Source organism: Ruegeria sp. BHSC043 (assembly GCF_059612985.1).
Genome location: NZ_JBXWRS010000015.1, coordinates 1 through 52,109 on the forward strand (window position 1 = coordinate 1; position 52,109 = coordinate 52,109).

At 61.7% G+C, this 52,109-nt stretch carries 50 protein-coding genes, 1 tRNA gene, 1 other RNA gene and 1 riboswitch; of the genes, 20 read left to right on the top strand and 32 right to left on the bottom strand.

Going from position 1 to position 52,109, the window contains the following annotated elements:
- The 7 genes from AC2FMM_RS15995 to ccoN form a co-directional block, all read right to left on the bottom strand.
- Positions 1 to 507 (bottom strand): cation transporter (locus tag AC2FMM_RS15995; RefSeq protein ID WP_496797085.1); only part of this gene is annotated, 507 nt, incomplete at its 3' end.
- A 4-nt stretch (positions 508 to 511) separates the two neighbouring features.
- The gene (locus AC2FMM_RS16000; RefSeq protein WP_496742615.1) at positions 512 to 970 is read right to left on the bottom strand and encodes a FixH family protein; all 459 of its coding nucleotides are present in this window, start codon (positions 968 to 970) and stop codon (positions 512 to 514) included.
- Between the two features lie 3 nt (positions 971 to 973).
- Entirely contained in the window at positions 974 to 2,395 is a 1,422-nt protein-coding gene (gene ccoG / locus AC2FMM_RS16005; RefSeq protein WP_496797086.1) for a cytochrome c oxidase accessory protein CcoG, read from the bottom strand.
- Positions 2,396 to 2,803: 408 nt separating this feature from the next.
- Entirely contained in the window at positions 2,804 to 3,667 is an 864-nt protein-coding gene (gene ccoP / locus AC2FMM_RS16010) for a cytochrome-c oxidase, cbb3-type subunit III (protein ID WP_496797087.1), read from the bottom strand.
- Complete coding sequence (locus AC2FMM_RS16015; RefSeq protein WP_496797088.1) at positions 3,664 to 3,849, bottom strand: cbb3-type cytochrome c oxidase subunit 3; 186 nt, start codon at positions 3,847 to 3,849, stop codon at positions 3,664 to 3,666. The genes ccoP and AC2FMM_RS16015 overlap by 4 nt, the downstream gene beginning before the upstream one ends.
- A gap of 11 nt (positions 3,850 to 3,860) precedes the next feature.
- Positions 3,861 to 4,589 (bottom strand): cytochrome-c oxidase, cbb3-type subunit II, encoded by a 729-nt coding sequence (ccoO, locus tag AC2FMM_RS16020; protein ID WP_496797089.1) that lies wholly within the window; start codon positions 4,587 to 4,589, stop codon positions 3,861 to 3,863.
- Between the two features lie 14 nt (positions 4,590 to 4,603).
- Positions 4,604 to 6,211, bottom strand: a complete 1,608-nt coding sequence (gene ccoN / locus AC2FMM_RS16025) for a cytochrome-c oxidase, cbb3-type subunit I (protein ID WP_496682869.1) — start codon at positions 6,209 to 6,211, stop codon at positions 4,604 to 4,606.
- A 195-nt stretch (positions 6,212 to 6,406) separates the two neighbouring features.
- Here ccoN and AC2FMM_RS16030 point away from each other — a divergent pair, with 195 nt between their 5' ends.
- Positions 6,407 to 7,246 (top strand): universal stress protein, encoded by an 840-nt coding sequence (locus AC2FMM_RS16030; RefSeq protein ID WP_496797090.1) that lies wholly within the window; start codon positions 6,407 to 6,409, stop codon positions 7,244 to 7,246.
- Positions 7,247 to 7,290: 44 nt separating this feature from the next.
- On the opposite strand, the gene AC2FMM_RS16035 is transcribed toward AC2FMM_RS16030, so the two are convergent.
- Both AC2FMM_RS16035 and fnrL read right to left on the bottom strand, forming a co-directional pair.
- Complete coding sequence (locus AC2FMM_RS16035) at positions 7,291 to 7,545, bottom strand: GlsB/YeaQ/YmgE family stress response membrane protein (RefSeq protein WP_496682874.1); 255 nt, start codon at positions 7,543 to 7,545, stop codon at positions 7,291 to 7,293.
- A 101-nt stretch (positions 7,546 to 7,646) separates the two neighbouring features.
- Positions 7,647 to 8,390 (bottom strand): transcriptional regulator FnrL, encoded by a 744-nt coding sequence (gene fnrL, locus AC2FMM_RS16040; RefSeq protein WP_496682877.1) that lies wholly within the window; start codon positions 8,388 to 8,390, stop codon positions 7,647 to 7,649.
- 61 nt (positions 8,391 to 8,451) lie between these two features.
- Between fnrL and hemN the strand changes: the two genes are divergently transcribed.
- Both hemN and AC2FMM_RS16050 read left to right on the top strand, forming a co-directional pair.
- On the top strand, positions 8,452 to 9,807 hold the full coding sequence (gene hemN / locus AC2FMM_RS16045) for an oxygen-independent coproporphyrinogen III oxidase (protein ID WP_496797091.1): 1,356 nt from the start codon (positions 8,452 to 8,454) through the stop codon (positions 9,805 to 9,807).
- Between the two features lie 211 nt (positions 9,808 to 10,018).
- Positions 10,019 to 11,947, top strand: coding sequence for an elongation factor G (locus AC2FMM_RS16050; RefSeq protein WP_496797092.1), 1,929 nt, complete (start codon positions 10,019 to 10,021; stop codon positions 11,945 to 11,947).
- Here AC2FMM_RS16050 and AC2FMM_RS16055 read toward each other — a convergent pair.
- The 5 genes from AC2FMM_RS16055 to AC2FMM_RS16075 all read right to left on the bottom strand — a co-directional run bounded on the left by AC2FMM_RS16055 (position 11,944) and on the right by AC2FMM_RS16075 (position 18,311).
- The gene (locus AC2FMM_RS16055; protein WP_496797093.1) at positions 11,944 to 13,521 is read right to left on the bottom strand and encodes an ABC transporter ATP-binding protein; all 1,578 of its coding nucleotides are present in this window, start codon (positions 13,519 to 13,521) and stop codon (positions 11,944 to 11,946) included. The genes AC2FMM_RS16050 and AC2FMM_RS16055 overlap by 4 nt on opposite strands.
- Positions 13,518 to 14,624 carry an ABC transporter permease gene (locus tag AC2FMM_RS16060; RefSeq protein ID WP_496797094.1) on the bottom strand — a complete coding sequence of 369 codons (1,107 nt, stop codon included), beginning with the start codon at positions 14,622 to 14,624 and terminating at the stop codon, positions 13,518 to 13,520. The genes AC2FMM_RS16055 and AC2FMM_RS16060 overlap by 4 nt, the downstream gene beginning before the upstream one ends.
- Positions 14,625 to 15,719: a microcin C ABC transporter permease YejB gene (locus AC2FMM_RS16065; protein WP_496710696.1), complete on the bottom strand. Its 1,095-nt coding sequence runs from the start codon at positions 15,717 to 15,719 to the stop codon at positions 14,625 to 14,627.
- Between the two features lies 1 nt (position 15,720).
- Positions 15,721 to 17,631 (bottom strand): extracellular solute-binding protein, encoded by a 1,911-nt coding sequence (locus AC2FMM_RS16070; protein WP_496680457.1) that lies wholly within the window; start codon positions 17,629 to 17,631, stop codon positions 15,721 to 15,723.
- Positions 17,632 to 17,801: 170 nt separating this feature from the next.
- Complete coding sequence (locus tag AC2FMM_RS16075) at positions 17,802 to 18,311, bottom strand: c-type cytochrome (protein ID WP_496680455.1); 510 nt, start codon at positions 18,309 to 18,311, stop codon at positions 17,802 to 17,804.
- 119 nt (positions 18,312 to 18,430) lie between these two features.
- Here AC2FMM_RS16075 and AC2FMM_RS16080 point away from each other — a divergent pair, with 119 nt between their 5' ends.
- On the top strand, positions 18,431 to 19,264 hold the full coding sequence (locus AC2FMM_RS16080; protein WP_496797095.1) for a prephenate dehydratase: 834 nt from the start codon (positions 18,431 to 18,433) through the stop codon (positions 19,262 to 19,264).
- A 20-nt stretch (positions 19,265 to 19,284) separates the two neighbouring features.
- On the opposite strand, the gene AC2FMM_RS16085 is transcribed toward AC2FMM_RS16080, so the two are convergent.
- Complete coding sequence (locus AC2FMM_RS16085) at positions 19,285 to 19,752, bottom strand: SRPBCC family protein (RefSeq protein WP_496710698.1); 468 nt, start codon at positions 19,750 to 19,752, stop codon at positions 19,285 to 19,287.
- A gap of 38 nt (positions 19,753 to 19,790) precedes the next feature.
- Complete coding sequence (gene nudC / locus AC2FMM_RS16090) at positions 19,791 to 20,774, bottom strand: NAD(+) diphosphatase (protein ID WP_496797096.1); 984 nt, start codon at positions 20,772 to 20,774, stop codon at positions 19,791 to 19,793.
- 144 nt (positions 20,775 to 20,918) lie between these two features.
- On the opposite strand from nudC, the gene AC2FMM_RS16095 reads away from it, so the two are divergent.
- Together AC2FMM_RS16095 and ffs are read left to right on the top strand one after the other, a co-directional pair.
- A complete protein-coding gene (locus AC2FMM_RS16095; RefSeq protein ID WP_496797097.1) occupies positions 20,919 to 22,838 on the top strand; it encodes a bifunctional 2',3'-cyclic-nucleotide 2'-phosphodiesterase/3'-nucleotidase in 1,920 nt (639 codons plus the stop codon).
- A 40-nt stretch (positions 22,839 to 22,878) separates the two neighbouring features.
- Positions 22,879 to 22,975: signal recognition particle sRNA small type (ffs, locus tag AC2FMM_RS16100), an RNA gene on the top strand.
- A 62-nt stretch (positions 22,976 to 23,037) separates the two neighbouring features.
- Here the strand turns inward: ffs and AC2FMM_RS16105 are convergent.
- The gene (locus AC2FMM_RS16105) at positions 23,038 to 23,895 is read right to left on the bottom strand and encodes an alpha/beta hydrolase family protein (protein ID WP_496797098.1); all 858 of its coding nucleotides are present in this window, start codon (positions 23,893 to 23,895) and stop codon (positions 23,038 to 23,040) included.
- Positions 23,896 to 23,978: 83 nt separating this feature from the next.
- On the opposite strand from AC2FMM_RS16105, the gene AC2FMM_RS16110 reads away from it, so the two are divergent.
- Positions 23,979 to 24,551: a TetR/AcrR family transcriptional regulator gene (locus AC2FMM_RS16110; protein ID WP_496710702.1), complete on the top strand. Its 573-nt coding sequence runs from the start codon at positions 23,979 to 23,981 to the stop codon at positions 24,549 to 24,551.
- Between the two features lie 28 nt (positions 24,552 to 24,579).
- Positions 24,580 to 24,794: riboswitch (cobalamin riboswitch) on the top strand.
- A gap of 87 nt (positions 24,795 to 24,881) precedes the next feature.
- A complete protein-coding gene (locus AC2FMM_RS16115) occupies positions 24,882 to 25,289 on the top strand; it encodes a hypothetical protein (RefSeq protein ID WP_496797099.1) in 408 nt (135 codons plus the stop codon).
- Positions 25,290 to 25,292: 3 nt separating this feature from the next.
- Here AC2FMM_RS16115 and AC2FMM_RS16120 read toward each other — a convergent pair whose 3' ends face one another.
- Positions 25,293 to 25,796, bottom strand: a complete 504-nt coding sequence (locus AC2FMM_RS16120; protein WP_496797100.1) for a protein-tyrosine phosphatase family protein — start codon at positions 25,794 to 25,796, stop codon at positions 25,293 to 25,295.
- Positions 25,797 to 25,951: 155 nt separating this feature from the next.
- On the opposite strand from AC2FMM_RS16120, the gene AC2FMM_RS16125 reads away from it, so the two are divergent.
- From AC2FMM_RS16125 to AC2FMM_RS16155, 7 genes are all read left to right on the top strand, one after another.
- A complete protein-coding gene (locus tag AC2FMM_RS16125; RefSeq protein WP_496797101.1) occupies positions 25,952 to 27,706 on the top strand; it encodes a DNA polymerase III subunit gamma/tau in 1,755 nt (584 codons plus the stop codon).
- Positions 27,707 to 27,792: 86 nt separating this feature from the next.
- Positions 27,793 to 28,137, top strand: a complete 345-nt coding sequence (locus AC2FMM_RS16130) for a YbaB/EbfC family nucleoid-associated protein (RefSeq protein ID WP_170360889.1) — start codon at positions 27,793 to 27,795, stop codon at positions 28,135 to 28,137.
- Positions 28,138 to 28,183: 46 nt separating this feature from the next.
- Positions 28,184 to 28,777: a recombination mediator RecR gene (recR, locus tag AC2FMM_RS16135; protein WP_496797102.1), complete on the top strand. Its 594-nt coding sequence runs from the start codon at positions 28,184 to 28,186 to the stop codon at positions 28,775 to 28,777.
- 113 nt (positions 28,778 to 28,890) lie between these two features.
- Complete coding sequence (locus tag AC2FMM_RS16140; protein ID WP_496797103.1) at positions 28,891 to 29,481, top strand: TetR/AcrR family transcriptional regulator; 591 nt, start codon at positions 28,891 to 28,893, stop codon at positions 29,479 to 29,481.
- 61 nt (positions 29,482 to 29,542) lie between these two features.
- Positions 29,543 to 29,956 (top strand): organic hydroperoxide resistance protein, encoded by a 414-nt coding sequence (locus tag AC2FMM_RS16145; RefSeq protein WP_496797104.1) that lies wholly within the window; start codon positions 29,543 to 29,545, stop codon positions 29,954 to 29,956.
- Between the two features lie 36 nt (positions 29,957 to 29,992).
- Entirely contained in the window at positions 29,993 to 31,021 is a 1,029-nt protein-coding gene (gene curA, locus AC2FMM_RS16150) for an NADPH-dependent curcumin/dihydrocurcumin reductase (protein ID WP_496797105.1), read from the top strand.
- A gap of 33 nt (positions 31,022 to 31,054) precedes the next feature.
- A complete protein-coding gene (locus AC2FMM_RS16155; protein ID WP_496680435.1) occupies positions 31,055 to 31,738 on the top strand; it encodes a type 1 glutamine amidotransferase domain-containing protein in 684 nt (227 codons plus the stop codon).
- A gap of 62 nt (positions 31,739 to 31,800) precedes the next feature.
- Here AC2FMM_RS16155 and AC2FMM_RS16160 read toward each other — a convergent pair whose 3' ends face one another.
- Positions 31,801 to 33,780 (bottom strand): RiPP maturation radical SAM C-methyltransferase, encoded by a 1,980-nt coding sequence (locus AC2FMM_RS16160; RefSeq protein ID WP_496797106.1) that lies wholly within the window; start codon positions 33,778 to 33,780, stop codon positions 31,801 to 31,803.
- Between the two features lie 6 nt (positions 33,781 to 33,786).
- On the bottom strand, positions 33,787 to 34,068 hold the full coding sequence (locus tag AC2FMM_RS16165; RefSeq protein ID WP_149776248.1) for an Os1348 family NHLP clan protein: 282 nt from the start codon (positions 34,066 to 34,068) through the stop codon (positions 33,787 to 33,789).
- A gap of 195 nt (positions 34,069 to 34,263) precedes the next feature.
- Between AC2FMM_RS16165 and AC2FMM_RS16170 the strand changes: the two genes are divergently transcribed.
- Entirely contained in the window at positions 34,264 to 37,125 is a 2,862-nt protein-coding gene (locus tag AC2FMM_RS16170; RefSeq protein ID WP_496797107.1) for an ATP-binding protein, read from the top strand.
- A gap of 770 nt (positions 37,126 to 37,895) precedes the next feature.
- Here the strand turns inward: AC2FMM_RS16170 and AC2FMM_RS16175 are convergent.
- Genes AC2FMM_RS16175 through AC2FMM_RS16190 form a run of 4 tightly spaced genes read right to left on the bottom strand, consistent with a single transcriptional unit; the run spans position 37,896 to position 42,806 of the window.
- On the bottom strand, positions 37,896 to 39,074 hold the full coding sequence (locus AC2FMM_RS16175; RefSeq protein ID WP_496710713.1) for a carbohydrate porin: 1,179 nt from the start codon (positions 39,072 to 39,074) through the stop codon (positions 37,896 to 37,898).
- Entirely contained in the window at positions 39,071 to 39,838 is a 768-nt protein-coding gene (locus AC2FMM_RS16180) for a DUF3299 domain-containing protein (RefSeq protein ID WP_496797108.1), read from the bottom strand. The genes AC2FMM_RS16175 and AC2FMM_RS16180 overlap by 4 nt, the downstream gene beginning before the upstream one ends.
- Positions 39,839 to 39,895: 57 nt before the next feature.
- Positions 39,896 to 41,395 (bottom strand): metal-dependent hydrolase family protein, encoded by a 1,500-nt coding sequence (locus tag AC2FMM_RS16185; protein ID WP_496797109.1) that lies wholly within the window; start codon positions 41,393 to 41,395, stop codon positions 39,896 to 39,898.
- Complete coding sequence (locus AC2FMM_RS16190) at positions 41,373 to 42,806, bottom strand: amidohydrolase family protein (protein ID WP_496710716.1); 1,434 nt, start codon at positions 42,804 to 42,806, stop codon at positions 41,373 to 41,375. The genes AC2FMM_RS16185 and AC2FMM_RS16190 overlap by 23 nt, the downstream gene beginning before the upstream one ends.
- Positions 42,807 to 43,132: 326 nt before the next feature.
- Here AC2FMM_RS16190 and AC2FMM_RS16195 point away from each other — a divergent pair, with 326 nt between their 5' ends.
- Positions 43,133 to 44,020, top strand: coding sequence for a helix-turn-helix domain-containing protein (locus AC2FMM_RS16195; protein WP_496797110.1), 888 nt, complete (start codon positions 43,133 to 43,135; stop codon positions 44,018 to 44,020).
- Positions 44,021 to 45,468: 1,448 nt separating this feature from the next.
- Here AC2FMM_RS16195 and AC2FMM_RS16200 read toward each other — a convergent pair.
- From AC2FMM_RS16200 to AC2FMM_RS16225, 6 genes are all read right to left on the bottom strand, one after another.
- A tRNA-Phe gene (locus tag AC2FMM_RS16200) sits at positions 45,469 to 45,543 on the bottom strand.
- A 79-nt stretch (positions 45,544 to 45,622) separates the two neighbouring features.
- Positions 45,623 to 45,805 carry a DNA gyrase inhibitor YacG gene (locus AC2FMM_RS16205; RefSeq protein WP_496689214.1) on the bottom strand — a complete coding sequence of 61 codons (183 nt, stop codon included), beginning with the start codon at positions 45,803 to 45,805 and terminating at the stop codon, positions 45,623 to 45,625.
- Positions 45,802 to 46,824, bottom strand: a complete 1,023-nt coding sequence (locus AC2FMM_RS16210) for a ribonuclease E/G (RefSeq protein ID WP_496797111.1) — start codon at positions 46,822 to 46,824, stop codon at positions 45,802 to 45,804. Before AC2FMM_RS16210 ends, AC2FMM_RS16205 begins: the two co-directional genes overlap by 4 nt.
- Positions 46,821 to 47,399: a Maf family protein gene (locus tag AC2FMM_RS16215; protein WP_496710718.1), complete on the bottom strand. Its 579-nt coding sequence runs from the start codon at positions 47,397 to 47,399 to the stop codon at positions 46,821 to 46,823. Before AC2FMM_RS16215 ends, AC2FMM_RS16210 begins: the two co-directional genes overlap by 4 nt.
- Before the next feature lie 11 nt (positions 47,400 to 47,410).
- Positions 47,411 to 47,629, bottom strand: a complete 219-nt coding sequence (infA, locus tag AC2FMM_RS16220) for a translation initiation factor IF-1 (RefSeq protein ID WP_005620785.1) — start codon at positions 47,627 to 47,629, stop codon at positions 47,411 to 47,413.
- Positions 47,630 to 47,717: 88 nt separating this feature from the next.
- Positions 47,718 to 48,593, bottom strand: a complete 876-nt coding sequence (locus AC2FMM_RS16225) for a carbon-nitrogen hydrolase family protein (protein WP_496797112.1) — start codon at positions 48,591 to 48,593, stop codon at positions 47,718 to 47,720.
- 169 nt (positions 48,594 to 48,762) lie between these two features.
- Between AC2FMM_RS16225 and AC2FMM_RS16230 the strand changes: the two genes are divergently transcribed.
- Positions 48,763 to 49,251, top strand: a complete 489-nt coding sequence (locus tag AC2FMM_RS16230; RefSeq protein WP_496710720.1) for a hypothetical protein — start codon at positions 48,763 to 48,765, stop codon at positions 49,249 to 49,251.
- On the opposite strand, the gene AC2FMM_RS16235 is transcribed toward AC2FMM_RS16230, so the two are convergent.
- On the bottom strand, positions 49,248 to 49,877 hold the full coding sequence (locus AC2FMM_RS16235; RefSeq protein ID WP_496680417.1) for a ribonuclease T2 family protein: 630 nt from the start codon (positions 49,875 to 49,877) through the stop codon (positions 49,248 to 49,250). The genes AC2FMM_RS16230 and AC2FMM_RS16235 overlap by 4 nt on opposite strands.
- A gap of 130 nt (positions 49,878 to 50,007) precedes the next feature.
- Here AC2FMM_RS16235 and AC2FMM_RS16240 point away from each other — a divergent pair, with 130 nt between their 5' ends.
- Positions 50,008 to 50,769 (top strand): DUF1013 domain-containing protein, encoded by a 762-nt coding sequence (locus AC2FMM_RS16240; protein ID WP_496680415.1) that lies wholly within the window; start codon positions 50,008 to 50,010, stop codon positions 50,767 to 50,769.
- A gap of 54 nt (positions 50,770 to 50,823) precedes the next feature.
- The gene (locus AC2FMM_RS16245; RefSeq protein ID WP_496689224.1) at positions 50,824 to 51,213 is read left to right on the top strand and encodes a hypothetical protein; all 390 of its coding nucleotides are present in this window, start codon (positions 50,824 to 50,826) and stop codon (positions 51,211 to 51,213) included.
- Between the two features lie 48 nt (positions 51,214 to 51,261).
- On the opposite strand, the gene AC2FMM_RS16250 is transcribed toward AC2FMM_RS16245, so the two are convergent.
- Positions 51,262 to 52,109: permease (locus tag AC2FMM_RS16250; protein WP_496797113.1), on the bottom strand; the 848-nt coding region annotated here is incomplete at its 5' end.

The window sequence follows — 52,109 nt, forward strand, 5'->3', positions numbered from 1 at the left end:
GTTTTCGAAAAAGGGCTGGGCCGAGAAGGCGATCGCCGGCAGTGTGATCGCCGCCGAGATCCAGTGGAACATGTCGCGTGTCGCGTCCGTGGCCCCGGACCAGACCGACACCGACAGCAACATCACGTTCATCGAGGCAAAGCCGGCAACCGCCAACCGCATCAGCAGATCGCGCCCGGCCTTGTCGGTCTGGGTGGCGGACAGCGCGCCGGCGTCCAACTCGTGCGCCTCGTATCCAACCCGTTCGAGCACCGGGATCAGATCGGCGGCACGCAGATTCGGTGCGGCCTTGATCAGCGCCCGCTTCAGCGTCAGGTTCACGCGCGCGTCCTGCACGCCGGTCACGGCGTTCAGGGCCTGCTCGACATTCGCGATACAGGCTGAGCAGTGAATGCCGGGCAGCGACAACGCGATCTGTGCATCCGGCGGAACCGGACGGGCCGCATCAGCCGGGGCGGCAATGCACCCGGGACAGGCTGCAGCAGTCGGCGTGATCTGCCCGCTCATCGGATTACCCCTTCACATACAGCGGAATGCGGCGGGAAAACTCGGCTCCGTCATGGTCACGCGCCACCAGCCGGATGTTCCAATTGCCCGTGGCCAGAGTCGCCGGGGCGGAATAGGCCACACCGTCAAAGGTGAAATCCGGCGTGAAATCGTCGCGCACATGGGTGGCACGCCCCACGACGGCCTGCAATTCGGCCACGCGCACCGGATCGCCCTGCGCGTCGGTGATGCGGAGGATCAACAGCCCGCCCTTGGTCTCAGCCGTGGCGTCCCAACCCAGCGCCTGCTGTTCGCGCAGACGTTCGTTGAACTCCTGGCTGGCCACGTACGAGTTCTTGACCTCGAGTCCCGGGAACGTCTTGACCGCGCTGTAGGCCAGAACGAGGTTGACCGCGATGATGACGCCAAACGCCCCCACGAATACGGCCAGAGCATGTTTGCCGGTGAATTGCCGTTCGCTCATGTCTCAGTTCCCCCGCCCATTGAAAGTGCTGTCCTTGTAGGCCCGCTCGCCGCTGGCCAAATCCTCGACCCAGATGCGGACTGGTGTCGTGTCCGCCGCCGCCGGAGCCGAATCCTTGTCGGCGACAATATACACGCGCGTCAAATGCGCGGTATCGGCCGGGACGTTCACGGTATCCAGCGGCGTACCTTCGATCTGCAGCTTCATCGCGGGATCGCCCACCAGCGACAGCTTGAACAACCGGTCCTCGCCGTGCTTGTTGCGCAGCCGCACGTCATAGGTATTGCGGATTGAGCCGTCGGACATGGTCACGAAGGTCGGGTTGCGCACCGGCGCCACCGTCAGGTCGATGTCCGACCGGATGAACAGGGCGAACAGCAGGGCAACCCCCACCGCCGACCACAGCGACGAATACAGGATCGTGCGCGGACGGAAGATATGCTTCCAGATGCTCTTGGGCGGCTGCCCCGCGCGTTCGCGTTGTTCATCGCTGAGCGCCATGTAGTCGATCAGGCCACGCGGCTTGCCGACCTTTTCCATCATTTCATCGCAGGCATCGATGCACAGGGCGCAGGTGATGCATTCCAACTGCTGCCCGTCGCGGATATCGATTCCGACCGGGCAGACATTGACACAGGCGTAGCAGTCGATGCAGTCGCCCAACCCTTCGCGGTTCTTGCCCTTGCCGCGGGGCTCGCCACGCCATTCGCGATAGCCGACGACCAGCGTGTCCTCGTCCATCATCGCGGCCTGAATGCGCGGCCAAGGGCAGGCATAGATGCAGATCTGTTCGCGCGCGAAGCCTCCGAAGAAAAAGGTCGTGCCGGTCAGGATCAGCATCGTCGTATAGGCGATGGGGTGGGCATTGCCGGTGACCAGATCGCGCGCCAGCGTCGGCGCGTCGGCAAAATAGAAGACCCAGGCCCCGCCGGTGGCCAGACCGATCAGAAACCAGGCCGTCCATTTCGTCAGGCGCAGGCGGGCCTTGCGGAAATCAAGCTTTTTCTGCCGGTGCAGGCGCAGCCGGGCGTTCCGGTCGCCCTCGATCCAGCGCTCGACCAGAATGAACAGATCGGTCCAGACCGTCTGCGGGCAGGCATAGCCGCACCACACGCGCCCAAGCGCCGAGGTGAACAGGAACAGCCCGAGACCAGCCATGATGAGCAGACCCGCGACGAAATAGAATTCGTGGGGCCAGATCTCGATCCAGAAGAAGTAAAAGCGCCGGTTCGCCAGGTCCAAAAGCACCGCCTGGTCCGGCAGGCTGGGACCGCGGTCCCAGCGGATCCACGGTGTCACATAATAGATGCCCAGCGTGACGGCCACGATGATCCACTTGAGGTTCCGGAACTTGCCCGACACGCGTCTGGGGAAGATCGGCTCTCGGGCGGCATAGAGGCTGGGGGCGGGATTGGAATCGCTCACGGGCTGGCTCCGGATCAGGCTGTTTTCTGGCGACTTGTTCCAGATCATGAACGCGTCAACTTTGACATGGGTCAAAAGCACATCGTACAGGCATCTTTTGTCACACCTGACACCCGACTCTATTGCATCGCCGATATTTCGACGAAGAATTTCTGCCGATTTGAGCCATCATCGCGCCGAATCTGGCACTATTTCAAGATAGGCGCGAACCGGTCTGATACCACCATCGACGAAATGCCGCAGGCAGCCCGGGTGGTGCGCGCAACTGCCGCGCCAAATTCTGGACCGGCGCCGTGACACGCACTAGGTTTGGAAAAATGGTGCCGGCTGTTCAGGAAACGCGCGAACAGATGGAACAGCCGGCACCTAGGCCTTCGGGCGGCGAACCGCCCGAAGGTGTTCTTGTATCTACTGACCGCCGCCCAATTGGTGGACATAGGCGGAAACCGCGCGGATCTGCGCTTCGGTCAGGCGGTTCTGCCAGGCGGGCATCACGCCGAACCGGCTGTAGGTCACGGTTTCGGTCAGAGTCTTTTCATCCCCGCCATACAACCAGATCGCATCGGTCAGGTTCGGAGCGCCCTGGGTCACGTCGCCCTTGCCGTCCTCACCATGGCAGGCCGCGCAGTTGTCCTCGAACACGACCTTTCCGGCCTGGGCCGCCGCATCGTCGGTCTGGGCGCCGCTCAGCGACATCACATACTGGACGACCTGAGTGATCTCTTCGGGTTCAAGGATTTCTCCGAAGGCCGGCATCTCGGAATAGCGGGCTTCGTCGCTTTCCTCGTTCCGAATACCATGTGCAACGGTGTGGACGATGTCCTCGAGGGTGCCGCCCCACAGCCAGGCGTCGTCAAGCAGGTTGGGGAAGCCTTTGGCCCCCTGCGCGCCCGAACCGTGGCACTGCGCACACCAGGTGCGGAAGACCGCGCCGCCCGCGTTGACCGCGTATTGCTGCAGGTTGGGATCCTTCGAGATATCCTCGAGCGGAGTCGCGACCAGGGCTGCGTTCAGCGGAGCGTTGCGCTCTTCGAACTCGACGATCTCCTGCTGGACGTTGGCCCGCGTGGACCAGCCCAGCACACCGGCGGTCGCCGACTGCACCAACGGCCAGGCGGGGTACAGGATCGTATAGATCACGCCCCAAACTATCGTGGCGTAGAAGGTCCACAACCACCAGCGCGGCATCGGATTGTCGAATTCCTCGATGCCATCCCAGCTGTGGCCCGTCGTCTTGGGATCACCCGGCTGCTTTTCTGGTGTCTTGCTCATTTCCGCGCCTCCTGAGATGTGGCCGGTTTGTCTTGATGCCGGAAGGGAATGTTTGCGGTGTCCTTGTATTCCTTCGTGGCGCCGGGACGGAAAACCCAGATCACGACGCCGATGAAGAAGGCAAACAGGACCAGCAGCATCCAGCTATCGGCGAATTGCCTGAGAATTGTGTATTCTTCCATCACACCCTCCGTCAGCGGCTGGCGACCGGGGTGAAGGTCGAGAAATCGACCAGCGTTCCCAGCATCTGCAGGTAGGCGATCAGCGCATCCGCTTCGGTCAGCTCGGGCTGGCCGTCAAAGTTGCGCACGTTCACCTTGTCGCCATAGCGCTCCAGCAGACCGTCATAGTCGCTGTCGGGATCGGCCTGGGCGCGGAAATCGGCCACGGCGTTCTCCAGCATCTCGTCGGTATAGGGCGTTCCGACCGCGGCGTTCGCCGCCATGATGTCGCCGATGTACTTTCCGTCCAGCTTGCGCCGTTCGAGGAAGCCATACTTCGGCATCACCGATTCCGGCACCACCGATTGCGGATCACGCAGATGGTCCACGTGCCACTGATCCGAGTAGCGACCACCGACGCGCGCCAGGTCGGGTCCGGTGCGTTTCGAACCCCACTGGAACGGGTGGTCATACATCGACTCGGCCGCCAGCGAATAGTGGCCATAGCGTTCGACCTCGTCCCGCATCGGGCGGATCATCTGGCTGTGGCAGACATAGCAGCCTTCGCGGATGTAGATTTCACGCCCCGCCATCTCGAGAGGGGTGTAGGGCCGCATGCCCTCCACCTTCTCGATGGTGTTCTCAAGGTAGAACAGCGGGGTGATCTGCACGATGCCACCGATGGTCACGACCAGAAAGCTGAAGATCAGCAGGAGGGACGCGTTGGTCTCGAGGATCTTGTGTTTGTCGAGAATTGCCATTGCTCCGGCCCTCCTTATTCAGCCGGGACCGCGACGGTCAGGCTGGCCTCTTTGGCCGGCGCCTTCCGAACGGTCATCCACAGGTTGTAGCACATGATCACCGCACCCGCGACGTACAGTACGCCGCCCAGCGCACGCACCACGTACATCGGGAACTTGGCGGCCACCGTGTCGGCGAACGAGTTCACCAAGAAGCCGTTGGCGTCCACTTCACGCCACATCAGACCTTCCATGATGCCGGTGACCCACATCGACGCGGCGTAGAGCACGATGCCGATGGTGGCGAGCCAGAAGTGCCAGCTGACCATCTGCAGCGAGTACAGGCGCTCACGTTTCCAAAGAACCGGCACCAGGAAGTACAGCGCACCAAAGGTGATCATGCCGTTCCAGCCCAGCGCACCCGAGTGCACGTGGCCGATGGTCCAGTCGGTGTAGTGCGACAGCGAGTTTACCGCACGGATCGACATCATCGGGCCTTCGAAGGTGGACATGCCGTAGAAACCGACCGAGATGACCATCATGCGGATGACCGGGTCGGTGCGCAGCTTGTCCCATGCGCCCGAGAGCGTCATCAGACCGTTGATCATGCCACCCCACGAAGGCATCCACAGCACGACCGAGAACACCATGCCCAGCGTCGAGGCCCAGTCAGGCAGCGCGGTGTAGTGCAGGTGGTGAGGACCGGCCCAGATATAGATGAAGATCAGCGCCCAGAAGTGGATGATCGACAGCTTATAGCTGAAGACCGGGCGTTCGGCCTGTTTCGGGATGAAATAGTACATCATGCCCAGAAAGCCTGCGGTCAGGAAGAAGCCCACGGCGTTGTGGCCGTACCACCACTGGATCATCGCATCCTGCACGCCCGACCAGACGATCACGGATTTCGAGCCCCAGATGCTGACAGGCAGGGTCATGTTGTTGACCAGGTGCAGCATCGCCACGGTCACGATGAAGGACAGATAGAACCAGTTGGCCACATAGATATGCGGCTCTTTCCGTTTCACGATCGTGCCCAGGAACACGGCCAGATAGGCCACCCAGACGATGGTCAACCACAGATCGACATACCATTCCGGCTCGGCATATTCCTTGGACTGGGTGCCGCCCAGCACATAGCCGGTCGCGGCCAGCACGATGAACAGCTGATAGCCCCAGAACACGAACCAGGCGAGGTTTCCGCCCCATAGCCGTGCCGCGCTGGTGCGTTGCACCACGTAGAAGGACGTGGCGATCAGCGCGTTGCCGCCAAAGGCGAAGATCACGGCCGAGGTGTGCAGCGGACGCAGACGGCCAAAGTTCAGGTATCCTTGGGCCCATTCGAAATTGAGCACCGGGAAAGCCAGTTGAAATGCGATGAACGTACCCGCGAGGAATCCGACGACGCCCCAAAAGGCGGTTGCGATCACGCCATAGCGGATCACGCCGTCCATGTATTCCCCCGAGCGATCGACAAGAATGTCGGGCTCGTCGGTGTTGCGAAGCGTCCAGATGAACAGGCCACCGGCGATCAGCATCACCAGTATCGCATGCACCTGATACGCCAAATCCCGCGCATAGTTGGCCCCGATCGCTGCGAACAGCGTGACCAGGCCAAGCGCGATCAGCTTGATGTAATTCGACATATTGCGTCCCTTTGCCATGCCGCACGCGATTCTCTTGCCGCGCGCGGCTTTTTTGACTGCCTGCTGTATCGGCCAACCGCGGGCCCTACTGCTTTGATCTGTATCAAGACAATAGAGTGAAAACTGTGACACGCATAACCAAATGAATGACCTGCTCGAAACCGCCGCACCGAGCAATGGAACAATGAGGTCAAGATGGCTTACAAATCGCTTCTCTCAGTCGTGACGGAAACAAAATTCGCAAAAAAGGCGCTGGAGCAGATGGCTGCTTTGGCCGAAGCCCAGGATGCCCATGCCGAAGCGCTGTGTCTGGGCGTCGATCGCAGCCAGACCGGATACTACTATGCCGGGGCCAATGCGTTGATCTTGCAGGAAACCCTAAACCGGGCCAATGCCGAGGCTGAGGAGAACCTGAAATTCGCCGAAGAATTCCTGGGCAAGTCCGGCGTGCGCTGGTCGGCCGAAAGCGGCGTCGCGCAGATCGCAGATCTTGGCCGGCATGTCGCCCACAGGGCCCGATTCTCGGATCTGGTGGTGCTGCCGCAACCCTATGGCGAAGGCCGGGGCGCCGAGGCCGAGCCCATCATCGAGGCCGCGATGTTCGACGGCCACGCCCCGGTTCTGGTGGTGCCGGATAACGCGGAAATCGTGTCTCGGCCGCGCACCGTTCTGATCGGGTGGAACGAAAGTGTCGAGGCGATGCGCGCTATCCGGTTCGCCCTGCCGTTCCTGATGGCGGCGGATCTGACCCGGATCGTCGTGATCGATCCGCCGACCCACGGCCCTGATCGGTCGGACCCGGGCGGGCTGTTGTCGCAAATGCTGGCCCGGCACGGGGTGAGATGCGAAATCGACGTGCTCAGCAAGACGATGACCCGCGTGTCGGACATTCTGAACCGCCATGCCGATGACACCGCGGCCGACATGATCGTCATGGGGGCCTACGGACATTCCCGCTTCCGCGAGGCCATTCTGGGCGGCGCCACGCGGAACATGCTGGAAAAATCCGCCGTGCCGGTTTTCATGGCGCATTGACGGGAAACAGGGTCGGCCGCCTCGGGTTGGGGCGGCCCACTGGCTCAGACCTTCTTGACCAGCCCGATCAGGAACAAAAGGATCACCGCCCCGATCGTGGCGAAGAAGATCGACGAGAAAATCCCGCCGCCTACGGAAAATCCAAGCGCCGGAAAGATCGTCCCCGCCAGAAACGCCCCGACGACACCGACGATGATGTTGCCGACCAAGCCAAACCCGCGGCCGGACATGATCTTGCCCGACAGCCAACCGGCAATCGCGCCGATGAACAACATCGCTAATATACTGCTGAATTCCATGACCGCTCCCTGACTTGGGTTGATGCGCCCTTAGTTAGAGCACGGACGCGCCTTGGCGTCACGCATCAAGATCGCCGGGCACTGTGCTGTCAGATATGCCCTCAGACCAGAAAGCCGCCATCAGCGTCGTCGCCGGCTTCTTCCATCAGGCGCCCGATATCCGGCACGGTGACGTGGCGCTTGCCTTCCAGCAGGATCACCTCGTCCTTTTTCAGGGCCGATATCTGACGGCTGACCGTTTCCAGCGTCAGACCCAGATAGTCGGCCATCGCCTCGCGCGTCAGCGGCAGATCGAACACGATCGGTCCCGAAAGCCCCTTTTGGCTGACCGAGGCGTCCCGACGGGCAATGATCGACAGCAGGCTGGCGATCTTCTCGCGCGCGGTCTTGCGGCCCAGGACCAACATCCATTCACGCGCGGCGTCCAGTTCGTCCAGCGTCATCTGCAGCAGACGCTGCGCGATATGCGGCGTTCTGTTCATCAAGTCTTCGAACGGTTTCTTGCGGAAACAGCACATGACCACGTCGGTCGTGGCCACCACGTCATAAGGCGCCGACTCGCGCCCCGGGCGGCCGACGAAATCGCTAGGCAGCAGCAAGCCCACCATCTGGGTGCGCCCGTCCTCCATGGTTTGCGTCAACGATGCAATTCCAGACACCACCGAGCCGACGAAATTCATCTGGTCGCCCGACCAGATGATCGTCTGCCCCGCCTCGAAGCTGCGATAATACTTGATCTCTTCCAACGCGACCAACTCGTCCGCGTCACAGCGCGCGCATACCGCTCGGTGACGAATTGGACAGTCTTCGCAGTTCGAATGGTCAACGAGTGTAGTCAGGGTCATGCGCGCGTCCACTTGATCTCGGTCAAGGTCTTCTGGTTTCCGAGCCTATACCGGTGTCGCCATGATAGTAAAACCTCAATTGGCAAAGCTTGGACTATTTGACGCGAAGGTACCGCGTTATACCAGCTATCCGACCGCCCCCCACTTCAGCAATGACGTGGGGCCCGACATGTTCAGCGACTGGATTTCCGCCATCCGGCCGGGCAGTTCGATCTCGCTCTATGTTCATGTGCCGTTCTGCCGCCGGCTGTGCTGGTTCTGCGCCTGCCGCACCCAGGGCACCCAGACCGACATCCCGGTCATCGCCTATGTCGATGTCCTCAAGGCCGAACTGGACCTGCTGGCCGCGCGCCTGCCCAGCGGGGTGACCCTGTCGCGCCTGCATTGGGGCGGGGGAACGCCCACGCTGCTCAACCCCGACCTGATGCGCGAACTGGCCGCGCATATTCTGGGCATCGTCCCACTTGGACCCAACGCGGAATTCTCGGTCGAGATCGACCCCAACGAGGTGGACGCCGCCCGTCTTGACGCGCTGGCCGAAGCCGGGATGAACCGCGCCTCGATCGGGATTCAGGATTTCGATGACGAGATCCAGAAGAGCATCGGGCGCATCCAGAGCTATGACACCACCCTCGAGGCGATCGACATGATCCGTGAGCGCGGCGTGCCCAGCCTGAACGCTGACATCTTGTACGGACTGCCGCACCAGACCAAGGCGCGGATGACCGAAAGCGTGCAGAAGCTGCTGTCGCTAAGCCCCGACAGGGTGGCATTGTATGGCTATGCGCATGTACCGTGGATGGCGAAACGCCAGCAGCTGATCCCGTCCGACGCCCTGCCGACGCCGGAACAGCGGCTTGAGCTGTTCGACACCGCCCGCCGTCTGTTCCTGTGGGACAATTACGAAGAAATCGGCATTGACCATTTCGCCACCAAGGATGATGGGCTGACCCACGCGCTGAAAGCCGGACGGCTCAAGCGGAACTTCCAGGGCTATACCGACGATCAGGCCGAGGTTCTGATCGGCGTCGGAGCCAGCTCGATCTCGCGCTTCCCACAGGGTTATGCGCAGAACGCACCGGCCACTTCGGCCCATACCAACGCGGTGCGCGAAGGCCAATTCTCGACCGCGCGCGGGCATCTGTTCAAGGGTCAGGACATCCTGCGCGCCCGCCTGATCGAGGCCCTGATGTGCGAATTCCGCATCGACACGGCCGAGATCCTGCGGGACCACGACATCTCGGCGGCCGAACTGACGACGATGTACCAGCGCGCCAATGACACCTTCGACGGGTTGTTGCAGATCACCGATAACGGGCTGTTCATCCCGCCCGAAGCGCGCGCGTTGACCCGGATGATTGCCCGGACCTTCGACGCCTATGACCTGAGCAAGGCGGGCCACAGCTCGGCGATCTGACGGCAGGCGTCAGGCCGCAACCCGGCCGGTCGCCACAATGCAAAAAAGCGGGGGGTTGACGCGTGCGGTGGCTTTTCCCCACACTCGGAAGGCGGGCGGCAGGCCGCCCGACCCCGAGGCAGGCCATCATTCAGACAGACTCGCCGGCGCATCCGCGTTCGACAGCTCCTTTCGTGCAACCACTCTGCAACTTGACGAAGGGACAGCACCCATGCGCGTTTTTACCGTCCTCGGCCCCAGCCAATCGGGCAAGACAACCCTGGTCGAGGCCATCAGTCGCCTTGATGGCCGGCCCACCACATTCGACCTGTCCGGAACCGTGCATCTGCACGGTTTTTCTTATCTGGACGAACCGTGGTGCGCGATCGACGTGGATGGCGGGGGCGATGCGCTGGCCTATGCCGGACCCGCCATGGCCATTTCCGACGCGGCCGTGGTGGTGGTTCCGCCGGACCCGGACGCGGCGGTTCTGTGCGCCCCCTACCTGCGGCTGGTCGAGGAGGCGGGCATTCCCTGCTTTCTGTTCATCAACCGGATGGACAACCCCAACGGCCGCATCCGAGACATCGTCGCCGCACTGCAGACCTATTGCAGCCATCACATTACCCTGCGGCAAGTGCCGATCCGTGAAGGCGAAACCATTATCGGGGCCGTCGACCTGATCTCGGAGCGCGCTTGGAAATATCAAGAAGGTCAGCCCTCGGCGCTGATCGAACTGCCGCAATCGGTTGCGGATCGCGAGGCCGAAGCCCGCACCGAACTGCTCGAGACCTTGTCGGATTTCGACGACCACCTGCTCGAGCAGCTGATCGAGGACAAGCAGCCGCCCAGCGCCGAGATCTATGACTTGGCCGCGCAGGTGTTGCAGAACCACCAGTTGATCCCGGCCTGTCTGGGCGCGGCCAGCCATGGCAACGGGCTGACCCGCCTGATGAAGGCCCTGCGGCACGAGGCGCCCGAGTTCGACATCGCCGCCGACCGCGACGCGGCGCCCGAGGCCGCCCGCGCCATCACCGGTTTTGCCGACGTCAAGAAGCACATCGGCAAGATCATCGTCCTGCGGGGGCTGGGCGACGGGATCAAGGCGCATGATCCGCTGGGCGGCGAAACCGTTGGCAACCTGACCGCGCTGGATGCCAAGACCCAGATCGACGGGCTGAAGGCCGGCGAGATCGGGCTGGCGGTAAAATCCGATCACCTCAACCCCGGCAATGTCTATGACAGCAGCGACTCCACGCCGCTGCCGGATTGGGCCACGGCGCATCCGGTCGCCTATCGGCAGGTTGTGTCGCCAGCCCATGAACGCGACGACGTGCGCCTGTCCAACGCGCTGTCCCGGCTGGTCGAGATCGACCCGGGCTTGACGCTGGAACAGGACGAGCTGAGCGGCCACGCCGTTCTGGGCTCGCAGGGGCCGCAGCACATGCGGCGGGTGGTCGCCAAGCTGGCCGAGGATTTCGGGATCGAGATCGAGACCTCCCCGGTCGAGACCGCCTATCGCGAGACTATCCGCGCCGCGGTCGAACACCGGCACCGCCACCGCAAGCAATCCGGTGGCGCGGGGCAGTTCGCCGATGTGGTGATCTCGGTCGCGCCGCTGCCGCGCGGATCAGATTTTCAGTTCGAAGAGGTGGTCAAGGGCGGCGCGGTGCCCAAGAACTATATCCCCTCGGTCGAACAAGGCGCGGTCGATGCATTGGCGCAGGGCCCCGAGGGCTTTCCAGTGGTGGATGTGAAGGTCACGCTGCATGACGGCAAGCATCACAACGTGGACAGTTCCGATTTTGCCTTCCGGACGGCCGGAAAAAACGCAGTCCGCGAGGCCCTGCCGCAGGCCAAACCCGTCGTGTTGCAGCCGATCCTGAACGCCGAGATCCATGTTCCGTCGGCCTTCGTGGGCGATCTGGTGCCCACGATCAGCTCGCTTCAGGGGCAGGTCCTGGGGTTCGAGGGCAACCCGAACGCGCCGGGCTGGGAGATCTTCAACGCCCAGCTGCCCGCCGTGGCTGAGGACGAACTGCACCGCACGCTGGCCAGCGCCACACGCGGTACCGGCTGGGTCAAGCTGCAGTTCGACCACTATGAAGAGCTGCGCGGCCCGCTGCCCAAATCGGCGGCGCGCGAAGAGGCCAACGCCTAACCCGCCGCAGCGATCAGTTCGCGGGTGTAGTCATCCTGCGCGTTGACGAAGAGGTCTTCGGCAGCGCCCATCTCGACCACGTCTCCGTTGCGCATGACGATCACCTTGTGTGACATCGCCCGCACCACCTTCAGGTCGTGGCTGATGAACAGGTAGGCCAGCCCGTATTTCTTCTGCAAGTCGCGTAGCAGTTCGACGATCTGCACCTGAACCGTCATGTCCAGCGCGCTGGTGGGTTCATCCAGCACCAGCAGCTTGGGCCGCAGCACCATGGCGCGGGCAATCGCGATGCGCTGGCGTTGCCCGCCCGAGAATTCGTGCGGGTAGCGGTCCATGGCCGCCGGGTCCAGGCCCACCTCGGTCATCACCTCGGCCACCAACTCGCGCGGGGCACGGTGCGGGTCGACCTTGTGGATCGCCAGACCCTCGGCGATGATCTGCTGGCAGGTCATACGCGGGCTGAGGCTGCCGAACGGGTCCTGGAACACGATCTGCATGTCCTTCCGCAGGCGGCGCAGTTCACGCGTGGACCAGCGGCGCACATCCTGCCCACGGAAGGTGATCCCGCCCTCGGAAGCGATCAGACGCATGATCGCAAGCGCAAGCGTGGTCTTGCCCGAGCCGCTTTCGCCCACGATCCCTAAGGTCTCGCCTGCCCGCACGCTGAGCGTAGCGTCGTTCACCGCCTTCACATAGCCGACCGTGCGTTTCAGGAACCCGCGCTGGATCGGGAACCAGACCTTCAGATGCTCGGTCCGGGCCACTTCTTCGGCCGCGGGGTCTATCGGATCGGGAATGCCTTTGGGTTCGGCCGCCAGCAGCTTGCGGGTATAGGGGTGCTGAGGGTTGTCGAAGATCTCGGCCACCGGGCCGGTCTCGACGATCTCGCCATCCTTCATCACGCAGACCCGGTCGGCGATGCGCCGCACGATGCCCAGATCATGGGTGATGAACAACATCCCCATGTTTTCCGATTTCTGCAGCTCGACCAGCAGCTCGAGGATCTGCGCCTGAATGGTCACGTCCAGCGCGGTGGTCGGCTCGTCCGCGATCAGGATGTCGGGCTGATTGGCCAGCGCCATGGCGATCATCACCCGCTGCCGCTGTCCGCCGGACAGCTGATGGGGATAGGCGTCCAGCCGTTCCTCGGGGTCGCGGATGCCGACCTTGTTCAACAATTCGACGATCCGGGCGCGCGCCGCGTCGCCCGTCAGCCCCTGGTGCAGGGCCAGCGATTCCGCCATCTGCTTCTGGATCGTGTGCAGCGGGTTCAGCGAGGTCATCGGCTCCTGAAAGATGAAGCTGATATCGTTGCCGCGCACCTCCATCAGACGCTGCTCGGAGGCGCCGATCATCTCTTGACCGTCATAGGTGACCGATCCTTCGACGATTGCGCTGTCGCCCAGCAGCGACACGGTCGACAGCGCGGTGACCGATTTGCCCGAGCCGGATTCGCCCACCAGCGCCACGGTTTCCCCGCGATCGACATGGAACGACACGCCCCGAACCGCCGTGGTCACCTGCCCGTCCTGGCGGAACGAGACCCTGAGGTTTTTCACATCCAGCAAGCTCATGAGAAGGTCTTTCGCGGGTCGAACGCGTCACGCACGCCTTCGAAGATGAAGACCAGCAGCGACAGCATGATGGCAAAGGTGAAAAAGGCGGTGAAGGCCAGCCATGGGGCCTGCAGGTTCTGCTTGGCCTGCAGTGTCAGTTCGCCCAGCGAGGGCGCCGAGGACGGCAGGCCGAAGCCCAGAAAATCGAGGCTGGCCAGCCCCCCGATCGTGCCGGTCACGATGAAGGGCATGAAGGTCAGCGTGGCCACCATCGCGTTGGGCAGCATGTGGCGGAACATGATCGTCAGGTTGCCCACGCCCAGCGCCTTGGCCGCGCGCACATATTCCAGGTTGCGGGCGCGCAGGAACTCGGCCCGCACCACGCCCACCAGCCCCGTCCAGGAAAACAGGATCATCAGGAACACCAGCAGCCAGAAACTTCGCCCCAGCACCGCGAACATGATGATGATGACGTAAAGCGAAGGCGTCGCTGACCAGATCTCGATGATGCGTTGGAAGATCAGGTCCAGCCAGCCGCCGAAAAAGCCTTGCAGCGCGCCGGCGAATATACCGATCAGGCTGGCCGCACCGGTGACGATCAGGGTGAACAGGATCGACAGGCGGAAGCCATAGATGACACGCGCCAGAACGTCGCGCTTGGTGTCGTCAGTGCCCAGCAGGTTCTGCCCGTTAGGCGGCAGGGGTGCTGCGCCGGGGCGGTCGACGCTGGTGTTGTAGGAATAGGGGATCGGCGGCCAGATCGCCCAGCCCCGCTCGAAACCTTCGGCCTGGAATGTTCCCGCTTCGATCTGTTCGATGATGCCTTCGGGGTCGTCGAAACACTCCTCCAGCCCGCCGCTGTCGATCAGGCACTGAACCTCGGGATCGCGGTAAATCGCCTCGGTCTCAAAATCGCCGCCGAACTCGGTCTCGGGGTAGAAATTGAAGATGGGCGTGTAGAACTCGCCCCGGTACTTCACCAGGATCGGTTTGTCATTGGCGATGAATTCCGCAAACAGCGACAGGCCGAACAGCACCGTGAAGATTATCAGCGACCAAAAGGCCCGGCGGTTGCGGCAGAAATTGCGCCAGCGGCGCTGGTTCAGAGGAGAAAGTGCCATTTACCCCTCGCGTTTCTCGAAATCGATGCGCGGATCGACCAGCACATACATCAAGTCGCTGATGATGCCGACGACCAGCCCGAGCAGACCGAAGATGAACAGCGTCCCAAAGATCACCGGATAATCGCGCGCCACCGCGGCCTCAAAGCCCAGACGGCCCAAACCATCCAGCGAGAATATCGTCTCGATGATGATCGACCCGCCGAAGAACACGCCGATGAACACCGCCGGAAAGCCGGCGATCACGATCAGCATCGCATTGCGGAATACGTGGCCGTACAAAACCCGCCGTTCACTCAGGCCCTTGGCGCGGGCAGTCATGACGTATTGCTTCTTGATCTCGTCCAGAAACGAATTCTTGGTCAGCAGCGTCAGCGTGGCAAAGGCCGAGATTGTCAGCGCGATGGTCGGCAGGGCGATGTGCCAGAAATAGTCGGCCACTTTGCCCAGCAGGCTGAGGTCTTCCCAATTATCCGAGGTCAGCCCTCTGAGCGGGAAGATCTGCCAGTAGGACCCGCCCGCAAACAGAACCAGCAGCAGGATCGCGAACAGGAAGCCCGGAATGGCATAGGCCACGATGATGGCCGCGCTGGTCCAGGTGTCAAAGCGTGAACCATCCTTGACCGCCTTGCGGATGCCCAGCGGGATCGAGACCAGATAAGCAATCAGCGTCGACCAAAGGCCCAGCGAGATTGAGACCGGCATCTTTTCCAGCACGAGGTCAATCACCGAAACCGAGCGGAAGTAGCTTTCGCCGAAATCCAGCGTCAGATAGTTGCCCATCATGTTCAGGAACCGCTCGATCGGCGGTTTGTCGAACCCGAACTCTTTCTCCAGTTCGGCGATGAATTCCGGCGGCAACCCGCGGGCGCCCACGTATTTGTCATCGAAGACGCCGCCGCCGGGTTCGGCACCGGCCCCGGCATCGCCCGATCCGGCAAAACCCGCGAACACATCGCCCTGCCCTTCGATTTGGGCGATGATCTGTTCGATTGGCCCGCCAGGCACGAACTGCACCAGCGTGAAGTTGACGATCATGATGCCCAGAAGGGTCGGAATGACCAGCAACAGGCGTCTAAGGATATAGGCGCCCATATTACCGCAACGCGCCTGCCGCTTTCAGGGCCGCTTCCTTTTCGGGGTTGATCCACCACAGATCCAGATAACCCAGCGAATAGGGCGGCAGCTGTTCGGGATATTCATACATGTCGTAGTAGGCCGTCCAGTATTCCGCGATGTACCCGTCGGGGATGATGAAGAACTCGTACCGCAGGGCCCGGTCAAGCGCCATCAGCGCCGCGTCCTGCTCGGTCTGGTTGGTCGTGGCGAAAGACGCCTCGATGATGGCGTCCACCAGGGGGCTGGCAAGTCCGGCCGGGTTGAACAGGCTGAACGCGGCCTCTTTGGAGCCGTACATCTGGCTCAGCCCGCCGCCGGTGGACAGGAAAGCGCTGTAGCGGGTGGAATACACCATGTCGTAGTCACGTTCGCGGCTGCGCAGCGTATATTGCGCCGGGTCGACCTTTTCCGCCGTCGCGTCCACGCCGATGGCCTGTAGGTTCTGCACGAAGGTCTCGATCATCGTGGCCGTCGAGGTCGGCAGGTTGGAGGGGTACGGGATGTTCACCCGCAAGGTTTGACTCTGGGCGTTGCGGCGCACGTTGCCCTCGCCCACGGGCCATCCGGCCTCGTCCAGCAGCTTCGCGGCCTTGCGCAGGTTGCGCCGGTCGTTCAGCCGTGCCGGGTTCGATTGATGCACCGTTTCCACCGGCTGGGTGAGCAGTTCCGGCGGCACCACGTCGCCCAGCGACTTCAGAAACTCCAACTCGGGACCCTGCGGGACATCCTTCGCCTCGAGCGGGGTGCCTTCGATGAAGGAATCACGCGGCGAGTTCAGACCGTACAGGAGCGATTCATTGGCCCATTCGAAATTAAACGCCAGCGCCAGCGCCTTGCGCACATTCTTGTCGGCGAATTGCGGGCGCGCCAGATTGAACACGAAACCGGACGGATTCGGCGGACTGCCGTCGGGGATCGCATCCTTCACCACATAGCCCTGCGCGACCTTGGGAAAATCATACCCGGTCGCCCACAGCTTGGGGTCGCTCTCGATGCGGAACGTGTATTCGCCGGCCTTGAACGCCTCGAAGGCCGCGGTCTGATCCGCAAAATACTCGACCCGGATGCTGTCATAGTTGAACCGCCCTTTGTTGAACGGCAGGTCCTTGCCCCAATAGTCGTCGCGTCGCTTGTAGACGATGCGCCGGTTGATGTCGTAGCTGTCCAGCTTGTAGGGTCCCGACCCCACGGCGACCTCAAGCCGCGGCTCGTCCAGGCGACGCGACGGGTCGGCCTCGAACCAGGCCTTCGAAAACACCGGGGTGGACCCCACCGTCTCGATACGGCTGCGGGCGGTCAATTCAGGATTGAAGGTGAATTTCACCGTGTGGGTGTCCAGAGCTTCGGCGCCAGTGACCATGCGGCCCACGGCCTGCGCATAGGATGGCAGGCCCTGCTCGATGAACAGGCGGTGGCTGTAGACGACATCCTCGGCCGTGACCGGTGTGCCGTCCCAGAAGGTCGCCTCGGGGCGCAGATGGAAGATGACCCAGTTGCGGTCGGCGTCATATTCCAGACTTTCGGCCAGCACGCCGTAATACTGGCCAATGCTGTCATCCGAACTGTCGATCAACCGGTCGTATTGCAACGTGGTCAACGCACCGGCCCGCCCCTTGCGGGAATAGGGGTTGAGCGAATCAAACGTCCCCGACGCCGCCAGCGACAGCTCGCCCCCCTTGGGCGCATCGGGGTTCACATAGTTCAGATGCGCATAGTCGGCCGGATAGTCCAGGTTGCCGAAATACGAATACCCGTGGCTGCGGATGATGTCGCCCTCATCTGCCACGCCCGGCACTGTCTGCAGCGCCATGATCGCCGCCGAAAGCCCCAACGCTGACGCCCAATGCCGAATACTCAGTACACGCGCGCCAGGTAAAACGGGTTTCATGCAGGTCATCCTTCGCGTTCGTCTCGGTTCCATGTCTGTCCACGCTAGCTAACGGGCCAGCGATGGCAGTTGCAAGTTTAGACTGCGTGAGCGCTTTGTGAAGATTTGTTGAGACGAAAAAAGCCGCTGCACATCGGCAGCGGCTTTCGCAAGTCACGGACCCTGACCAATCAGCCGCCGATCGTCTGCAGATAGGCGATCAGATCGGCACGGTCTTCAGGTTTTTTCAGGCCCGCAAAGCTCATCGAAGTGCCTTGGATATAGCCTTTCGGGTTGGCCAGGAAGGCATCCAGTTCCTCGGGCGTCCAGTTGCCGCCATGCGACTGCATCGCGGCGGAATACCCGCCGAACCCTTCGGCCGATGCGATCGGACGGTTCACGACGGCGTACAGGTACGGGCCGGTGCCGTTCGCGCCCTTCTCGAGCTTGTGGCAGGCCGAGCACTTGCGGAACACCTTGGCTCCCTTTTCAGGATCGGCCGCGGCCAGCAGATCGGCAAAGACCACTTCTTCGCCGTCAGCGCTTTCGCCGGCGCTTTCCGTTTCGATCACATAGGCGGCCATTTCACCATGCGCGTCCGTGCTATACAGAACGTCAGCCCCCCATTTCGCCAGGAGGAAGAAAAGAAAGGCACCGAACAGGCCGGCTGCGGCCTTGGTAACTGTCATCGTGTCAAACATTGATCGCGAGTCCATTTCAGCTGTCTGCGGGGTGTCTAAGGCTTCCCCTTGCAAGAGGCAAGGTATAGACACCGCGACCAAACGCCCAATTCTGTAACTTGTTGCACGGAATCGACCAAATGACCAATCGCATCGCATTTCAGGGCGAACCCGGCGCCTACAGCCACGAAGCCTGCCGCATGGCCCGCGCCGACATGGAGCCCCTGCCCTGCCGCACCTTCGAGGACGTGATCGAATCGGTCCGGTCGGGCCAGGCCGATCTGGCGATGCTGCCGGTCGAGAACACCACCTATGGCCGTGTCGCCGACATCCACCGTCTGCTGCCGCACAGCGGGCTGCACATTATCGACGAAGCCTTCGTGCGTGTGCACATCAACCTTCTGGCGGTCCCCGGCGCAACGCTTGAAGACATTACCGAGGCGCATTCGCACCTGGTCCTGCTGCCGCAATGCGCGGGCTTTCTGCAGGAACACGGCATCCGGGGCCGGGTCAGCCCCGACAATGCCCGCGCCGCGCGCGAGGTTGCCGAGGCCGGAGACAAACACTCGGCAGCCCTTGCCAGCGAACTGGCGGGCGAGATCTATGGGCTGAACGTTCTGGCTCGGCATATCGAGGACAATGACGACAACACCACCCGGTTCCTTGTCATGTCGCGCGAAGTGGACGAGACGCGCCGGGGCGCGCATGGCATGATCACCAGCTTCGTCTTCCAGGTCCGCAACATCCCGGCGGCGCTGTACAAGGCGCTTGGCGGGTTCGCGACGAACGGCATCAACATGACCAAGCTGGAAAGCTACATGGTCGACGGTTCCTTCACGGCGACGCAATTCTATGCCGACATCGTCGGCCATCCCGACGACCGCAACGTGCAGTTGGCGATGGACGAGTTGCAGCATTTCACCACGAATGTCGAAATACTGGGGGTCTATCCCGCCGCGCGGCCTCGGGGCTAGCGACTTGCGGCCGGGCGCCGTCAGCCCCCGTGCGCGTACCGGGTTTCCATTTCGCGGGCGAAATCACCCAGCCGCAACTGGAACTGGCGGCGAAACCGAGTTTTTCCCAGCTTGAACGATTGCAGCAACAGCCGTGCGGGCAAAGTCTGGGCGGCCAGCGACATTTCGATGGACAACCTCGTGTGCCGCTGCGACAGCGGCAGCAACTCGACCGTGGTCAGGCTGGTCATGCCCTTACCCGCGGCCACGAACCGCATCAGCGACGGGCGTTCGAACTCGGCCAGTTCGACCGACATGCGGCGCGTTCGACCGCGCACCTTGAATTCGGCATCCCAACAGGCGCCGACCCCGGGGGAAGGCGTATCGAAGGTCCGCCGCACCTCGATCCCACGCCGCAGCGCCATGCGTTCGAAACGCCCGAAATCCGCGACCATCTCGAAAACGTCCGAGATGGGGACCTGAATGTCTTCCTGTGCCGAAAACTGCATGTACGCCTTGATCGTTCGGTATTTTTGCCAGTGTCTCGCTAGTCCAGTGTATCCGCAAGCCAGTTGCGCAGAAGAAAATGCGCGATCGCGCCTTTTCGCGCCGGCATCAACCGCGGGTGTTCCCCGGCAAAGGCCTGCATCATGTCAGCGCGCGACACCCAGATCGCGTCTTCGATCTCGACCGGATCGATCATCAGCCGCTGCGACAGGGCCTGTGCCGCACATCCAAACATCAGCGAAGCTGGAAACGGCCAGGGCTGGCTGGCCAGATAGCTGACCGCACCGACCGGCACGCCGGCTTCTTCCATGACCTCGCGTCGCACGGCGGCCTCGAGCGTTTCGCCCGGTTCGACGAATCCGGCCAACAGTGAATACATCCCCTCGGGCCAGCCGGGCGAGCGCCCCATCAGCACTGCGTCGCCAAAGGTGACCAGCATGATGACCACCGGATCAGTGCGCGGGAAGTGCTGGGCGCCGCATTCGGGGCAGGCCCGCTGCCAGCCGCCCTGTGCCGGGGCGCTGCGGGTTCCGCACCGGGCGCAGAACCGATGGGTTTCGTGCCAGCCGATCACCGCCTTCGCCGTCGCGGCGATTTCGGCATCGCGGGGCGACAGACGGGTCATGATGCGACGCAGCTCGGCAAAGACATGACCGGTGGGCAGGTTCGGATGCTGCTGCTCGGAGCGATCGACAAAGGCCCCGACTCCAGACAAGTCCAGCCCGTCGGCCGGCCAATCGGATATGTCGGCGGCAAACAAGGGCGCGCCCGCGTCGGACTTCCCCATGAAAACGGGCTGTTCGACGGCACCCCCGGGGCCGCTCTGCACCAGAGCGTGGGTCATCGGCACCCAGGCCAGCTGATCCAGATCGCCGCCCTGCACCAAGATCTTGCCCCGCCACAGCAACAGGCAGCGCGACATCGGGTCCCTGCGGACCGCCTCCAGTTCTTCGCCGTTGGCGCGAATATCAGCGGCACGGTGCAGCCCCGATCCGCCGAATGTAACCTGCTCTGCCCGTTTCATGTCCATGCTCCTGCGATTGGCTCAAGGGCTGCCACGACTGTCGGCCCAGCGCAATGCCCAAGCCAAGGCCGCCGTTCGGCACCGCCTGCAAAAAAGACACATGGATGCCCGACAAATAAACGGATATTCTACCTTTCGGCGAACATGCATTTAAAACAACGCACAAAAGCAGAGCAGTTGAAAACAAAAACCTTGGCGCACCAAGCGCATGGCCAAGCGATCCAATCCGTCCTTCGCATCCTGGCGACGACGGACCTGCACATGAATCTGACCAGCTTCGACTATTACGCCGACCAGCCGGACCAGGCCATCGGGCTGACCCGCACGGCCAGCCTGATCCGCGTCGCCCGGCAAGAGGCCCGGCAGTCGGGCGCCGAAGTGCTGCTGTTCGACAACGGCGACGCGCTGCAAGGCACATTGCTGGGTGATTGGGCCGCCGACCAGCCCGGCCCTCAGCATCCGCTGTTGTCGGCTTTCGAGAAACTGGGCTATGACGCAATCGCGCTTGGCAACCACGATTTCAGCTTCGGGCTGCCCGTTCTGGAAGCCATCGTCGAACACGCGCCGTTTCCGGTGCTGTGCGGCAATCTCCGGCGCATTGGACGGGCGCAGGCCTGGCAGCCCTGGGTCGTACTAACACGTCGGATGCGGGTTGGCGGCCAAGAGGTTCCGCTGCGCGTCGGCGTTTTTTCGATCCTGCCGCCGCAGACGGCCCGGTGGGAAGCGCACCATCTGGACGGGCAGGTCGAGGTCGCCGATTCGATTTCCACCGCCCGGACCTGCATTGCCGAACTGCGCGACCGCGGCTGTGACCTGGTGATTGCCCTTGCCCATTCCGGCCTTGGTGACGCCGAACCTGCCCCCATGTCCGAAAACGTGGTGGTCCAGCTGGCGGCTCTGGCCGGCGTGGATGCCATCGTGGCCGGGCACACGCACATGCTGTTTCCCGCAGACGTCCCGGACCCGGTGGCCAGCATGGACCTGCAAAACGGTCTGATCCACGGCAAGCCCGTGGTCATGCCCGGAACCGCCGGAACGCATCTGGGCGTGATCGAACTGACGCTGGAGCGAGATGCGACAAGGTGGAAAATCGTCGCGAAATCCGGCCGACTTCGCTCTGTTCAGCCTGCGCAGCCGGATGCGGGGCCTGTGCCCGAAGACCCCGAGATGATGCAAGTGTTCCAAACCGGACACGCACGGACACGCCGCCGTGCGGCATCGCCGGTCGGGCGGACGGAGCAGGCCATGCACAGCTATTTCACTTTCTGCGGGCTGGATCGCGGCCTGACCTTGGTCGCCGCCGCCCAAGCCGCAGCGCTGCGGCCGGTTCTGAAAGAGTCGAAGTTGGAAAACCTTCCGCTGCTGTCGAGCGTAGCACCGTCCAAATTCGGGGGTCGGGCCGGGCCACGCCATTTCACCGATGTTCCGCGGGGCGACGTGTTCCTGCGCCACGTGTCGGATCTGCATGTGTTTCCCAATGAGTTGCGGGCGGTCGTCGTTACCGGTGCGCAGTTGCGGGATTGGCTGGAAATGTCGGCAGCAGTCTACCGGCAAATCGACGGCGCCCGCGAAGCAGACCTGATAGACCCGCAGGCGACCGGGCACAATTTTGACGTCCTGCACGGGGTGACCTACGAAATCGATCCGTCATGCCCGCCGCGTTTCGACCTTGGCGGACACCGGACCGGTAACGAGAATGGGCGGATACGAAACCTTTGCCATCACGGCACCCCGGTCACGCCGGAACAGGCCTATGTCGTGGCCGTCAACAACTATCGGGCCAATGGCGGTGGCAATTTCCCGATCCTGCGGCAAAGTCCGGCGATCCAGATGCCGCGCATGAATATCCGCGCGATCGTCCGGGATTACCTGTCCGGAGCGCTGGAACGCGATCCGCTCGAAGATGCTCCGGCCAGCTTTTCCCTGACCGGTTTCCACGGGCGTGCGGCCGTGCTGCGCACCGGACCGGGCGCCGAGAAATACCTGGATGAACTGGCCGCTTTCAGCCCCGAGCCGCTTGGGTTGGACGACCAGGGCTTTCTCCGGATCCGGCTGTGGCCGTGACGGGTTGCCAAGCGCCTGCGTGATGCCTATATCGGCGGTCGAGAGGTTGGCGCGGGCAAGCGCCTCGCCAACCTGGTCAGGTCCGGAAGGAAGCAGCCACAACGAGCCCCGCTTGGGTCGCTGTCCAACCTCTCACTTGATGCCGTCACGGCACACTGTTTTCCGATCATTCCCTGATGCAGGACCGCCGGACTGGTCGTCAGGCAACCAGCCGCGGCCAGATTGCGCGGCTGCGCCGAGCGAAGGCGCCGATATGGCCGACCTCGCGCAGGCCGAAGGCGGCCGGGGCCAATAGATGGCGCCGCGCCGCAGGCCCGTACAGCTCGGCCAGCCGCCAGACCGCCGGCGGCGGAACCGTCTGATCATCCTCCAGGGCGATGACGTCCACCGGGGTCGTCATTCGGCCCCAATCGGCCGGCGGAAGCGTGTCGCCCAGTTCCGGCAGATAGCTGTCGGGTGACGTACACCACTTCCGCCACTGCCAATAGACCCCGGATGGCAGGTCGGACCCGAACCCAAGCATCCGCCCCGGCAGATAGCCCAGCAGACGCACCAGAGGCGGCACATGACCATACCAAAACAGGCTCGCCAACCCTTTGTAGGGCCAGGGATGATCGGCCAGGGTCACCAGCCCCGAACACACGCAAATCATCCGGTCGATCCGGTCGATCCCGGGCTGAAGCGGCCCCAGCATCCCGCCAACCGAATGACCGATGACCCAAAGCTTGGCATCGGGATAGCGCCGCCGCATCTCGGCCTGCGCCGCCGGCATGTCCTTCAGCGCCCAATCGGCCATAGTGGCATCCGAGTCTTTCAGGCGCCGTTTCAGAGATGTCCCGAAATCGCGATAGTCATAGGTCAAGCAGGCCATGCCCCGTTCAGCGGCCAGCCACCGCGCGAAATGCTGGTAGTAGTCCCGCGGCACGCCGGTTGCCCCGTTCAGTACGACAGCGATTTCCGGCCTGGCCATCGGTGCATAGAGCTGCGCCGACAGGTTTGCCTCGCTCGCCGAAAACTCGAAATCCTCGACTTTCACGGTCTGCTGCGAATCCAACATCCATGCCTCCAAGCGCTCTGGACCGATTGGTCTAATCATTGCATCTGGACCGATCGGTCCAGCCCTGTCAAGATGCGTGCAAGATGACCCGACGTCCGCAAAACACCCGCGATCGCCTGACCCAGACCGCCGCCCGGCTGTTCCAGCGCTCGGGCTACAACGGTGTCGGCCTGACCGAGATCCTGACCGAGGCTCGGGCGCCCAAAGGCTCGCTGTACCACCATTTTCCAAAGGGAAAGCAGGATCTTGCCCTCGCTGCGGCCAGCTGGGCTTCGGACGGGATGCGCGACATGATCGCGGCGGCGTTCAACGACGCGCAGGATTTCCGCGCAGGGGTCACCACCCTTTGCCACAAGATCGCGAAACTGTTCGACACCTCGCCGCAATGGGAGACCTGCCCGATCGCCGCCACCCTGTTCGAAAGCCCCGACAACCGGGCCTTCCGCGACCATGCCGACCGGCTGTACGAAAGCTGGATCGACGAGGTGCGCGGCCACGCGGAACGGTTCGGCGTCGCGCATCCTGACATGGCGGCCGACACCCTGTTCATCATGATGCAGGGCGGTTGGCAACTGGCGCGCGCGCGTCGGGATTCGAATGTGCTGCGCCGGTTGCCCGAGCATGTCCCGTGGGACCGGTTCCAGCCGCGCGACTGAATGCGGCTTGACTCGGCCCGACCCTGACCGCTAGCGATTGGGTGATGGTTCCCGCGCCTTCAGCCGGGATGAAAAGGGAACACGGTGCGGCCCCCCCGGGACAATCGGAACGGGCCAATGCCGGGACTGCCCCCGCAACTGTAGGCGGAGAGCGATGCCGAGATACCACTGACCGCAAGGTTGGGAAGGTCGGCAAAGCAACGACCCGCAAGTCAGGAGACCTGCCATCAAACGTGAAACCGAAACTCGGACGGGGTGTCCGGGCAGGGTCTGGCCGTGAAATCGGCTGTCCGCCCCGGTCCGCCCCGCCCAGCGCGCGGAGGGCGCATCATGATCTGGAAGACCAACACGCACGAATTTTCCGCAACCGTCTGCCAACGCACGGGCAGGACCTGCCCAGCGCTGGCGCATCTGGCCCGGTCGGTCGCGCAGGCGGTCGCGGCGGCCGACGCGGCAACCTCGCCCGATTTCCGGGTGGAAGGCAGCAGCGAACTGACCCATTGCACGCCGGGCTGCATGGCCCGCTTTGACGCTCGCGCCGACCTGATCCGGGTGTATTGCGGCGCACGCGCAGGGGCAGATACGCAAAGCCTGGACGCCTATGCCGACCTGATGTTCAATGATCAGGCCGATGCCTGCCCCGCGCAGGGGCTGGACACGTCACCCTGCGCGATGCTGCAGGCGGTCGCGCTCGATCCCACCACCCTGGCGGAACACGCCTTGCCGGCAGTCATCTGACGGTCAGTCCGGGGTAGCAACCCAAGCCGGCGCCACGGCCCAGAGCAACTGCGCCTCGGTTTCCACGGCGCAGGGGCGAACGGCCCGCAGGCGTTTGAGCGCCGGTTCCGGGGCTTCGCCACATTCGATCATCAGGCGCAGAACGGCCATGCCGGATCGTCCACAGCCCCCCCGGCAATGCACCAGAACTCGCCCGCCGCCGCTCAGCGCATGGCGGGCGGCGGCGCTGACTGGCGGCCACTGGCCGTCAAAGTCATCCCCCGGCGCCGAAAAATCGGCGACCGGCATATGCGCCCAGCGGCTAGCACGCCCTTGGATGTCCGATCCGAAATCTCCCGCCCCCACGGCGACCATCTCGGCCAGGGTCGTCATCGAGATCACAAGACCCGGCGCCCAGCCCCCGATCAGGTCCAGGTCGCCGCGGTAGTCGCCGCCTCCGCCGGGTATCGAGGTCAGGGCAAGCGAACCGCCCCCGACCTGCAGGGCATGAACAACCAGATTGGACATCGAAACCACCCCTCGGGAAACGCATCACTGAAACTATTGGTCCAGTATGGCCCAACCAGCGCCACCGCCAAAGCGAAAAACCTGCACCGGCGCTGTGGACGCGGGGCACCGGGAACTCTACCCTGCATCGTCAGTACGAATCCGTCAGAGCAGACATGACCACACAGTCCAGCCCCGCCTATCAGGTTCTCGCCCGAAAATACCGCCCGGAAACCTTTGCCGACCTGGTCGGTCAGGATGCCATGGTGCGCACGCTGAAAAACGCGTTCGAAGCGGACCGGATCGCGCAGGCCTTCATCATGACCGGCATCCGTGGCACCGGCAAGACAACCACGGCCCGGATCATCGCCAAGGGCATGAACTGTATCGGCCCCGACGGCAATGGCGGACCAACGACCGAACCCTGCGGCCAGTGCGAGCATTGCGTGGCCATCATGGAAGGTCGCCATGTGGACGTGCTGGAAATGGACGCCGCCAGCCGCACCGGCGTGAACGACATCCGCGAGATCATCGACAGCGTGCGCTATCGCGCCGCCAGCGCGCGGTACAAGATCTATATCATCGACGAAGTCCACATGCTGTCGACCAGTGCTTTCAACGCGCTGCTGAAAACGCTGGAAGAGCCACCCGAGCATGTGAAGTTCATCTTTGCCACGACCGAGATCCGCAAGGTTCCGGTCACCGTGCTGTCGCGCTGCCAACGGTTCGACCTGCGTCGGATCGAGCCCGAGGTGATGATCGGCCTGCTGCGCAAGATCGCCACCGCCGAGGGCGCGGAAATCTCGGATGACGCGCTGGCCTTGATCACCCGCGCCGCCGAAGGCTCGGCCCGGGATGCGACCTCGCTGCTGGATCAGGCGATCAGCCATGGCGCCGGCGAAACCACCGCCGACCAGGTGCGCGCGATGCTGGGGCTGGCCGACCGGGGCCGCGTTCTTGACCTGATGGACATGATCCTGCGTGGCGATGCGGCCGGGGCCCTGACCGAACTGGGTGCGCAATATGCCGAGGGCGCCGACCCGCTGGCAGTGCTGCGCGATCTGGCCGAAATCACCCATTGGGTCTCGGTGGTGAAGATCACCCCTGACGCGGCAGAAGATCCGACCGTCTCACCCGATGAGCGCACCCGCGGACAGCAGATGGCCGAGGCGTTGCCGATGCGGGTGCTGACCCGGATGTGGCAGATGCTGCTGAAGGCGCTCGAGGAAGTCTCGGCCGCCCCCAACGCGATGATGGCCGCGGAAATGGCGGTGATCCGCCTGACCCATGTGGCCGATCTGCCCAGCCCGGAAGAGTTGATCAAGCGCCTTCAGGACAGCCCTCCACCGCCCGTCGGCGGGCCGGGGGGCGGCGTTCCGGACGCCGGAAACAGCGCCCCGCCCGTGACCGCGACGGCCTCGGCCCATGCGCCAGCCCCGCGTGGCGTGGGCGGCGCGCCGACGGCGGCGTTGGCCCAGGACGTGCAGACCGCGCTGGCGCGTTATCCAACTTTCGAGCATGTGGTCGAACTGATCCGCGCCAACCGCGACGTAAAACTGCTGGTCGAGGTCGAAAACGGCGTCCGCCTCGTCTCGTACCAGCCGGGACGGATCGAGTTCACGCCCACCGAAAAGGCCCCCACCGACCTGGCCGCGCGGCTCGGGTCCGCGCTGCAGCGCTGGACCGGCAATCGCTGGGCGGTCTCGATCGTCTCGGACGGGGACGCGCCCACCATCGCCGAACTGCGCGACGCGGCCGAGCTGGCGCTGAAGGCCAAGGCCGAAGAACACCCTTTGGTTCAGGCGGTTCTGACACAATTCCCCAAGGCCCGCATCACCCGGATCGAAACCCCTCAGGACCGCGCGGCCAAGGTCGAAACCGAAGCCCTGCCCGAGGTCGAGGACGAATGGGATCCATTCGAGGAAGACTAATCACCCGCGCAGAAGGCGCGCTGCCCTTGTGAAGGACGCAGACGGCCCGTATTTAGGCCGCAATTCGAATGACAGGAGACATACAGATGCTCAAAGGACTCGGCGGTCTGGGCGACATGGCCAAGATGATGAAATCCGCGCAGGAACTGCAGACCAAGATGGCGCAGATGCAGGAAGATCTGAACACCATCATGGTCGTCGGCGAATCCGGCGCGGGCTTGGTCAAGGCCACGGCCTCGGCCAAGGGCGAGCTGAAAGGTCTGGACATCGACCCGTCGATCTTCAACAGCGACGACAAAGAAGTGGTCGAGGACCTGATCCTTGCCGCCATCAAGGATGCGCAGACCAAGGCGGCCGAGCGGTCGCAGGAAGAAATGACCAAGCTGACCGAAAGCATGGGTCTGCCGGCGGACATCAAGCTGCCGTTCTAATCTTCGCCCCTCAAACCCCCGCCGCCAAAGCCACGCAGGAAAGGCCATGAGTTCGAACAGTGACATCGACGCCCTGATCGACCTGATGGCCAAGCTGCCGGGGCTGGGGCCGCGCTCGGCCCGGCGGGCGGTGCTGCACCTGATCCGCAAACGCGCCCTGCTGCTGACGCCGTTGTCGGACGCCATGCAGCAGGTCGCCGCCACCGCGCGCGAATGCCTGAACTGCGGCAACGTGGGCACCACCGACATCTGCGACATCTGCAATTCCGAAGAGCGCGCCACCGGAGAGCTGTGCGTGGTCGAAGACGTGGCCGACCTGTGGGCGATGGAACGCGCAGGGGTATTCAAAGGCCGCTACCATGTGCTGGGCGGAACGCTCTCGGCACTGGACGGCGTCGGCCCGGATGACCTGCGCATCCCCCGCCTGCGCGACCGGGTGACTGCCGAAAACATCACCGAAGTGATTCTGGCCCTGAACGCCACCGTCGACGGGCAGACCACGGCCCATTACATCGCAGATCAGCTGGAAGGACAGGTCCGCCTGACCTCGCTGGCGCAGGGCGTGCCGATCGGGGGCGAGTTGGATTATCTGGATGACGGGACGATCACCGCAGCGCTGCGGGCGCGGAAGGAACTGTAAGGCTTCGAAATCCGTGCACTTTCTTCGTGGGCGATGACCCGACGTTACGTCATCTGGATTTTCATCCGTCAACCCACTAGACGACCGGTCTATTAACTGCCATCTCGTGACCCATGAGCACGCAACGCAAGGATACCCGGAAACAGATTCTGGCCGTGGGCCGCCGGCTGACCGCCGAGCGTGGGTTTGTCGGCGTCGGCCTGAGCGACCTGCTGAAAGAGGCCGGAGTTCCCAAGGGCTCGTTCTACCATTACTTCGCCTCGAAAGAGGATTATGGCTGCGCGCTTCTAGAAAGTTTTGCCGACGATTACCGACAAGGGCTGGCGGACACGCTGAACAACCCCTCGCTGAACGCGCATGATCGATTCCTTGCCTATTTCCAGGGCTGGATCCGCAAACAGACCGGGCAAAACCCCGAAGAGCGCTGCCTGGTCGTCAAGCTTGCGGCCGAGGTTTCGGACCTGTCAGACAGCATGAGCGGTGTTCTGCAAAACGCCGTGGACGGCATCGTCGAGGCCCTGACCCAGACCCTGCGCGACGGCATCGCCGAAGGTTCGGTGGCCCGGCTCGAGGACCCGGCACTGACTGCGCGCGCGATCTATCACCAGTGGCTCGGCGCTAGCCTGGTCGCTGGCCTCTCCGGATCGGTCGAGCCGCTGGAATCGGCCATGAAATCAACCGTATCCGCGATACGCCCCATGTAAAAAATTTTGACCAGATACTAGACGACCGGTCTATTAGAAAGCCGAAAACAGGAGCCTGCCCATGAAAATTCTCTACAAAACATCCGCAACGGCCACCGGTGGCCGGTCGGGGGTGACCGCGCTGGATGACGGCTCGTTGTCGATTCCGATGGTGCGTCCGGGTTCTCAGGCCGACGGCCACAACCCCGAACAGCTTTTTGCCCTTGGCTATGCCGCCTGTTTCGACAGCGCCATGGATTTGATGGCGAAATCGCTGGGGCTGGATGCAACCGGCGCCAGCACCACGGTGGCGGTCAGTTTGGGGCAGCGGTCGGATGGTGGCTATGGGCTGGACCTCGACATCACCGCGCATCTGCCCGGGCTGTCCGATGAAGGCGCCCGCAAGCTGGTCGAGGCGACGCATCAGGTCTGCCCATATTCCCACGCCACACGCGGAAATATCGACGTGCGCCTGCATGTCGATACCAACGCGTGATCACGCACTCAACGCAATCCAAAGGACCGACACGACATGTCTGACACCAGGAACCGCCAGATCGTTCTGGCCGAACGCCCCAAGGGCGAACCCGACACCAATACGCTGCGCATGGTCGAAACGGATATCCCCGAACCGGCCGAGGGGCAGATGCTGCTGCGCACGGTTTACCTGTCGCTGGACCCCTATATGCGCGGACGCATGAGCGACGCCCCCTCCTATGCACCGCCGGTCGAGATCGGCGGGGTCATGGTGGGCGGCACCGTGGCGCGCGTGGTCTCCTCGAAGATCGACGGGTTTTCCGAAGGTGACTGGGTGCTCAGCTTCAATGGCTGGCAGGACTATGCTCTGTCGGTCGGCGAGGGCGTGCTGAACCTAGGCCAGGCGCCCTCGCATCCGTCCTGGGCGCTTGGGGTGCTGGGCATGCCCGGCTTTACGGCCTGGGCCGGCCTGACGCAGATCGGCGCGCCGAAACCCGGTGAGACCATCGTGGTCGCCGCGGCGACCGGGCCGGTCGGGGCCACGGTCGGCCAGATCGGCAAGATTCTGGGCTGCCGCGTCGTTGGTGTGGCCGGTGGCTCCGAGAAATGCGCCCATGCGGTGGACGAGCTGGGTTTCGACGCCTGCATCGACCACAAGGCCCCTGATTTCGCCGAGCAGCTCGGCCAGGCCGTTCCGAACGGCATCGACATCTATTTTGAGAATGTCGGCGGCAAGGTGCTGGACGCGGTGATCCCAAACCTCAACCCCAAAAGCCGCATCCCTGTGTGCGGGCTGGTATCGCAATACAACGCCACCGCGCTGCCCGAAGGGCCGGACCGGATGAACTGGTTTCTGGGTCAGGTCCTGCGCAAGCGGATCACGGTGCAGGGGTTCATCATCTTCGAGGATTTCGGCCACCTCTACCCCGACTTCGCGGCTCAGATGGGTGACTGGGTCAATTCCGGCCGCGTCAAGTACCGCGAGGAAATGATCGACGGGCTGGAAAACGCCCCCAAGGCGCTGATCGGCCTGCTGCGGGGCGAGAATTTCGGCAAAAGCGTGATCCGCGTTGCGCAAGACTGACAGCTTCAGACAAGCCAAACGAAAGGAAAAGCAATGAAGATCCTCATGGTTCTGACGTCTCATGACCAACTCGGCGACACGGGCCGCAAGACCGGCTTTTGGCTGGAAGAGTTCGCGGCCCCCTATTACGTGTTCAAGGATGCCGGGGCCGAGATCGTGTTGGCCTCGCCCAAGGGCGGGCAACCGCCCATCGACCCGGCCAGCGACGAAGACGCCGCGCAGACCGATGCCACCCGGCGTTTTGCGGCAGACACGGACGCGCAGGCCCAGCTGGCATCGACCCGGCGCCTGTCGGAAATCGACGCCGAAGGCTTTGACGCAATCTTCTATCCGGGCGGCCACGGCCCGCTGTGGGACCTGGCCGAAGACGCGGACAGTAAGCGCCTGATCGAAACCTTCGTCGCGACGGATCGCCCGGTCGGCGCCGTCTGCCACGCGCCTGCGGTCTTCAGGCACACCACCGCCCAAGACGGGAAGCCGCTGGTCTCGGGACGCCGCGTCACCGGGTTCTCGAATTCCGAAGAGGCGGCCGTGGGACTGACCGACATCGTACCCTTCCTGCTCGAGGACATGTTGAAGGCCAATGGCGGGCATTACGAAAAAGCCGACGATTGGGCCCCGTTGACGGTGAGCGACGGGCGCCTTGTCACGGGCCAGAACCCGGCCTCATCCGTGGGGGCCGCCCAAGCCGTCCTGACCCTGTTGAACGGAAACTGACCGGAGCACCGCCCCTGCGGCAAATGCGCTGCGGGGGCGGGCATTCGTCGGGCAACCCTGCCTTAGCCGTGCTGCGGGACCGTCGGACCGGGAGCTGGTGCCGAGCGGCTCTCGGGCGCGAATTCCTGCGGTCGTTGTGCGGCGAAGGCGTGTTGGGGCGTTGCGCGAATATCTGCCCAGTCCGGCGCACGCGAAAAGCCCGGCGTTCTGAGAACCAGACACAATGCCGAACTGCCCTCGGCATGGATCAGCCCGGCGCGCTGTAACCGTTCAAGGGCCTGCTCGACGGCTTTGGCGTCGTACCTGCCCATCAACCGCTTGTGCAACAGATCGACCCCCATGATCGTCGGGCACAGGTCCAGAATGGATCGTTCGACCTCGGACAGGGTATGGGTGACCGGGCGTTCGGGACGACGGGAATCCACGACACGATCGCCATCGAAATAAAGCGCCGCCGCGCTGGCCTGCCAATCCTTCAGGCTGTGCAGCACCGGCTGCGCGCGCTGATCTGCCGGGGCTGAACCGTCCTCGAGAATGTCGAAATGATAGGCGTGATCCCACAAATCTTCGGCCGGAACCGCATAGACATGCGCATAGGGCTTTGCCGGCGCGACCTTGATGCCAAAGGCTTCGGGGCGTTCGAAATAGGGGCTAAAACGATCCGCCCGCACCGGCCCGACCGAGCCCGGCGGCTGCAGGTGCGCAAGCAACGGGATCAGACGGGACAGGTTGTGGAACGTCTCGGCGGTCTCGCAGGGAAAGCCGTACAGAAAGCACCATTCGACGAACACGCCCGCCTCGGCGCACAGCTTGAGCGTCTGGATGTTCTGAATCCCGGAAACGCCCTTTTTCATGTGCATCAGGGTTGCCGTGTCAAACGTCTCGATCCCCGGCTGGACCTTGCGTATGCCGGCATCGGCCAAGGCTGCTATCACTGACGGGGACAGGTTCGACTTCACCTCGTAATGCATCAGAAACGGGCGTTCGTCGCGCGCAAGCCGCGGGATCAACGTCTTGAGATAGCGATGGTCCAGAATGTTGTCGACGACCACGATGTCGGGCCCATACAGGTCGGCCAGGTGGCGGAACTCGGCAAGCGCCCGGTCCGGGGACTTGCTGCGATACGCCATCGTCTGACCGTTCAGGCCGCAGAACGTGCAATGGTGCTTGGCGCCCCACCAGCACCCGCGTGACGTCTCGATCGTGGCCGAAGGCGTCAGGATGTCGGACAATCCCGGTGTCTGTTCGAACCGATCGAAGAACGCGCTGAAATCCGGGATCGGCAAGGCATCGAGATTTGCCGTCAGACGTGGCGGCTGCCCGGGGCGGTCATACCGCAGGTCCGAGCGCGTCAACATCCCGCGAACGGCGGGCAGGTCGCGCCGGGTTGGCACCTCGTTGAGAAATTCGGCAAAGGCTTGCTCGCCTTCGCCCTGGCACACGGCATCCAGTTCGGGGTGTGCCCGCAAAAGCGCCTTGCCCAGCGGCCCCTCGCAATTGGCACCCCCCATGACGATCACCAGGTCGTCGGATCGTTTTCTGAGGGCTCGCACAAGCGCGACCGACGCCATCACCTGCTGGAACGACGATGTGATCCCGACCACGGTCGGAGCGCATGCCATCACCTCGTCGGCGCACCGCTCCACAAAATCCCGCGTCAGTTTTCTGGCTGCCAACGCGCTTTGCACATAGGTCAGCCACTCGACCCCCTCGACATGGTCGCCCAGGACATCCAGCAGATAGGCCATCGCATCCGGCTCGGGGCGCGGATAGACCAGATCACTGAACAACCACTCTCCCAAGAGGGCCTGATAGACCTTGCCGTCCGACAGCAGGAAATAGTCGTCAAGGCCGATGGTTTCGGCAAAGTCGAAGCTGAAGTATTTTTCCGTGGTCGCGACCCCGGCGTCCCTGGCCATGGTCGCCAGCAGCGATATCCCCAGCGCGGGATGCTGCAGCGACGAAAACGGCATCGACACCAGGCACAGACGATGAAGCGCCGCAGGTTGCGACGTCACACGACCCGGCGGCGTCTCGCTCATGCGGGATTACGCGCAGCGGGGGCGAAGCACACCGTCGGATGTCTGTTCGTAGGCCGCCTTGATGTCCTGCATCGCGGTCTTCAGATCCGATTCTCCGGCAAAGACCGAACTGATGGCGCCCAGAAGCTTGCGCGCGTGATCGTCCTGATCCAGCGTGATACCAAGACGGTCCACGACCTCTTCGGGGTTCTTGATGAACGCGTTGCGAAACGCCTCGTCCAGCACCCCGCGCCCGATGATGGTCTGGACGTCTTCCAAAGTCAGTCCGCGAGTATGGTGATCGGTCATTTCTGTCCCCAATTTCTTAAAACCATGGGCAACTCGTATAGTGTTATTGGAGAAAATTCAATGATTAAGCACCATGCGCCCTCCTCCGATCCCAGAGGCGACTGCGCCGCTGATGTAAGGTCGGCCGTACGGATCGGGCTGGATTAATCCGGGCGGACCAGACATACTCACGTCTGACCGGGGGAGCCTTCGAGAATGCGGAGTCGAGTACAGATCGAGCCGACCGAGCGCCGAATGTGTTCGGTTCTTTTTGCTGACATCGTGCGTTCGACCATGATCATCGGCGATCTGGACCCCGAAGATGCGGTCAGCCATCTGGGGCCGGTGATCGAACAGATCATGACCATCTGCGAAAAGCACGGCGCGACCACGCTGTTCACAGGGGACGGCGCGCTGGCGGTTTTCGGCTCGCCCCAGGCCGACGAGGACCACGCCGCAAAGGCGATTGCCAGCGCGCAGGAGATCATCCGCCAGATCGCCGGGAAGGGAGATCAGAGCCCCGACGTCCGCATCGGAATCCACGCCGGCGAACTGCTGGTCAGCGATCTGCAGCACACCCAGGGACACGAACAGGCCTTTCTCGGGCCGGTCATGAACATCTCGAGCAAAATCGAGGCCGCAGCCCGCAAGAACGTGGTGACGGTCTCGGAAACGGTCATCCAAAGCGTCGGAACCCTTTTCGACCATGAACCCGCCGGCGAATTACAGATCGACGGACGCAACAAGACGCTGAAACTGTTCGAGATCAAGGCCCGAAACGAACAACGGTCCCGGTGGGCATCGCTGGCGCGTCGCGACCGCTCGCCCCTGGTCGGGCGCGAGGCCGAAATGGCCCGGCTGCGCGAAGCTTGGTCCAGGGCCTGCCAGGGTGAAGGCAACTCGGTCCTGCTGCTTGGCGCGGCGGGGGTCGGAAAGTCGCGCCTGACCCACGAACTTGTGGAAAACATCGCGCCCGAGGCGTTCGACCTATGGGAGTTCAATTGCTTCTCGCTGGATCAGACGGCCGCCTATCTGCCAATCATCCGCGCATTGAACGCCCGCATGAAACTGTCCGACTGCCAATCCGACACCGAGTTGGAAGCGAAGCTTTCAAAGGGGATCGGCAACACCAGATTCCTGGACAAACACACCAGACAGGCCCTGTTTTCGATCTTTCGCCGCGCCCGGACCGAAGTCGAACAGGCCGCCGGCGACCCGTCGCGCCGGCGCCGCAAGCTGAACGACATCCTGTCCAGGATGATCCTGTCGACCCGGAAAGAGAAGCCGCTTCTTCTGTTGTTCGAGGATCTTCACTGGGCGGACCAGGGCACATTGGACGTGGTTCAGGAGTTGCTTTCAAGCATCTCCTTCCTGCGGGTTCTCGTGGTGCTCACTTCGCGCAACGCGACGCCCTTCACAAGCGATCAGAAAGGCAGGCTGCAGCTGCTTCCGGTCCCCCCGCTCGGCGAGGACGACTGCCGGGAATTGATTTCGCGCCTGTTGGGGCCACGAGGCGACGACGGCCGCTTGCGCGACTTCGTCGACACCATGAGCGGTCGCACCCCGTTGTTCGTCGAGGAATTCGCCCACCATCTGCGAAACCGTCTGGACCGGACACAAGGCAACGAAAGCCTGCACCGCGACCTTTCCGATCTGGAAATACCGGCCCGCGTCCAGCCTCTCATCGCGTCCAGGATCGACACGCTGGACAGTGAGAACAAAAAGGCGCTGCAGGTTGCCGCAGTCGGCGGTCTGCGCTGGACATGGAGTACGCTGACCGAGACACTTCAACGACTGGGCTTTGAAGCCCGGCCTCGGCTGACGGCCCTGATCGAAGGCGGTTTTCTGGAAACCTACGGCCCTGCGGAAAACCAGCAGATCCGGTTCAGTCACGCGCTGGTGCAGAAAGTCAGCTATCGCAGCATTCCGCGACTGCGCCGATCGCGCCTGCACCGGGCCATCTTTGAGGCCCTGCACGCCGGTGCAGACACCGATGATCTGGAAATCGCCCAGGCCATCGCCCGCCATGCCGATCAGGGTGAGCTGTGGCAGGAAGCAACCGAAGCCTATCTGCGCTGCGGCGAGCTTGCCAGCCGACTGTTCTCGTTCGAGGCGGCGGTTTCGTATTTCGACAACGCGCTGCGTTGCGTCGGCAGGCTGAAGGCCGAGACCGGGTCTCAGAACGTGTACGAGCTTGAATTGCGGGTTCGCCGGGGCCTGCGCGTCTCGCTGGTGGCCAGCGGTAATTTCCGCCGCATTCTCGAGATCTCGCACGAGGCAGAGAAATTGTGCGATGACGCGGGGGACAGGGTCTCGAAGATCACGTCGCAGATCGATCAGGGGATCATGACGACGATCCTGTTCGATATTCGTGACGCGCGCCGAATTTCGCAACGCGCTCTGGACAGCGCGACCGAACTGGGCGATGCCCGGCTGCAGGCCAACGCGGCCTTTGCCTTGGCGCAGGCCGCCTGGTTCCACGGGGATTACGAAAGCGCGAAAGCGGCGATCGACCATCATGCCGGTCTTTTCAAGAATGAGTTCCGCACCGTCGAAACCGGAACGACCGGATCGATTTCAGTGCTGGGAATCGCAACGCGGGCAAACGCCCTGAGCATGATGGGCCAATTCGACAAGGCCGAGGACGACATCCACGAAGCGCTGGAAATCGCGGGCGAGACAGGCAAGGTGTATGACCGCAGCTTCGCCCTGATCGCGCGCGGGATCAGTTGCTGGAAGTTGGAAGACGACGCGCGCGCAACCGAAGCGCTGCGCACGGCACTGAAGATTTCTATTGAAGCCGGGATCGATGTTCTGAGTTGCTTTGCAGCAGCGCCGCTCGCCCGTGTGCTGGCCCGAAACAGAGACTTCGCGAATGCGCGGCTTGTCCTGGCCAAAAGCCTCGGCCTTGCACGGGAAATGCAGATGGAAGCATTCGTCGCCTGGCTGTTGAGTGCCGAGATTCGGGTTTTGCAGGAAGACGGTCAAGGCGGCGAAGCCGAAGAGGTTGCCGCTGAACTGGCTGACCTTTGCCGACAGAACGGATATTTCGGATGCGACCCAACCTTGCTTCCTTGACGGGGTTGAACCAGTGTCCTGCGCTCCACATGGTGATCCTCCACTGAAGTGGTCCACCGCTATGTTTGAGATAACTGAGGATGGAGTTCACACCGTTCCTGGTCCGGTGAATGCTCACGTCAGACAGCCGGGTCGATCGATGGGCCTCTAGCCGCCACTGGCTATCCAGACTGCCAGAAGCACGGCCATCAGAGCGACATGCCGCGAGCCGTTTCCGAGAAGGCCGAGGCGGCGCTCCCGTCCGTGTTCCGCGCGACCGAGATCGAGGAATAAACCCGGCAGTGCATCGCGACCTTTAGGAGGCGATACTGGTGTCACCGGGTATTGCACAGCAGATCCAGGTCTCGGCGAGACAGGTCTGCCCGTGCGTTGCCCCGAGATGCACCACGTGGATTTGTTGCCCCGAGTCGCGTTTTGACCAATACCAGCACTGAAGCGCAGCGCTCAAAATGGCGGATTTCTGTTTTATTTCATGGGCTTGAAATGGCACCCGGGGGCGGAATCGAACCACCGACACGAGGACTTTCAATCAAGTTTCCAGACTTAATTTCAATGGGTTATAACAAAATGCATCACTTTGTGTATAACTTCTGAATATCGCAGAGGCGAATTTAGCTTAAGGTATTGAAAATTAAATTAATAATCCTGGACCAAAGAAAGATTTGAATACTTGTTCAGTCGCCCATCCTGCCTCCATCAGTCCACCGAGAACATTCACCTAACAATACTCCCATAACTGCTTTGATTTCAGTTACTGCTTTCGGCCCGCATCAGAAAACGATCCGGGTTCTTAGACCGAACAATGTAATGTTATCCTGATCAGGGTTCAGAAGCGGGTTGGATATGAATTGTATCGACGGTGTGATCTGCAGTCCGGGTGAGATTGAAAAGCGATAGAATGCTTCAAGCGTGAACTGATCGCCGTCTATGCCTCTTGCCTCAGCCCAGTTCAGACCCAACCCTGCCAAATCGGTATTGCGACCGTAATAGCCGACACCGGCAGAAATGGACCGATCATAGAGTGCTGCCGTACCTTTTGAAGCCCCAGCCCGAAAGAATGGCATCCACTTATTGTCAACAAACCATGCGGCGGAAAACGCGGCGCCGTAATCCTCTGGACGGCTACCATCATCCGCCGCATCCGCATGCCAGAGTGTCAGATGGATATTGTCGAAGTAGATGCGATCAAAGCCAGAAGTGTAGCCGATTTCGAGTGATTTGAATAAATTTCCATCGCTGAACACATCAAAGTTTGGATCAGACGGGTCGGCATTTGCGTCTGAGACGCTCGCGACGGCGTACAGGTTATCGCTCAGCTTTATCCCACCGGCAATGCCAATGCCTTGGTTGGGCGTGTTTATCGTCGGGTTGGTGTTGAAGGACAGGTTTTGGAAACCACTATAGGGGCTTACCAACCCGTAAATATCCACAAAGTCGGTTACATCAATCTGCCCGACTTGCAGCGTCCACGAACCGTTCTCGGCCCTTTGTGTCCAGAACAGGTTGGTCAACAACAAACCATTATCGTTGAAGGCTGTCCCTGTGATCGAAAGCGCTCCGCCATCCAGCCCAAGAAACTGTGGGGCAACATCGGTATAGCTGTGCCGGTCTTCGATCTTGAATGTCAGAGAACCCCGTTCAGTTGCCTGCCAACTGCCGTAGAAACGAGCGATTCCACTTGCGGCTTCACCAGTTCCCAAATCAGCGTTCGTGGTTTGGCCCAATGCCAGGTAATCCAAGTTGAACCGGAACCCACCCTCAGCAAGCCGGTCTTTCCACTGAAACCAGCCCGGCGCGATATTGCGCGGAAAATCGGAACGATATTGTGGGTCGGTCAGCCCATCTCCGGGCTCCAGATCAGCTTCGACCGAAGAAGGCCCGGACAGTCCTTGCGCCGAGGCAGCGCCAGCAACCGCAACACTCAATGCGACAACGAGAAGTCTTATCATTCCGACGCCTTTGCCCCGCCGGTCTTGCGATGACCCGCTGCTAGGATGCGACCAGCAATCGATGCCGCCCAATCATTTGTTGTTGGCGTGCTGGCCATCAGATCTCGCATCGTTTCAGTCTGCGAGACCTCCAAAACATAGCTGGAGGTCATTGGCACATTGCCGTCTACGATGCGGAAAGTATGGTTTGTTTCTTCAATTGACAGTTTGCCTGTCAGCCGCACCGGTTCGTGCATAGTGCTGGGGCTCCAGTCGTCAACTACTCGCGCCCGGATCATCTGATTGGCGTTTGGCGGTGGGGTATGGCTACACATGCCGCGTACGGGAACGAGGTAGACGACAGTGGTCCCGTCCGCTTCGACAGGCGCTGGGATAGCGTAACCCGCCAATGTAACGATTTGTCCATCAAGCTTCGGATTAGCCGCTGTTGCTGCTTTCTTGCGCCGGTCGGCAACGATCCAGCGTTGGTCGATCAGCCAATCTGCATCAATCCCGTCTTCAGACAGTTCCTTAAGTGCCGCATTGATTTTTGCGGCACCGTCGGCCATCTGAGCCTCGCTGAGAGTGGCGTCGTTCAGCAGCTCTCTGTTTCGGACGATCGTCCGCAAGGATTCGATCTGTTGATAGTTTAAATCCTCAAAAGGATCCTCATAGGTTTGCGCCGACGGATCGATCAGATCCTCCCAAGCGATCTGCTCAGCCGTAGCGGGCGCGGCGAGCGGAACAAACAGCGTCAGAAAGCTCAAAGTCAGCAAACGATGCATCTCTTTCTCCAAAAATGTTTCGCTGGGCGGCCGAGGTAAAAAAGCCGCGGAAGATCATCAGTTCAGCGTGTTTTTATAAATAACGCCGTCCTTCATGATCAGTCTTATTGTCGGGATGTCACGGGGACGCGGCTCGGCGTCGTACCATTTCTCGTTTCCGCCGATCACACCTATGTCTTCGAGGGGATTTCCATCGACAATCAGGATGTCGGCGTATGCGCCTTCTTTGATAACGCCAAGTGGACCCTCAAGATACGGATTTGCCTTGCCGGAAAACGCCATGAGCTCGCCAGCCGAGGATGTCGCGGCAACCAGCATTGCGTGATTGCCGAAAAGCTCAGCGTGAAACCACTTCTCGTAGTCGAGTTGCGTCCTTAGCAACTCGCCCGTCGCGAACACGACATCAGTCTGGAAAGCCATCTTCGGTCGGATCGCCTTGACGTTCTCGACAAAGTCCTTGGCTAGGTCGGTCGCGAGCGCCAGCTTTGCCTGGTTCTCCGGGCTCTGCAGCCCAGGGTTTTGTTCGAGATACGGTGATATTCCGGTCATCTGCGACACAAGGAATACGTCATTATCCTTCATCAGCTGCAAGGTCTCACGGCTCGCAAAAAAACCATGCTCGATACTTCGCACACCGGCATTTACAGCTCGACGGATCCCCTCGTCGGAGAAGACATGCACGGCGACATAAGTATCCCAGTCGGCCGCTGCGCGAACTGCAGTTTCGATCTCTTCAGGAAGAAACTGAAGCGTATGCAGGGGATCAAGAATCGACGCAACGCCGCCCCCCGCCATAAGTTTGATTTGGGTTGCTCCTTGGGACAGGTTTTGCCTGACCGCTGCGAGGACGGCATCCTCGCCGTCGGCCACAGTCGTGATGCCGAGGCGCTGAGCGTTGCTGTCATTCGGAAAAGGAGGCAGGTTCGGGTTCCGCTGCGAGCCGAAGCGCAAATCTCCGTGGCCGGATGTCTGCGACACGAATGCGCCGCTCGGGTAAATCCTCGGTCCTTCGACGAGGCCGGCATCGACCGTCTTCTTCAAGCCAGAGCCGCCACCGCCCATCTCACGAACGGTTGTAAAGCCACTGTAGAGATATTCGTTGGCCATATGTGCGGCGCGCGGGCCGATCTCGTCCCACATGCCACTCTCCATACCAGCGACACCGCCGGGCATATTCATGTAAAGATGAGTGTGCGCGTCGATCAGGCCGGGCATGAGGGTGCGGCCTTCACAATCAATGACTTCGGCATCCACGGCCGAGAGCGACGCATCCCCGATGGACGCGATAAGATTGTCTTCGATCAACACGTTGCGGCCTTTGGCGAGGCTGTCCGCGACACCGTCGAACACGTTGCAATTAGTGAATAAAAGCTGTCGCGGCTCATCTTGAGCGATCGCGCCTGAGGCGAGTGCAAACGACAGTACGACAATGAGAGGTTTTCGCATTGCGGTCTCCTGCAAATTTTCTGTTGAGCTTCTTTTGACCGCGGGGCGGCCGAGGTAGAAACCGCCCCGCGCGATCCAGATCAGATGATCATGGATAGACTTGCGGCTCACGAACCGCCGGGCGGTACATAATACTATCGCTCTCGACCAGCGTGTTCTTGTAGGCGCGACCATCCTTCATCACGAGTTGCAGCTTGCTCTCATCGAGGATCAGGTTGATGTCTTCCAAAGGATTACCGTCCCAGATCAGGATGTCGGCATAGCTGTCCGGCGCGATCCGGCCGAGGTGATAGGTCGGATAGGGATCTTTGGGCCCGGACCATTTCAGCACGATACCCGCGTTGCCCGTGTAGTGCTTCAGCGCCTGTGCCGGGCTGAACCCGACCGACGTGGGGCACACGATGTCCTCCTTGATCTTCTCAACCAGGCCGGGGCTGAACATGTCCGAGCCTCCAATGATGAACATGCCATAGTCGTTCATCCACTTGGACATGGCGCGTACGCCTTCGCCAACCGCCACGCCCTTGAGTTTCTGCTCGTGCGTGAAGAAGGCCGGCATGCTCTCGTAGGAGCCGAAGGTATTCACGCTGACATAACACTGGAAACTCCAGACGATGTCTTTCGTTTCGTTGTATTTCGCCACCATGCGCTTGACCATGTCCTCCGAGATCAGGAAGCCATGCTCGAACGAGCGGGTGCCGAGCCGCAGGTGCCGGTCGTAGCTCTCGTCGTGATAGGCATGCACGGCGACATAGGTGCCATTGTCCCTGGCGATCTCGACGGCCCGGGCGACCTCGTCCTCGGCAAGCCCGAGGATCTCGAGCGGATCGAATTCGCTGGCCACGCCGCCGCCGCCCATGACCTTGAGAAACGCAGCGCCGCGCCGGAAGTTCAGGCGCGCCGCGCGGGTCACATCATCGACCCCATCGGTCACCCATGTATTCGACGTCAGCTGCCCCATGTCCTGACCGTTCTCAAGCGTGGCCGGCGGCACGTTGCGCCCCGCCCAGTCGCTGTGACCGCCGGTCTGGCCGATAGCGCCGCCCGACGAGTAGACACGCGGCCCCCGGACCAGGCCCATGTCGATGGCCTTGGCAATATCCAGTGGATCGCCGGCGATGTCCCGAATCGTGGTGATCCCCTTCATCAGCATGTGATCGTTCATGTACTGAAGCGCGATGGCACCGCCCGCCGCATCGTCCCAGCGGGTCTGATAGGCGGCCGTCCCCTCCGGCGGGTTCAGCATCACGTGCTGGTGCATGTCGATGAAACCGGGCGTCATCGTCTTGCCACCGACATCGACGACAAATGCGTTCGGCGCATCGATGGGGTCGGTCGAAACCTGCGTGATCGCGTTGCCTTCCACCAGCACGTTCGCCCCCATGATCAAATCGGGGCTGAAACCGTCGAACACGTTTGCATTGGTGAACAGAATCGGCGGCGGCGTATTTTCCTGCGAAACCGCAGGTGACGCGATCGCCAGCACTGCAACGACCGCCGTTGCGGTTATTGTCTTGGACATGATTTGTCGGACTCCCCTGGTCTTGTTTCGGCATGTGGGAGCCTCGGCCGATCATCGATTACTTTGTTTGAGTGTCTCGCGCACAGAAAAATCATAGGCGGCAATGTTAGCTCCTCGCACGAAAAGCGTACTAGGCGTGAAAGAGGCCGCCTAACAGTTTTTCGGTTTCAGGATGAAATGGTAAATTTGAGGTCGCAAAATGGTAAATGCCTTGCGATACTACGTCGTGTGCGCTCTGATGATGGCGGAAGGTATTGGTCGCAGTCGTAAAACTTAGGTACGCGCTGAACTTCGCGATTGCCTGCGAAGACGCTGGCTGTGACCCAATGAAACTCCTGCAAGCTGTCGATATCGACGAACGTATGATACAAGAACCGGAGCTGATGATCGCGGAGCACCAGCTCTGGACAATCGCAAGCGAAGCCGCGACGAGCACCGGAAAATTCGACATCGGCTTTGATGCCGGATCCGTTTCCAGCGTGCAGATGCATGGCGCCCTGCGGCAACTTTATGATCAGAAAACACTTTTCGAACGCTTGGTCACCTTCTGCAAAATGGCGAAGCTGGAATACAGCAGAGCCGATTTCTTTGTTCGACCGGTCTGGAATGGTCTGGTTTTCGGCCGCAACGCCATTGCCGGCGATCGCGAGCAGGTCCGGCAGGTTGAACTCTATGTCCTTCAACTCATGCTAGAAACCATCCGGAGTGCACTGGGACCGTCCTGGGCTCCGAAGCGGCTGAACCTACAGTCGGATCATCACCCCGACCTCGAATGGCTGGCCCAATCCGCGGAAGAAAGACTTCGGTTTGCTCAGCCGGCCACGGAAATCCACATCGAACGCGGGGAAATGGTTTCAGAGGCGGTCATTTTGCCCGATCCTGACACACATGATCAGATGGTTCCCACGACGCGCGCCATTGCCGCACTGGTCTGCACCTACCTCTACGATCCACGCTTGTCACTACAATTCATCGCACGGTTGCTTGGCCTAAGTGACCGTCACCTGCAGCGCGATCTTCAAAAAGAAGGGACCAGCTTTTCCGAAATTCTGTCCCGGGAACGGACAAAAGCCGCAATAGACATGCTGAAGGTGCCGGAGTTAACGATATTTGAGATATCGAAATCCTTGGGTTACTCCAACCAGGCGCATTTCACGCGAGCTTTCATCAGAAGCACAGGAATGACACCATCTCAATTTAGGAGAGGCGTCTAAACTCAAAACATCTCTGCAACCAAGATCTGAAATTTCATTGGTTGGCAATGAGCTACGATTTTTTTGGGCTGAATGCAGCAATTGAGCGTGCACCGAATGCGGGCTCCGCATGATCGATGTTGGAGCTGCAATTTGGCTCTTAGGAAAAATTTTACCTTGCGAGCTTTTTCTGCCCTCAAGCCGATCAAACATACAACGCGTTTCCACAACTGGTGCTGACGAAGGGAGTAATTGGAAACAAAAGCAGACACCCGTCTACCGCAATAAATTGACCTGTTCGTCCGCATCTTGCTCGTTCGCCAATCTGACGCGCAATGTCAGATGACAAACAGTCACGCCCCCACATGACTGGAGCCACAACGCACCTCAGCAAAACCTGTTGCCCGCTGCTCCAAGAAATCCGAAGCCTTCTACAACAAACGCTGGTTTGTCGTTTACGGAGAGGGCAAGGCATGGCCGAGTATGTTGTTTTATAACGGGTTTCGACCGAACGGCAGGGGCGATCCGACCTCGGGCTGGAAGCGCGGCGGACTATGGTGGAACAATTCCTGACACCCGCTGATCAGGTCATAGCCGAGTGTCTGACCGCGAGGGTTATGTGTCCAGCCGCATGGCTAGGGACACCACTGCGGCAGGAAAGAAACCGACCAAGGCGACAGCTTCTCGCTGGTTCAACTTGATGACTACTGTCGCTGAGACTGTTGGCGATATTTGGGTTCACAAGGACGGGGACGAGCTTTGGTGGACGACCTCTTGAAGTGACGCACCTTCTTTCGAGAGGAAGACGGAACCCATCGAACGTGGGCGTGACGTGGTAATTTGCCAAAAGCCCTGCGAGCTTTGGTAGAACAAGTCAAAGAAGGGCGTTCCACTGAGGTGGAACGAACTACACCCCAAGGCGAAAGACTTCTTGTCTACTGAAGCCACGCTACAGTCTCTCAGTCCTTTGTACCGAGACTACACGTTGGCACTGATCGCCGGAGATGACCTAAGCAAGTGGCGCGACACCCCACTTTGGGCGGAACGAAGCGAAACCGCCAAGAAGGGGTAGCCCCGATCAAGTACGGGACGCAGACGGATAAGATTGCGTACCAGCGGGCTTCTGAGCTTTTTGAAGCGGCAGATGCCGCTGAACGCATGGCCCGTAGGAGCGACAACGGCAGCTGTGCTGGGCGTTTTGCTTATTCCGTTGACCAGTTGAATAGCTCAGAAGCTTTGTGGTCGAACCACGCTAAAAAACGCTGTCTTCGAGTGTGTTCCAAAACACGGTGGGGCAAAGACTGTGTTGGGATTGCTGTGGTCAACACATTGATTCCAAACACTGTGTCCAATACAGCTTTTCAACCCGCAAACCCCTCAATCAACGCACTTCAAAACTGTGCGATGAGTGTGTAAAGCACAAAGTTAAAACTGTGCGAGGACTAGTGTTCTGATTTTGCTTTAAAAAGTGGTGCCCGGGGGCGGAATCGAACCACCGACACGAGGATTTTCAATCCACTGCTCTACCCCTGAGCTACCCGGGCACGGGAACGGCGTTTGCCGTTGGGTGCAGGCCTTCTATGACTTGCCAAACGCCGTGTCCAGAGGCTTTTTCAGATTTTTTCAGTGTGGGCGATCCTTGATTTCGACAGCATCCTGAATCTCACCATCAAGGTCTTCCTCGCGCTGCGAAGGAACCGCATAGGAGCCGTTCAGCCACTTGGCCAGATCAATGTCCGCGCAGCGTTTCGAACAAAATGGACGAAACCGTTGGACCGTATCTTCTCCGCAGATCGGACAGCTCATTTCAGGACCTCCGACAATGGAATGCGGCCACGTTTGCGCTGCAACTCGAAATGCCCCAGCGGTGTCCAGCCGGCAAGAACGGTTTCTTCGCTGTCTGCCTTGAAAGCAGCACGGAGTGCGGATTCGAATCCGCGCCGGTCTTTCTTGGGCATCGGCGCAAGGTCCAGCGTGATCTGCCCGCCCAGCCCCCGCACGCGCAGGGCACGCGGCAGTTCCTTGGCGCAGGCGAAATTGGCCTTTGTTCCCGCCGCCAGCGAGCTATCCGAACCGGTGTTCACGTCCACGGCCACCAACGCCCGGGTGGGCTCGATATACATATGCGCCCCACCCATCAAGGGATGGGATGCGCCGCGTGCGGTGTCCAAAGCCTCGAGTACGCCATGGTCCGCGAACCCGCCCGCCTGGGTCGAGACCTCGGCGGGCTCCACCCATTCGCGCCAAGCGAGGACATGCGGTCCGTCGCCCTCAGACAGCGTTTCCGGCGCGTTTCCGATGTCGTTCACGACCTGTTCGGCCAGCGCTCGCATGGCGGCGATGTCTTCGGCGATCTCATCGGCATCCGCGCCCTGGCAACCGGAGCGCAGGATCAGACCGAAGGGGCTGCCGTCCATCTGCTCATGCGCGATCACCAGCAGCCGGTCGCGCTCCTCGTCATCGCGGATCGAGCGGGAGATGTTCAGCCCGGGCGCATCCGGCGTGACGATGGCATAGCGGCTTTTGAACAGGATCCGGTTTGTCACCGGCAGGGCCTTGCCCGGCTCGGCATAACCCGTGACCTGCACCAGCAGCATTTCGCCCGGCGCCAACCCTTTGACCTGCCGAAGGAAAGCCGGACCATCCGGGGTGCTCAGGAACATTCCGCCCTGCCCCTTGACTGGCCGCTCGGCCCGGGCCCGATAGATAGTCCCAGGGGCAGGCGCATCGGCGGCGATCAGGAAATCATCCAGTTTGCCATCCACCATCAACGCGGCGGCTTCGCGGCCCTGAATGTGATCCAGGATGATCGTTCGACCTTTCATGATGCCTCGCGATACAGAGGGTAGCCGATGCCTTGCAACAGCCCGGCGGTTTCCGCCAGGGGCAGCCCGACGATCCCGGTGAACGAACCCGAGATCCATGGAATGAACGCACCCGCGGGACCCTGAATGGCATAGCCACCCGCCTTGCCCTGCCAATCGCCGGTGGCGAGATAGGCGTTGATTTCCACGTCCGAAAGACGCTTGACCTTGACTTGGCTGACAACGTCGCGTTGCAGCACCCGATCACCGCGACGCACCGCGACCGAGGTGATCACTCGGTGGCGACGTCCCGACAGGGCAAGCAGGAACTCGGCGGCCTGGCCGGCATCTTCGGGCTTGCCCAGTATGCGTCGGCCCAGCGCAACCGTCGTGTCGGCGCACAAGACGATATCGTCCGGGTTCGCCTGCACGGCATGCACCTTCTCGCGGGCAATACGCGCGCAATACCGCAAGGGCAATTCCCCCTTGCGCGGCGTCTCGTCGATGTCGGGGGCAGCAATCGTATCGGGCTGCAAGCCAAGCTGCGCCAGCAGGTCCAGCCGTCTGGGGCTGCCCGATCCCAGGATGAACGCCATTGCGGCAGGCGTTACTTGAATCGGTAGTTGATCCGACCCTTGGTCAGATCATAGGGGGTCATCTCGACCTGAACACGGTCGCCGGCCAGAACGCGGATGCGGTTCTTGCGCATCTTGCCTGCCGTATGTGCGATGATTTCATGGCCGTTTTCCAGCTCGACCCGAAACGTCGCATTGGGCAGGAGTTCCTTCACGACACCGGGAAATTCGAGCGTATCTTCCTTGGCCATGTTGTCTCCATTGTTGCGTTGTCCCGCGGAATCCGCGGGTGTGCGCTTAAATGGTCCCCTTTTGCCAATTTTTCAAGGGCGGAATCGCCTAAAGGCGCGACAATGTGACCGATTGGACGCGTGGATCCTGTTCCGACCAGTGTGACCGGTTCAGAACCCCGCCATCAGCCCGCACATGTGCGATCGCGTCCAGATCGACCTCGGCATAGGTCCAGCCCGGCTGGTTCAGAGCGCCTTCCGCCAGAACGCCGGTCTCGGGGAAACCCACGTCGGGAGGGCCGAACACACCGCCCATGCCGGTGTTCTTGTCGACCGGCTCAGACCAGTTATTGTCGCCGACCAGCGAGGCCATCGCGGTCACACATTGATTTTCCAACGCCCGCGCCATCGCACCGATGCGAACGCGCCAATAGCCCGACAGGGCCTCGGTGCAGGACGGAACAAGGATAAGGTCCGCCTCGGACAGGGCGCGGCCGAGTAGAGGAAACTCGCTGTCATAGCAGATCAGAATGCCGATCTTGCCCAACGCCGTGTCGAACAGTTTCAGCGGCCCTCCCGGCGCGATTTTCCAAGGGGTGCGCTCGAACCGGGTCATGATCTGCTTGTCCTGGTGGTCGTGGCCACCGGCGGGCGAGTAGAACGCGGCCCGGTTCACGGGGCGGCCCTGCCCTGCATTCACCGGTGCGGACGCGCCCAGAATATACGCATTGTACTCGACAGCAAGGCGCCGGTGCAGGGTGTGGACTTCCTCCATCCGGTCGGAAACGGCCTGGATCGAGCGCTCCAGGTCGCCGGCCACCTCAGCACCATCCAGAGTTGACAGCTCCATTGCACCGTATTCCGGGAACACCAGCAACTGCGCGCCCTGCCCCGCGGCCTGCGCAACCCAGTCGGCCAGCTTGTCTTCATACTGCGCCCAGCTATCCAGCCAGCTGAGAGGGTATGCGGCGGTGGCAAGTTTCATCCTGCGGGTCCTGTCCAACGAATTCGCACGAACTCTATGGGCGGGATTGCCGGGTGTACAGGTCCTTCGGCAGGGCGAAAGGTCCCGGATCGAGTCGCGATCCGATTGAAATCTGACGATACTTCTCTAACCTGCGGGTCTGAACCCTGTTTGCCCGGAGATTCCGACCATGACCCGCGTCATCGCGCTCGTTCTTGCCGCCTTCACCGCCACCTCCGCCTGGTCACAGCAGTTGATCGACAAGGGGTTCGTCGAAGGCTGGAACATCATGATGGATCCCAATCTGGGTAACGGCTGCCTGATCCAAACGGTGTATCAGGACCTGTCGGTGGTGCGTCTGGGCTATGACGCGCTGGACAATCGGGGCTATTTCACAGTTTTCCACAAGGGTTGGGGCGACATCGAGCCCGGCAAATCCTATCCGATTCGGTTCGAGTTGGATGGCAAGAGCTTTGACGCCACCGCCATCGGCTTCAAGCAGGATCGGGTGCCCGGTGCGACCGTGTTCTTCACCGACCGGAACTTTGTTACCGCCATCGCTCGGAACAAGACGATGACGGTCTACAATCCGGCGGGCGAACGGGTTTTGGCGATCGACCTGAAAGGCACCGCCAAGGCACTGGACTATGCCCGCGACTGCCAGAACAAGAAGCTCTAGCGAATCGGATCGAACACCGCGTCCGAGGCGGTACAGTCCCGGATCACGTCCCGCCCGCAGGGCACCGGGTCCAGTTCGCGCGACAGGCAGATTCGTACTTCTTCGATGTATCCGCTGTTGCAGGTGACGGTGATCATGTCGGGTTCCAGCCCCGGGTTGGCTTTGACAAAGGCCTCCTCGACCACGCGCGCCGGCAGTTTGACCGGCTTGTCCAGCTTGCGGAACACCGCAGGGCGGTTGATACGCTCATAGGCCTGCCGCGACAGCGCGTAATAGTCTGCCGCGGACAGGCCCGAACAGGTGCCGTGTTTCTTCCACTGATGCCAGGCCAGGCCGGAACTGCCCTGAATATCCTGCATTTCACGGGTCTTCCCGCGAGAGGGCGGCGCTTTGGGCGTTGGGCAATACGACGGCCAGCCTTGGTGATATTGCGGCCACAGCCCGTGCAGGATCCAGCCGTGATCGTGGCGCGCATCGCATTGGTCGGACCCGCGCGCGTCACCCTCGCGGGCGCACCAGTTGGGCGACCAACTCAGCGACAACACGTAATAGTCGAATTCCCCTGCCTTCTCGCCCTCGGCCAGCGCGGCCACCGCACTGAACGCCCACAGAACCACCCAACGCATTCGCCTCTTCCCTTCCGGCTTTTGCGCGACTATATACGCCCCGAGTTCCCCGACAACGGAAACCTGCCCCAAGACCTCGGGGCCGCCGAATTCCGGCGACGGGACAGATGTATTCAAAGGAGACGGGCTCATGGCAAAACCCCTGATGGCCAAGGCGACCGCCGTGTGGCTGGTGGACAATACCACGATCAGCTTCAAGCAGATCGCGGATTTCGTGGGCATGCACGAGCTGGAAATTCAGGGCATCGCCGATGGCGATGTGGCCGCCGGCGTCAAAGGGTTCGACCCGATCGCCAACAACCAGCTGACCCAGGACGAGATCGACAAGGCCGAGAAGGATCCGCTGCACAAGCTGAAGCTAAAGTTCAACCCGGCCGCAGCCGGCGAGGAAAAACGCCGCGGGCCTCGCTACACCCCGCTGTCCAAGCGGCAGGACCGTCCCAACGCGATCCTGTGGCTGGTCAAGTTCCACCCCGAACTTTCCGACGGCCAGATCTCGAAACTGGTCGGCACCACCAAGCCGACGATCCAGTCGATCCGCGAGCGCACCCACTGGAACATCGCCAACATGCAGCCGATCGATCCGGTGGCTCTGGGCCTGTGTAAACAGTCCGAACTGGATGCAGCCGTTCAGAAGGCCGCTGCCAAGAAGGCCGCCGAAGGTGGCGTGATGAGCGATGACGAGCGCCGCAAGCTGGTCTCGACCGAACAGTCGCTGGAGATGGACGCCGCGCCCAAGATCCCCACGGCAATCGAGGGGCTGGAAACCTTCTCGTTGTCCGATGACGACGAAGAAGAAAAGGACGCGGAACCGATCGTCGATGCCGACAGCTTCTTCAACCTGCCCAAGGGCGGTGCCGAAGAAGACGACGAGGATGACCATCGCAACTAATCAGATTTGGGCCCCGACCGCGCAGGTACGGGGCCTTTTTCATCGGAACGGATTATGCTGAACATACTGTCCAAAGTCGTCGGGCCGCACCGGGCGGTCTCGATCTACGCATTCATGAAAACCAAGGGACTAGTCATTCTCGGTGGCGTCAGCGTCATCGGAGTGGCGGCGGCCCTGCTGTTGCTGAGCGGTGATGGCAGGCATGAACACGAGGCCTTCCTGACCGTGCCGGTCCTGTCGGCGACGCCGATCAACGGTGACCTGAAGAACGGGGTGATTGCTTCGGTGCGCCTGCCGGATGGGTCTGCCGCTTCGATCACGGCGACCGAGGCCCCGATCGCGCAGACCGTCGGCACGACCGCCTGCATTGAAAAGCGCGTCTACATGGATAGCGGCGAACCGCGATACCGGTTCAAGCTGCCGAAATATTGCGCGGGCAGTTGATCGGCCGGCGGGCTACGCCACCCGGACCGTCGCCGGGTGGCATGCGTTTCACAGCATCTGGAACAGGAAACCTGCCGCGATCGCGCCGCTGATGCCAAGGCCCAGGTAGGCCGCAAAGACACGTGCTTTGACCAGCGACCACACCGCAGCCATGGCCGGGATCGAGCTGACCGCGCCCGCGATCATGAACGACATGGCCGCGCCGGCGCTCATCCCCTGTTCCATCAGCCCGGCCAGCAGCGGCGGCGCGACATACGAGTTCAGATAGGCGGGCATGCCCACGAAGGCCGCGATTACGATCGGAACCACGCCCTCGCCCCCGACCGCGCGCGCGATCAGGTCCGCCGGAACATAGCTGACCAGCAGCGCCTCGAGCACATAGGCAAAGGCCATCCATTTCAGAAGGAACAGGGCATTCTGCACGAATTCGGCCCGGAACCGGGCGCGGCGCTCGGGCACCTGCCAGAACTTCCACACGGGCTTCTCGTTTTGCTTCGGGGCGCAGCCACAGCATCCGGCCGGCTCGTACCGGCGCAACGGCCGGGAGAACGCCCCGCGACGCATCAGAAAGCGCACGGCAAAGCCTCCGAACAGGCCCAAGGCCACCGCGGCCGCGGCCTTGCCGATGGCAAAGGGCCAGCCCAGCGCACCGGCGGTGATCAGCAGGGTCGGCGGGTCGATCAGAGGCGAGCTGAGCCAGAACGCCATCACCGCCGACAACGGCGCGCCAAGGGCCAGCAGGCCGGCGATGAACGGAATCACCTCGCAGGAACAGAACGGCGCCAGCCCGCCGAACAGGGCGGCCAGAAAGATCATCCGGGCTTCGCGCCCCTCAAAGGCGCGGGCCACCATCGTTTCCGCTCCCGTGGCCTTGAGATACGAAAGCAACAGAACCG

Bases quoted from the DNA above. Each gene is read 5' to 3' on its own strand.
- fnrL (WP_496682877.1), bottom strand. From the start codon at position 8,390: ATGACCCTGACTACACTCGTTGACCATTCGAACTGCGAAGACTGTCCA.
- AC2FMM_RS16160 (WP_496797106.1), bottom strand. From the start codon at position 33,780: ATGAGCGAGACGCCGCCGGGTCGTGTGACGTCGCAACCTGCGGCGCTT.
- AC2FMM_RS16145 (WP_496797104.1), top strand. From the start codon at position 29,543: ATGAAAATTCTCTACAAAACATCCGCAACGGCCACCGGTGGCCGGTCG.
- AC2FMM_RS16225 (WP_496797112.1), bottom strand. From the start codon at position 48,593: ATGAAACTTGCCACCGCCGCATACCCTCTCAGCTGGCTGGATAGCTGG.
- nudC (WP_496797096.1), bottom strand. From the start codon at position 20,774: ATGAAACGGGCAGAGCAGGTTACATTCGGCGGATCGGGGCTGCACCGT.
- ccoP (WP_496797087.1), bottom strand. From the start codon at position 3,667: ATGAGCAAGACACCAGAAAAGCAGCCGGGTGATCCCAAGACGACGGGC.
- ccoO (WP_496797089.1), bottom strand. From the start codon at position 4,589: ATGGCAATTCTCGACAAACACAAGATCCTCGAGACCAACGCGTCCCTC.
- AC2FMM_RS16105 (WP_496797098.1), bottom strand. From the start codon at position 23,895: ATGTTGGATTCGCAGCAGACCGTGAAAGTCGAGGATTTCGAGTTTTCG.
- AC2FMM_RS16235 (WP_496680417.1), bottom strand. From the start codon at position 49,877: ATGCGTTGGGTGGTTCTGTGGGCGTTCAGTGCGGTGGCCGCGCTGGCC.
- AC2FMM_RS16165 (WP_149776248.1), bottom strand. From the start codon at position 34,068: ATGACCGATCACCATACTCGCGGACTGACTTTGGAAGACGTCCAGACC.
- AC2FMM_RS16140 (WP_496797103.1), top strand. From the start codon at position 28,891: ATGAGCACGCAACGCAAGGATACCCGGAAACAGATTCTGGCCGTGGGC.
- AC2FMM_RS16000 (WP_496742615.1), bottom strand. From the start codon at position 970: ATGAGCGAACGGCAATTCACCGGCAAACATGCTCTGGCCGTATTCGTG.
- AC2FMM_RS16245 (WP_496689224.1), top strand. From the start codon at position 50,824: ATGCTGAACATACTGTCCAAAGTCGTCGGGCCGCACCGGGCGGTCTCG.
- AC2FMM_RS16085 (WP_496710698.1), bottom strand. From the start codon at position 19,752: ATGCAGTTTTCGGCACAGGAAGACATTCAGGTCCCCATCTCGGACGTT.
- AC2FMM_RS16240 (WP_496680415.1), top strand. From the start codon at position 50,008: ATGGCAAAACCCCTGATGGCCAAGGCGACCGCCGTGTGGCTGGTGGAC.
- AC2FMM_RS16075 (WP_496680455.1), bottom strand. From the start codon at position 18,311: ATGTTTGACACGATGACAGTTACCAAGGCCGCAGCCGGCCTGTTCGGT.
- hemN (WP_496797091.1), top strand. From the start codon at position 8,452: ATGATAGTAAAACCTCAATTGGCAAAGCTTGGACTATTTGACGCGAAG.
- recR (WP_496797102.1), top strand. From the start codon at position 28,184: ATGAGTTCGAACAGTGACATCGACGCCCTGATCGACCTGATGGCCAAG.
- AC2FMM_RS16115 (WP_496797099.1), top strand. From the start codon at position 24,882: ATGATCTGGAAGACCAACACGCACGAATTTTCCGCAACCGTCTGCCAA.
- AC2FMM_RS16030 (WP_496797090.1), top strand. From the start codon at position 6,407: ATGGCTTACAAATCGCTTCTCTCAGTCGTGACGGAAACAAAATTCGCA.
- AC2FMM_RS16190 (WP_496710716.1), bottom strand. From the start codon at position 42,806: ATGTCCAAGACAATAACCGCAACGGCGGTCGTTGCAGTGCTGGCGATC.
- AC2FMM_RS16065 (WP_496710696.1), bottom strand. From the start codon at position 15,719: ATGGGCGCCTATATCCTTAGACGCCTGTTGCTGGTCATTCCGACCCTT.
- AC2FMM_RS16080 (WP_496797095.1), top strand. From the start codon at position 18,431: ATGACCAATCGCATCGCATTTCAGGGCGAACCCGGCGCCTACAGCCAC.
- AC2FMM_RS16110 (WP_496710702.1), top strand. From the start codon at position 23,979: ATGACCCGACGTCCGCAAAACACCCGCGATCGCCTGACCCAGACCGCC.
- AC2FMM_RS16035 (WP_496682874.1), bottom strand. From the start codon at position 7,545: ATGGAATTCAGCAGTATATTAGCGATGTTGTTCATCGGCGCGATTGCC.
- AC2FMM_RS16070 (WP_496680457.1), bottom strand. From the start codon at position 17,631: ATGAAACCCGTTTTACCTGGCGCGCGTGTACTGAGTATTCGGCATTGG.
- AC2FMM_RS16130 (WP_170360889.1), top strand. From the start codon at position 27,793: ATGCTCAAAGGACTCGGCGGTCTGGGCGACATGGCCAAGATGATGAAA.
- AC2FMM_RS16230 (WP_496710720.1), top strand. From the start codon at position 48,763: ATGACCCGCGTCATCGCGCTCGTTCTTGCCGCCTTCACCGCCACCTCC.
- AC2FMM_RS16155 (WP_496680435.1), top strand. From the start codon at position 31,055: ATGAAGATCCTCATGGTTCTGACGTCTCATGACCAACTCGGCGACACG.
- infA (WP_005620785.1), bottom strand. From the start codon at position 47,629: ATGGCCAAGGAAGATACGCTCGAATTTCCCGGTGTCGTGAAGGAACTC.
- AC2FMM_RS16125 (WP_496797101.1), top strand. From the start codon at position 25,952: ATGACCACACAGTCCAGCCCCGCCTATCAGGTTCTCGCCCGAAAATAC.
- AC2FMM_RS16195 (WP_496797110.1), top strand. From the start codon at position 43,133: ATGAAACTCCTGCAAGCTGTCGATATCGACGAACGTATGATACAAGAA.
- AC2FMM_RS16095 (WP_496797097.1), top strand. From the start codon at position 20,919: ATGCATTTAAAACAACGCACAAAAGCAGAGCAGTTGAAAACAAAAACC.
- AC2FMM_RS16215 (WP_496710718.1), bottom strand. From the start codon at position 47,399: ATGGCGTTCATCCTGGGATCGGGCAGCCCCAGACGGCTGGACCTGCTG.
- AC2FMM_RS16180 (WP_496797108.1), bottom strand. From the start codon at position 39,838: ATGCATCGTTTGCTGACTTTGAGCTTTCTGACGCTGTTTGTTCCGCTC.
- AC2FMM_RS16175 (WP_496710713.1), bottom strand. From the start codon at position 39,074: ATGATAAGACTTCTCGTTGTCGCATTGAGTGTTGCGGTTGCTGGCGCT.
- AC2FMM_RS16055 (WP_496797093.1), bottom strand. From the start codon at position 13,521: ATGAGCTTGCTGGATGTGAAAAACCTCAGGGTCTCGTTCCGCCAGGAC.
- AC2FMM_RS16205 (WP_496689214.1), bottom strand. From the start codon at position 45,805: ATGAGCTGTCCGATCTGCGGAGAAGATACGGTCCAACGGTTTCGTCCA.
- AC2FMM_RS16120 (WP_496797100.1), bottom strand. From the start codon at position 25,796: ATGTCCAATCTGGTTGTTCATGCCCTGCAGGTCGGGGGCGGTTCGCTT.
- AC2FMM_RS16170 (WP_496797107.1), top strand. From the start codon at position 34,264: ATGCGGAGTCGAGTACAGATCGAGCCGACCGAGCGCCGAATGTGTTCG.
- AC2FMM_RS16060 (WP_496797094.1), bottom strand. From the start codon at position 14,624: ATGGCACTTTCTCCTCTGAACCAGCGCCGCTGGCGCAATTTCTGCCGC.
- AC2FMM_RS16050 (WP_496797092.1), top strand. From the start codon at position 10,019: ATGCGCGTTTTTACCGTCCTCGGCCCCAGCCAATCGGGCAAGACAACC.
- AC2FMM_RS16015 (WP_496797088.1), bottom strand. From the start codon at position 3,849: ATGGAAGAATACACAATTCTCAGGCAATTCGCCGATAGCTGGATGCTG.
- AC2FMM_RS16210 (WP_496797111.1), bottom strand. From the start codon at position 46,824: ATGAAAGGTCGAACGATCATCCTGGATCACATTCAGGGCCGCGAAGCC.
- curA (WP_496797105.1), top strand. From the start codon at position 29,993: ATGTCTGACACCAGGAACCGCCAGATCGTTCTGGCCGAACGCCCCAAG.
- ccoN (WP_496682869.1), bottom strand. From the start codon at position 6,211: ATGTCGAATTACATCAAGCTGATCGCGCTTGGCCTGGTCACGCTGTTC.